At 45.6% G+C, this 50,487-nt stretch carries 41 protein-coding genes; 22 read left to right on the forward strand and 19 right to left on the reverse strand.

The window, feature by feature from the left end; translation table 11 throughout:
* Positions 1-101: 101 nt before the first annotated feature.
* The 4 genes from Q0C11_RS03475 to Q0C11_RS03490 form a co-directional block, all read right to left on the reverse strand.
* Positions 102-458, reverse strand: coding sequence for a cation:proton antiporter (locus Q0C11_RS03475; RefSeq protein WP_367273727.1), 357 nt, complete (start codon positions 456-458; stop codon positions 102-104).
* Positions 346-1,161 (reverse strand): cation:proton antiporter, encoded by an 816-nt coding sequence (locus Q0C11_RS03480; RefSeq protein ID WP_367273726.1) that lies wholly within the window; start codon positions 1,159-1,161, stop codon positions 346-348. The genes Q0C11_RS03475 and Q0C11_RS03480 overlap by 113 nt, the downstream gene beginning before the upstream one ends.
* A 104-nt stretch (positions 1,162-1,265) precedes the next feature.
* Positions 1,266-3,989, reverse strand: coding sequence for a cation-transporting P-type ATPase (locus Q0C11_RS03485; RefSeq protein WP_293005776.1), 2,724 nt, complete (start codon positions 3,987-3,989; stop codon positions 1,266-1,268).
* Positions 3,990-4,085: 96 nt separating this feature from the next.
* Positions 4,086-4,520 carry a universal stress protein gene (locus Q0C11_RS03490; protein WP_293005778.1) on the reverse strand — a complete coding sequence of 145 codons (435 nt, stop codon included), beginning with the start codon at positions 4,518-4,520 and terminating at the stop codon, positions 4,086-4,088.
* Between the two features lie 657 nt (positions 4,521-5,177).
* On the opposite strand from Q0C11_RS03490, the gene Q0C11_RS03495 reads away from it, so the two are divergent.
* Positions 5,178-5,327 carry a hypothetical protein gene (locus Q0C11_RS03495; RefSeq protein WP_292919591.1) on the forward strand — a complete coding sequence of 50 codons (150 nt, stop codon included), beginning with the start codon at positions 5,178-5,180 and terminating at the stop codon, positions 5,325-5,327.
* Positions 5,328-5,588: 261 nt separating this feature from the next.
* On the opposite strand, the gene Q0C11_RS03500 is transcribed toward Q0C11_RS03495, so the two are convergent.
* Positions 5,589-5,915 carry a DUF4156 domain-containing protein gene (locus Q0C11_RS03500; RefSeq protein ID WP_293005780.1) on the reverse strand — a complete coding sequence of 109 codons (327 nt, stop codon included), beginning with the start codon at positions 5,913-5,915 and terminating at the stop codon, positions 5,589-5,591.
* A gap of 121 nt (positions 5,916-6,036) precedes the next feature.
* Positions 6,037-6,645, reverse strand: coding sequence for an ADP-ribose diphosphatase (gene nudF, locus Q0C11_RS03505; protein WP_293005782.1), 609 nt, complete (start codon positions 6,643-6,645; stop codon positions 6,037-6,039).
* A 761-nt stretch (positions 6,646-7,406) separates the two neighbouring features.
* Here nudF and Q0C11_RS03510 point away from each other — a divergent pair.
* The 9 genes from Q0C11_RS03510 to Q0C11_RS03550 all read left to right on the forward strand — a co-directional run bounded on the left by Q0C11_RS03510 (position 7,407) and on the right by Q0C11_RS03550 (position 22,653).
* Positions 7,407-9,293: an SLC13 family permease gene (locus Q0C11_RS03510; protein ID WP_293005784.1), complete on the forward strand. Its 1,887-nt coding sequence runs from the start codon at positions 7,407-7,409 to the stop codon at positions 9,291-9,293.
* A 36-nt stretch (positions 9,294-9,329) separates the two neighbouring features.
* Complete coding sequence (locus Q0C11_RS03515; protein ID WP_293005786.1) at positions 9,330-11,675, forward strand: SLC13 family permease; 2,346 nt, start codon at positions 9,330-9,332, stop codon at positions 11,673-11,675.
* A 173-nt stretch (positions 11,676-11,848) separates the two neighbouring features.
* Complete coding sequence (locus tag Q0C11_RS03520; RefSeq protein ID WP_293005788.1) at positions 11,849-12,823, forward strand: hypothetical protein; 975 nt, start codon at positions 11,849-11,851, stop codon at positions 12,821-12,823.
* Positions 12,824-13,038: 215 nt separating this feature from the next.
* The gene (locus Q0C11_RS03525) at positions 13,039-13,698 is read left to right on the forward strand and encodes a GNAT family N-acetyltransferase (RefSeq protein WP_293005790.1); all 660 of its coding nucleotides are present in this window, start codon (positions 13,039-13,041) and stop codon (positions 13,696-13,698) included.
* Positions 13,695-14,588, forward strand: coding sequence for a carbon-nitrogen hydrolase family protein (locus Q0C11_RS03530; RefSeq protein ID WP_293005792.1), 894 nt, complete (start codon positions 13,695-13,697; stop codon positions 14,586-14,588). Before Q0C11_RS03525 ends, Q0C11_RS03530 begins: the two co-directional genes overlap by 4 nt.
* A 212-nt stretch (positions 14,589-14,800) precedes the next feature.
* Positions 14,801-15,823 (forward strand): ketopantoate reductase C-terminal domain-containing protein, encoded by a 1,023-nt coding sequence (locus tag Q0C11_RS03535; protein ID WP_293005794.1) that lies wholly within the window; start codon positions 14,801-14,803, stop codon positions 15,821-15,823.
* Positions 15,820-16,803: an NAD-dependent epimerase/dehydratase family protein gene (locus Q0C11_RS03540; protein WP_293005795.1), complete on the forward strand. Its 984-nt coding sequence runs from the start codon at positions 15,820-15,822 to the stop codon at positions 16,801-16,803. Before Q0C11_RS03535 ends, Q0C11_RS03540 begins: the two co-directional genes overlap by 4 nt.
* A gap of 273 nt (positions 16,804-17,076) precedes the next feature.
* A complete protein-coding gene (locus Q0C11_RS03545; RefSeq protein ID WP_293005797.1) occupies positions 17,077-18,807 on the forward strand; it encodes an autotransporter assembly complex family protein in 1,731 nt (576 codons plus the stop codon).
* A 9-nt stretch (positions 18,808-18,816) separates the two neighbouring features.
* Positions 18,817-22,653 (forward strand): translocation/assembly module TamB domain-containing protein, encoded by a 3,837-nt coding sequence (locus tag Q0C11_RS03550; protein WP_293005799.1) that lies wholly within the window; start codon positions 18,817-18,819, stop codon positions 22,651-22,653.
* Positions 22,654-22,748: 95 nt separating this feature from the next.
* Here the strand turns inward: Q0C11_RS03550 and Q0C11_RS03555 are convergent, their stop codons facing one another.
* The 4 genes from Q0C11_RS03555 to Q0C11_RS03570 are packed head-to-tail and all read right to left on the reverse strand — an operon-like array spanning position 22,749 to position 25,667.
* Entirely contained in the window at positions 22,749-23,897 is a 1,149-nt protein-coding gene (locus Q0C11_RS03555) for a trypsin-like peptidase domain-containing protein (protein WP_293005801.1), read from the reverse strand.
* A gap of 34 nt (positions 23,898-23,931) precedes the next feature.
* A complete protein-coding gene (trxC, locus tag Q0C11_RS03560; RefSeq protein ID WP_293005803.1) occupies positions 23,932-24,363 on the reverse strand; it encodes a thioredoxin TrxC in 432 nt (143 codons plus the stop codon).
* A gap of 41 nt (positions 24,364-24,404) precedes the next feature.
* The gene (locus tag Q0C11_RS03565) at positions 24,405-24,722 is read right to left on the reverse strand and encodes a chaperone modulator CbpM (protein WP_293005805.1); all 318 of its coding nucleotides are present in this window, start codon (positions 24,720-24,722) and stop codon (positions 24,405-24,407) included.
* A 3-nt stretch (positions 24,723-24,725) separates the two neighbouring features.
* A complete protein-coding gene (locus Q0C11_RS03570) occupies positions 24,726-25,667 on the reverse strand; it encodes a DnaJ C-terminal domain-containing protein (RefSeq protein ID WP_293005807.1) in 942 nt (313 codons plus the stop codon).
* Positions 25,668-26,190: 523 nt separating this feature from the next.
* On the opposite strand from Q0C11_RS03570, the gene Q0C11_RS03575 reads away from it, so the two are divergent.
* A complete protein-coding gene (locus tag Q0C11_RS03575) occupies positions 26,191-26,625 on the forward strand; it encodes a hypothetical protein (RefSeq protein ID WP_293005809.1) in 435 nt (144 codons plus the stop codon).
* A gap of 11 nt (positions 26,626-26,636) precedes the next feature.
* On the opposite strand, the gene Q0C11_RS03580 is transcribed toward Q0C11_RS03575, so the two are convergent.
* The 3 genes from Q0C11_RS03580 to Q0C11_RS03590 all read right to left on the reverse strand — a co-directional run bounded on the left by Q0C11_RS03580 (position 26,637) and on the right by Q0C11_RS03590 (position 29,062).
* On the reverse strand, positions 26,637-27,830 hold the full coding sequence (locus tag Q0C11_RS03580; RefSeq protein ID WP_293005811.1) for a sialidase family protein: 1,194 nt from the start codon (positions 27,828-27,830) through the stop codon (positions 26,637-26,639).
* Between the two features lie 158 nt (positions 27,831-27,988).
* Complete coding sequence (locus Q0C11_RS03585; RefSeq protein WP_293005812.1) at positions 27,989-28,483, reverse strand: TlpA family protein disulfide reductase; 495 nt, start codon at positions 28,481-28,483, stop codon at positions 27,989-27,991.
* Positions 28,484-28,870: 387 nt separating this feature from the next.
* Positions 28,871-29,062: an entry exclusion lipoprotein TrbK gene (locus tag Q0C11_RS03590; RefSeq protein WP_293005814.1), complete on the reverse strand. Its 192-nt coding sequence runs from the start codon at positions 29,060-29,062 to the stop codon at positions 28,871-28,873.
* Between the two features lie 356 nt (positions 29,063-29,418).
* On the opposite strand from Q0C11_RS03590, the gene Q0C11_RS03595 reads away from it, so the two are divergent.
* The 5 genes from Q0C11_RS03595 to odhB all read left to right on the forward strand — a co-directional run bounded on the left by Q0C11_RS03595 (position 29,419) and on the right by odhB (position 35,835).
* Positions 29,419-30,114 (forward strand): succinate dehydrogenase iron-sulfur subunit, encoded by a 696-nt coding sequence (locus tag Q0C11_RS03595; RefSeq protein WP_293005816.1) that lies wholly within the window; start codon positions 29,419-29,421, stop codon positions 30,112-30,114.
* Positions 30,111-30,344 carry a succinate dehydrogenase assembly factor 2 gene (locus Q0C11_RS03600; RefSeq protein ID WP_293005818.1) on the forward strand — a complete coding sequence of 78 codons (234 nt, stop codon included), beginning with the start codon at positions 30,111-30,113 and terminating at the stop codon, positions 30,342-30,344. The genes Q0C11_RS03595 and Q0C11_RS03600 overlap by 4 nt, the downstream gene beginning before the upstream one ends.
* 79 nt (positions 30,345-30,423) lie before the next feature.
* Positions 30,424-31,725 (forward strand): citrate synthase, encoded by a 1,302-nt coding sequence (gene gltA / locus Q0C11_RS03605; protein ID WP_293005820.1) that lies wholly within the window; start codon positions 30,424-30,426, stop codon positions 31,723-31,725.
* Positions 31,726-31,746: 21 nt separating this feature from the next.
* Positions 31,747-34,566 carry a 2-oxoglutarate dehydrogenase E1 component gene (locus Q0C11_RS03610; RefSeq protein ID WP_293005822.1) on the forward strand — a complete coding sequence of 940 codons (2,820 nt, stop codon included), beginning with the start codon at positions 31,747-31,749 and terminating at the stop codon, positions 34,564-34,566.
* Positions 34,567-34,578: 12 nt separating this feature from the next.
* Positions 34,579-35,835, forward strand: a complete 1,257-nt coding sequence (gene odhB, locus Q0C11_RS03615; RefSeq protein WP_293005824.1) for a 2-oxoglutarate dehydrogenase complex dihydrolipoyllysine-residue succinyltransferase — start codon at positions 34,579-34,581, stop codon at positions 35,833-35,835.
* Between the two features lie 155 nt (positions 35,836-35,990).
* Here the strand turns inward: odhB and Q0C11_RS03620 are convergent, their stop codons facing one another.
* Positions 35,991-36,512 carry a DUF3617 domain-containing protein gene (locus Q0C11_RS03620; RefSeq protein ID WP_293005826.1) on the reverse strand — a complete coding sequence of 174 codons (522 nt, stop codon included), beginning with the start codon at positions 36,510-36,512 and terminating at the stop codon, positions 35,991-35,993.
* A 272-nt stretch (positions 36,513-36,784) separates the two neighbouring features.
* Here Q0C11_RS03620 and Q0C11_RS03625 point away from each other — a divergent pair, with 272 nt between their 5' ends.
* The 4 genes from Q0C11_RS03625 to smbP all read left to right on the forward strand — a co-directional run bounded on the left by Q0C11_RS03625 (position 36,785) and on the right by smbP (position 41,307).
* Positions 36,785-38,566 carry an SLC13 family permease gene (locus tag Q0C11_RS03625; protein ID WP_293005828.1) on the forward strand — a complete coding sequence of 594 codons (1,782 nt, stop codon included), beginning with the start codon at positions 36,785-36,787 and terminating at the stop codon, positions 38,564-38,566.
* Positions 38,567-38,666: 100 nt separating this feature from the next.
* Positions 38,667-38,933, forward strand: coding sequence for a hypothetical protein (locus tag Q0C11_RS03630; protein ID WP_293005829.1), 267 nt, complete (start codon positions 38,667-38,669; stop codon positions 38,931-38,933).
* Positions 38,934-39,252: 319 nt separating this feature from the next.
* A complete protein-coding gene (locus Q0C11_RS03635) occupies positions 39,253-40,347 on the forward strand; it encodes an endonuclease/exonuclease/phosphatase family protein (RefSeq protein ID WP_293005831.1) in 1,095 nt (364 codons plus the stop codon).
* Positions 40,348-40,962: 615 nt separating this feature from the next.
* On the forward strand, positions 40,963-41,307 hold the full coding sequence (gene smbP, locus Q0C11_RS03640) for a small metal-binding protein SmbP (protein WP_293005833.1): 345 nt from the start codon (positions 40,963-40,965) through the stop codon (positions 41,305-41,307).
* 58 nt (positions 41,308-41,365) lie between these two features.
* Here smbP and hemH read toward each other — a convergent pair whose 3' ends face one another.
* Positions 41,366-42,451 carry a ferrochelatase gene (gene hemH / locus Q0C11_RS03645; RefSeq protein ID WP_293005834.1) on the reverse strand — a complete coding sequence of 362 codons (1,086 nt, stop codon included), beginning with the start codon at positions 42,449-42,451 and terminating at the stop codon, positions 41,366-41,368.
* Between the two features lie 131 nt (positions 42,452-42,582).
* Positions 42,583-43,602, reverse strand: a complete 1,020-nt coding sequence (hrcA, locus tag Q0C11_RS03650) for a heat-inducible transcriptional repressor HrcA (protein WP_293005835.1) — start codon at positions 43,600-43,602, stop codon at positions 42,583-42,585.
* 293 nt (positions 43,603-43,895) lie between these two features.
* On the opposite strand from hrcA, the gene Q0C11_RS03655 reads away from it, so the two are divergent.
* Together Q0C11_RS03655 and recN are read left to right on the forward strand one after the other, a co-directional pair.
* The gene (locus Q0C11_RS03655; RefSeq protein WP_293005836.1) at positions 43,896-44,768 is read left to right on the forward strand and encodes an NAD kinase; all 873 of its coding nucleotides are present in this window, start codon (positions 43,896-43,898) and stop codon (positions 44,766-44,768) included.
* Positions 44,769-44,790: 22 nt separating this feature from the next.
* Entirely contained in the window at positions 44,791-46,470 is a 1,680-nt protein-coding gene (recN, locus tag Q0C11_RS03660) for a DNA repair protein RecN (protein ID WP_293005838.1), read from the forward strand.
* A 49-nt stretch (positions 46,471-46,519) separates the two neighbouring features.
* Here recN and Q0C11_RS03665 read toward each other — a convergent pair whose 3' ends face one another.
* The 3 genes from Q0C11_RS03665 to Q0C11_RS03675 all read right to left on the reverse strand — a co-directional run bounded on the left by Q0C11_RS03665 (position 46,520) and on the right by Q0C11_RS03675 (position 49,777).
* Positions 46,520-46,765 (reverse strand): hypothetical protein, encoded by a 246-nt coding sequence (locus tag Q0C11_RS03665; RefSeq protein WP_293005839.1) that lies wholly within the window; start codon positions 46,763-46,765, stop codon positions 46,520-46,522.
* 153 nt (positions 46,766-46,918) lie between these two features.
* Positions 46,919-48,466: a fused MFS/spermidine synthase gene (locus tag Q0C11_RS03670; RefSeq protein WP_293005841.1), complete on the reverse strand. Its 1,548-nt coding sequence runs from the start codon at positions 48,464-48,466 to the stop codon at positions 46,919-46,921.
* A gap of 9 nt (positions 48,467-48,475) precedes the next feature.
* On the reverse strand, positions 48,476-49,777 hold the full coding sequence (locus Q0C11_RS03675; RefSeq protein WP_293005843.1) for an amidohydrolase family protein: 1,302 nt from the start codon (positions 49,775-49,777) through the stop codon (positions 48,476-48,478).
* Positions 49,778-50,487 lie beyond the last annotated feature (710 nt).

Genomic DNA, 50,487 nt, shown 5'->3' on the forward strand with positions numbered 1-50,487 from the left:
GATTGACATAGCTAAAAAGCTGTTGTTGCGAGCGTTCAATTCCGCGCATGATTTATGAGGTGAGTGGGTTCCATCAAATTTTACCCGACTCGGTGGGCTTTTCAACGGCCTGTTAGGCCCAATGCGGCCAAGATGAGAGAAAACTCGCTGATCTGCGCTACAGTCAACCCAGCAAGAAACCCGGTACGTTTGCGATACCCAAGTGTGCCCATGATAACCATGACGATCAGGGGATTGCCAATCAGCACAAATAGTGAGAATACTAAGGATTCCACCATCTGAGCGCCCAATAATCCGAGATTTAGGCGTGCGCCGAGATCGAGAAAGAAAAATAATAGCAGAAAATCACGCAGGCTTACGAGGCGCGCCCCGAGGGCGTCCCGATAGGGTGTGGAAGCTAAAGACACGCCTGCTATGAAAGCACCCACTTCTTTGCTGAAACCTAGCATGTCTCCCAGAGCTGCTAAAGCCACGGCCCAGGCAATACCAAACAGGACCAAGAGTTCTTGTGAACGTGAAAGTGAATGAAGTAATCTTGGCACGTACATAACGTGTAGCAACTCCAACGACTACCAGAAAAAGAATTCCCTTAAACGATATTTCCAGTACTTCGAGGCCTATTGAAGCTCCATCGATACTTGCACTGGCTAAGGCATTGAGCCCGATCATTGTCAATACAACGACTAGATCTTGCACAATCAGGAAGCCAAGTGCGATACGCCCATGCAGCGTGTCCACCTCTCGTTTGTCTGAAAGTAACTTAACGATAATGATTGTGCTGGAAAAAGTCAGAGCGACTGCCACATATAATGCGGTGATCGGCGACATACCAAATGCCACTGCAATAAAATAACCGATAATGCTAGTAAACGTGACTTGACCGAGACCTGTGGCTAATGCCACAGGTCCCATAGTGCGAATAATGTGGAGATCCAGCTTGAGTCCAACGACGAATAGCAATAAGGTAATACCGAGCTTGGCTAATAGATCAATCTGATCATTGGCATTTACCCAGCCCAACGCTGAGGGGCCTGCCAGAATGCCCACTGCAATAAAAGATACTATCAAAGGCTGACGCAAGTGAACGCCCAAAGCGCCCATAGTCACCGCCAATAGCAGCAGTAGTGCCATTTCGGTAAAGATGTCGGGGATTATCTCCATTTAATTGTTTCTATGGTTTTTTGCATGACGATGCAGCCATTTCTCATTACTGACCACATCGCCAAGCCGAATGAAAGCTCATGCAATTATCTCAAATGGTGCATCTACATAATACGAGATTTTATGACATTAAGATGTAAACGAATTTGTTTCTCGGTCTCGATAATGGCAAATAGTGCGACACCAATGCCGATAACCAGCAGTCCATCTAAAATGGGTACTGCTTCTGTAGCAAATATCGTCTGCACGGGTGGAAGATAAGTGATGGTGAATTGCGCTATGGTTACACCGATCACCGTCATCCATACCACTTTCGTGCCACGTACCGCTTTCCAGGTGAGTGATGTCCCGTAGATATTACGGATAAAGAATAGGTGAAAGATTTCCATTACCACCAGCGTATTAACCGCAAGGGTGCGAGCCAGTTCTACGCTGTAGCCCCGATCAATGGCGTAAGCGTAAATTCCATACACACCACATAGAAACAGAATGGACACCAGCACAATGTGCCATACCAGTTCACCACTCAGCAGCGGTTCTCCTCTCGGGCGCGGCGGGCGGCGCATGGTGTTTTCCTCAGTGGGTTCGAAGGCAAGCGCAATGCCCAATGTCACAGCAGTAATTAGATTAATCCATAAAATCTGAATCGGAGTTATCGGTAATGTCATCCCAAGCAGCAGCGCTAAGACGATGGTCATGGATTCACCCGCGTTAGTGGGTAATGTCCAGCTGATGACCTTTTTGATGTTGTCATACACTGTACGTCCTTCGCGTACGGCGCTGGCGATGGAAGCGAAATTATCATCCGCCAGCACCAGCTCCGCTGCTTCCTTGGCCGCTTCGCTACCTTTTCTGCCCATCGCAATGCCTATATCGGCACGTTTTAGTGCAGGTGCATCATTCACGCCATCGCCTGTCATGGCTACCGTCATATGGTGTGATTGCAGTGCCATGACAAGTCGCAATTTATGCTCCGGGCTAGTGCGGGCGAAAATATCGCATATCAATACAGCTTCTTTCAGAGCGGTATCATCCATCTCATCAAGATCAGCTCCGGTTAAAACTTTATCTGGGTTTTGCAGGCCGATTTGTTTGCCGATCGCTGCCGCTGTCTTAGCGTGATCACCGGTAATCATTTTTACACGAATACCGGCAGTGTGACATTCCGCTACAGCTGTAATGGCTTCTGTTCGTGGCGGGTCAATCATTCCAACCATACCAAGCAGCGTGAGTGTGTTCTCGACATCAGAGTGTTCCAGCACCGTATGCTCTGATTTTACGGGTTTGACAGCGAATGCCAGCACGCGCTGACCGAAGGCAGCGATATTGTCCGCCTTGTCTTGCCAATAAATTTGGTTCAGCGGTTCCACATTTCCGTTCCCAGTATTTTGATTGTTACACATGGAAAGAATCCGTTCTGGTGCGCCCTTGATAAAGACAAAAGCGTGGTGTTCATGATCATGATTCAGCGTTGCCATGAAGCGGTGTTTGGCATCAAAAGGAATAGCATCGGTGCGTGTCCAAGCTATTTGCTCTTTGCGAGTTTCAATACCTATTTTGCTTGCAAAGGCGAGCAGAGCGCCCTCCATCGGATCACCCTCCACGATCCATGCGCCCTTACGATCATGTAGTGCCGCATCATTACACAGGGTTGCAGCACGAGCGAGTTCTTCCAGAACAGCATACTCTTTGGAGGAAATTTCCGCATTTTCCAGTAAAATTGTGCCCCGTGGCTCATAACCAATGCCTTCTAACGTGAAGAGATGTTGATGTGTTAGCACGGAGGAAACCATCATCTCATTGCGGGTCAGCGTGCCGGTTTTGTCGGTGCAGATAACCGAGACTGAGCCGATGGTTTCAATTGCGGGCAATCGGCGCACAATGGCATGGCGCTGTGCCATTGATTGCACGCCTACCGCCAGCGTGATGGTCAGCACAGCGGGCAAGCCTTCGGGAATCGCCGCAACGGAAAGCCCTACCACTGCCATGAACATTTCAGTGAATTCATGATGTCCGACAAAATAACCATAGGCCAGCAACACCGAGGCAATCAGCAAAATAAAAATGGTCAGCCACCGGGCGAATGCCCCCATCTGTTTTACCAGCGGTGTGGTCAGTGTTTCCACTCTCGACAGCAATCCGCTGATACGTCCTATCTCAGTGGAGGCGCCTGTGGCCACGACCATACCTTTGCCTTGCCCGGCGGTCACTAACGTGCCGGAAAACGCAATGCAGGAACGATCACCCAGCGGCGCATCGGCGGAAACTGGTGCGATCTGTTTTTGCACCGGTACGGATTCGCCGGTAAGAATAGCTTCTTGTATTTGCAAGCCATGGGTTTTTAGCAGTCGTAAATCAGCGGGAACTTTATCGCCTGCTTCCAGCAGTACAATATCACCGGGCACGAGCTTGTCTCCCTCGATGCTATGACGCTCGTTGTTACGCAGCACTGAGGCATGAGGTGCCAGCATCTGACGAATGGCATCCATTGCCTTTTCTGCTTTTCCCTCCTGTACAAAGCCGATGGTTGCGTTGGCAAGCACTACCGCTAGAATGACGGAAGTATCTATCCAATGATCCAAAGCTGCTGTAATGGCCGCAGAACCGAGCAGCACATAAATCAGGATATTGTGAAATTGCAGCAGGAATCTGATGATGTCGCTATGTTTTGGCGGATCCGGCAACCTGTTAGGGCCATGCGTTTTTATACGCATCTCAGCTTCATCCTGACTCAAACCCGTCGGCGATGCATCCAGCTCGCTCAACGCCAATTCGATAGAGATGTGATGCCATGATGGCTGCAACTTTGGCGTTTTTACTGTTTGCATTATCTACTTCCTGTAATCAAATACATAGGCTAGTGTCAAGGCATGGTATGTTCCATCGCACCTTACACTTAACTGGGCAGATGGAAATCTATATGGCTATTTAACAAGCAGCAGCGGTTTCCCGGCAAGGTGAATGACCTTGCTTGCTACTGATCCAAGCAGTAGGTTCTTGATCGCGCCCATGCCGCGCGTGCCCATCACGATTAAATCACAGTGATGCACTTGCGAGAAGTCGGTAATGACTTCGGCGGGATTGCCACTAAGTACATGCGTATCGAACGGGATCCCGGCACTTTCGAGGCGTGCCTTCGCGGGGGTCAGCAGTGCCCATCCCATTTCTTCATGCGCCTTATTGATACTCAACATGGTTAATACCGGATCTTGGCTCAAGATGAGTTCGTTAATTTGAACCGGCTCGCACACGTTGAGTAGATGCACGTGCAGTTTAGTTGTGTCCAGTGTATTGAGTATTTCATCGATGGCGCGCATCGCATTTTCCGAGCCATCGAAAGCAACCAGTGCAGTAGTCATAGCGAGATCCTTTTTCTTGAAATTATAATTGAGAGGCTTTTGCAAAAGTGTGCTTTTCGATTTGCAACACATTGTATTAAATTAATAAAAATTTCCTGAATTAGGGTTTTGCAAAGGTCTCATTGAATGAATTACAATTTTAACGCAGAGTTCTTTGTGGAACCAACTTATTATTTGCTTTGAGAGTTTGTCGCCAGAGCGGAAAAAATACTTCGAATACAATTGATTGCCGCTCAGGTAACGAATCTCACCGCAAGCGAATAGGAATATGATGCGTACATTAACGCCAGGCTCACGAAAAACTGTTATTGCGCAAAGAAACAGTAGGTAAATCCCTTGAATATGGCGAACGCTCCGACCAATAAATCAAATTGCAAGTGTGAACCATAAATGTAAAGTAGCAAAAAATTGAGCAAACATCATATTTGACGATATTGGCTTTATAAAAATGCCATCGATTTTTTCTAAGATCACTCAGCATGCAGTGTGGAGTGTCGGCCCGCAATTATTGGAATCTGCGACAAGAGATCTTGTGTTCCTGGAGAAAGTTACAATGACATAAAGTCGCACTGGACTCTTGAAGCATGTTAACTTGGGGATAACTTATTATAGAATCACACGATGATATGGCAGAAAAATTACTATAAGGAGCTATTTATGAAAGTTGAAGTTACCGTTGAGTTAGATATAAATCTATATAAAACCAGTATTGCCGACATAAAAAAACTGTTGCAAGAAATGATGGATCCAAAAAAATTCGATGCTTTAGAAGCCATAAGCATAAAGGATATTAAAATAGGAGAGTAGGTTATCTGAGTTATGCTGAATCGGAGTATTTTGGCCAAAAATACGCGAACAATCGTGCTCAGCTTTTACATCAGCAAACTTGCGTAAGAGAGAAAGGCGCGCTGGTTTAAATCAATGAAGTACAGGCTCAACCATACCGGCGTGCCGATGAAGTTGTGTGCAATTTTTAAATCTTGGTCACATAATTTACACTCATTCGCGCGCCATTTGACACAGTACTCTGTTAACAACAAATACTAAATCGGCAGCGGTTCATGTCACTTATTGTGTTTTGGTTGGGAAACATTGATAGACATTGAAGCTGCGCCTTCCGTCATTAATTTCTGAAATGGGAACAATCGTATCGCCCCCCATCAAAGCGGCCTCGTTACGTGCAAGATCCGCAAGTTCATCCGAGACTTTTTCCGTATCACGGTTAAATATTATTTTGCTTTCAACTTTAGCAGTGACTTGCCCTAGTTTTTTGCATGACTCGACTGCTCTGGCAGATTGCACCAAGCGTACGCTTTCGCCATTTGAAGTAACCTTAACCCATGTGCAAGAAGACAGTATTAAACCACCACAAACAGCAATAAGGATTTTTTTCATTAACTGGCCTTTTATTAAAGATATTACTTATATACAACGCAAAGTATTATTCATCAAGCAATGCCGTATATTAAATTTGAGTCGCGCATATCTCTTATTCTCAGCATTAGACTTGTTAAATCTAATACTTCAACCATTTTTTCCGTACAAGATCACGATTTAATGCTAGCCATTGTAGCGCGATGATGGCGCTGGCCGAGTTAATTTTCCCAGACACTAAAAACTGCAGTGCTGTCTCCAGAGTGACGACATGTACTTTGATATCTTCTCCTTCATCTGTTGCACCATGTATACCGCCCGCCAGCGTTGTGTCCGTCCTGCCACAGAATAACGCAATCCGTTCTGTCATGCCTCCCGGACTGGCCAGATAATCATACAATGGAATCAAGTCTGAGATATTGCAATTGGCTTCTTCCATGCTTTCACGCTTGACCACATCTTCAGTTATTTCATCGAGTTCGATAATGCCTGCGACAATCTCCAATAACCACGGACCGTCCGGCGTATCCATGGCGCCAATACGGAATTGTTCGATCAGGACTACTTCGTTTCTGAGCGGGTCATAAGGCAAGACTGCGGCCGCATGACCGCGTTCGAATAATTCGCGCGTGATCGGAGGACTCCATCCGCCATTAAACAGGCGGTGACGGAGACGGTATCGATCTATGCGAAAAAATCCTTTATAACAAACTGTTTTTTCGAGAATCTCTACATCCTTGTGCACCCTCATTTGCTCCTTTGTCTTTCCGGGTAATTTCCAGTAAGTGTATTGCGAGATGGCTGTAGATGTAAACAGTATTGCCCAGTTAATTCTGGTAGGGCACCCTATGCTCGGATTAATGTCTTTATGCCAACGCAATCTTTTCTAAGATACACAGGCTTATTGCATCTGATCCCGGTTGGTTGACTGTCATTTGCGGATAAGATTTTTGTTTGTGATAGCATCGACAGCTAATGCCATCATATTTTAAGAGCAAATTCAGGAGAAATAAGTGAACTCGAAGTCATGTATAGCAATTTGTGAAGCATGCTGATTTTGATGGAATCCAGAGTCTCATAAAATGAAGTGAGGTGATTTTCATCAGCACCTTTCATTTTCATTTCTTTATTATCGTTCCGGTGCGGTTAACTTAGCATCTCGTTCGGATACATGAGGTACGGGATCTTGATCAGGGAGTTACGGTAGGACAGCGTCGTGAGCGGTGCTGTAGCAGTGCACAAGCCTTTTCTGCGGACAAATCCGCTGTCCGTTCCGGTTTTTGCTATCAGACGTAATTTGCGCTTGTGATAATTGGTTTCTTGAAGCAGAATCATCTCCAGTCTCGAGTGGAACTCATTGCTGAACATCAGGCGAAGTATTGTCAACACGTCAATAGTTGATGCGAGAGCCTCGATATTGATAATTTGCTCTGTTTTATCAAATTCTTATTTGTAATGGGTAACTAGATTTTAGGTTAGGGCAACCTTATCAATCTTATTGAAAGAAACAATATGACCACTAATCAAACCATAATTCTTATCATCCTGCTGGTCACAATGGTTATGTTCTTGTGGGGGCGGTGGCGTCACGATATGATCGCAGTGGGTGCGCTGCTTGCTTGTGTGCTTACCGGATTGATTGCGGCAGCAGATGCTTTTACTGGTTTCGGCCACCCAGCGGTGATTAGTGTGGCTTGTATTCTGATACTGAGTCGGAGTTTGCAAACCTCAGGGGCGGTCAATGTGCTAGTCCGCTATACGCTGCCGAAAAATGCTGGTCCGACGTTAAATCTGGTAGCTCTGGTTGGACTGGGCGCAGCACTGTCGGGCTTTATGAACAATGTTGGTGCGATGGCGCTTTTGATGCCGGTAGCAATACAGTTGGCCGAGCGACTTGATCTGCCTCCTGGACGAATACTCATGCCGCTGGCCTTCGGCACTATTTTGGGCGGCATGACGACTATGATCGGGACACCACCCAATCTGATTGTGTCAGGCTTTCGTGCTCAAAGCGGTGATGGCAGCTTTGGCATGTTCGATTTTACGCCGGTTGGTTTGGCGGTAGCCTTGAGTGGGGTGATTTTTATAGCCATTGTCGGCTGGCGACTGGTTCCCATGCGAAAACAAACTGGCATGGAAGGTTTTGAGACAGGGGCTTACATCACTGAAGTGCGCGTGTCGGCCGATAGTAAAGCTGCCGGAATGATCATGCACGAGCTTGAAACTATACTTGATGAACATGCCGCGCAAGTAGTGGGTTTGGTACGAAATGAAGCACATTTAACTGCGCTCCGAGCTGGGTTCAAGATATTGCCTAATGATATTCTGATAATTGAAGCTGAAGTGGAGGTGCTGGCGCACATTTTGTCCAGTCTCGGATTGAGTTTGGAAGAAGCGGATACTCATCAGCGCAATGATAAAGAGAGAAAATACAAAGACGCTAAGGACTTGCAATGGAACAATAACATTAGGATGAGTAATGAAGGTCTTGCTGCTGTGAGATCTGCTGAAGCAGAAGAGGAAAAAGAATCTTCACAAAGCGATGAGATCATTTTGATGGAATTTGTTGTTCGTCCGGAATCAACGATTTCCGGACGATCGGCTGCAGACATGCGGTTACGTACCCGCTATGGACTTAATCTACTAGCGGTATCACGCGAGGGTACGCGCGCTAAGACTAGGCTGAGAACGCTAAAAATTCAACCTGGTGACTTGTTGCTGCTCCAGGGTACTGCAGAAGTGCTGGCTGAGTTTGCAGCGGACTTCGGTTGTGTGCCATTGGCCAATCGCGAGCTGCATATCCCCGATACACGCAAAGCATTAATTGCCGGCGGCATCATGGCTGCGGCAGTCAGCGGTGCAGCTTTTGGTCTGCTGCCAGCGGCCATTTCGTTCGCTATCGGCGTGCTAGCTACTATGGTTTTTCGCATCGTCCCGCCACGAGCGATCTATGACGCAATCGATTGGCCGGTGATTGTCCTGCTCGGAGCACTTATTCCCGTAGCCGGTGTATTAGAATCTACTGGTATGGCTGATCTGGTCGCGCGTTTCATGATCGATAATATTGTGCAGGGTCATGCCATTATGGGACTTTTACTCATTCTAGTTATTACAATGTTTTTATCCGATTTAATGAATAACGCCGCCACTGCAGCCGTGATGTGCCCAATCGCTATTGGTACCGCGACTGCACTTGGAGTGAATGCAGATTCATTTCTGATGGCGGTAGCGATCGGCGCTTCTTGTGCTTTTTTGACGCCGATTGGGCATCAGAATAATACCCTCATACTGGGACCTGGTGGTTTTCGCTTTGGCGACTACTGGCAACTGGGATTACCGATAGAAATATTGGTAGTCATCGTCAGTATTCCTTTGCTGCTGATCTTTTGGCCACTCTGATGCATGTACCTAAACGAGACTAGAGGCTGAACGAATATGACCCTTGAAATTGCATTGGTGCTCGGAATTCTTTTTTCATGTCTTGTTTTATTTGTCACTGAATGGGTGCGCATGGATGTAGTGGCGCTGATGGTGTTATCAAGCCTGGCGATCTTTGGACTGGTATCGCCAGCTGAGGCAGTTAGCGGCTTTAGTAATCCGGCGGTGATCACCGTATGGGCGATGTACATTATGAGCGAGGGACTCACGCGTGCCGGTATTGCCGATCAAATCGGCGGTCTGGTGATGCGCGTAAGCGGACGAAGCGAAGTACGTATCATTACAATTTTTATGATCGCAGCAGGCGTACTGTCAGCTTTTATGAATAATATTGCTGTTGCGGTATTAATGCTGCCGGTGGTAATCGAGGTGGCTCGACGTTCCGCAATTGCACCGTCTCGAGTGTTGATGCCGTTGGCTTACGGCACATTGCTCGGTGGGCTCATGACGCTTATCGGCACTCCTCCGAATCTGCTTGTCAGTAGCGCATTGCGTGAGGCTGGAGAAGCAGAATTTGGTTTCTTTGATTTTGCATTCATCGGGGTGCCGATCTTGCTGATTGGTACTGCTTTTGTCGCGTTGCTGGGTCGTCATTTGCTACCGACAACCGATACTACGAAATTAATTGAGCAGAAACGAAATTTACAGACTGAATACGGATTGCAGGAGCGCATCTTTGTGTTGCAAGTTCCTACTAATGCTCTGCTGATCGGCAAGACGATCGCTGATTCCGGCATGACCTGGGCTGCAGGTCTGGTGATCATTGCACTAACCCGTGCAGGCCGGACAGAAGTGCTGCCCAGGGGAAATACTGTGCTGCAGGCGGGTGATATTTTACTGACTCAGGGTCGCTTTGATCACTTCGAGCGATTACGTAGCTGGAGTACACTCAAGATTGAGCGCGAGGCACCAATCCTGCATGAGAGATTACTGGCCGACAACAAGCTTGCCGAATTGACGGTAGCCAACAATGCTTCCCTAATTGGTAAGCCGTTGCACCACCGCGCATTTCGCGAGCGTTTTGGAGTCAATATATTGGCAATTCGACGCGAAGGAATATTGCGTCGTACACGGCTAGCGGAGATGGTGATCGCTACAGACGATCGTTTATTGGTACAGGGTACGCCACAGGCACTGGCAGCATTGCATGATGTAGCGGAATTTTCCACTGTGGGGCCGGTTACACCCGAGGAAATGCGGGAAGGCTATCAGCTTGATGCACGCCTGTTCGTATTGCATGTGCCGAACGATACGCCATTATCTGGTTCTACATTGGCCGAGAATCAGTTAGGGGATGCTTTTGATTTTCGTTTGCTCGGCATTTTTCGAGATGGTGAGGTGCTGGAGTCACCGGTCTCAGAAGAGGTTATTCAAGCGGGAGATCTGTTGCTGATCCAGGGACGGGAAAGTGATTTGGATATGTTGCGCGGATTGCAGCAACTGGAGCGGCTGGACGATGTATCCCCTTATCTGGATGTATTTGAACAAGGTGAGCTCGATTTAGTCGAGGCAACATTACACCCACATAGTAAATTTGTCGGTCGTCGTGTGGAAGAGCTGCAGTTCGATGAACATTATCAGGTGGAATTAGCCGCCATTTGGCGTGCAGGAAAACCGCATCGATCAAGCCTGCGCACAATGACGCTGCAATCGGGTGATGGGCTGCTCTTTGTCGGGCCAAAAGTACGTTTGGCCGGACTCAATGACATTGAAGATTTATTGATTCTTAATCCGATACAAGTCAAGCCAATCAACACACGTAAGGCGCCGCTTGCCGGCGCGCTGATGCTGTTAGTAGTCGCTGCGGTAATTATGGAATTATTGCCCATTTCGATTGCAGCTATTGCCGGTGCCACGTTGATGGTATTGAGTGGTTGTCTTAGCATGGAACAGGCACACCGCGCAATTGAATGGCGATCAATCTTTCTGATCGCGGGTATGCTGCCGCTTGGCATTGCAATGCAACATACCGGCGCAGCCACTTTGTTAGCTCAAAATATGCTTGATCTACTGGGTCCTGGCGGGCCGTGGGTGGTTATCGCTGGGCTCTATATTATCACTACTCTCGGCGCGCTAATCATGCCGACCGTAGCACTTGTACTCATCATGGCACCAATTGCTTTGACGCTCAGTTCAACGCTAGGTGTATCAGCGCAGACTGTTATGATGGTGGTTGCAATTGCCGCAACCAGTCTCGCTAGCCCGGTGTCACATCCGGCCAATACCCTGGTAATGGGGCCGGGTGGATATCGATTTATTGATTACTTGAAGCTTGGCATCCCGCTCACTTTAGTTGTGTCTCTGGTTACGGTTTTTCTACTGCCAATATTTTGGCCACTGTAGATTCAATAAAATCATCCCAATAACAGTACTGATAAGGCGCTGTTATTGGGGTAAATAATTTATAATGCGGCTTGTTAGGATGATTATGTGCGTCATAATGCGGTTATACCCATATGTTCAAATATAATAGGACCCTATGTAAGTTATTTCATGGTTATGAAATCGGGAGCAAGATGATTCTTGTTCTGGTTCTGAGTTGCACTTTTTCCGTGCAAGCCGCAAGTTCCCTGCATATACAGGATATCATCCAGCAACTTGGTATTTGGCAGCAAGACCTTATAAATTTGGAGCAAGGGAAAGTTGTTTCCTTTCAAATTACCGAGAATGACGAAAAAGAATTGGCTGCCGGTGTTGCTATCTATATTTCGTCAACACCAGCCAAGGTTATCGAGTTTCTCAAGAATCGAGGCATGGCATCGGTGGATACTGAAATTATTTCTCAATCCATTATTTCTCCGCAAGCAACGCTGGATACTTTCAAAGAATTAGATTTTAAGTTGGGTCGTAAAGAGGAAGCTGATCTTTTAGCGGCCAAACCGGGTAGCAAATTTAACCTGTCCACTCAGGAATTCAAGGCTCTTCAAACCTTAAACTCAGCACAGATTGATTTGATATCGCAAACTTACAAAGAGATTTTATTCGATCGATGGCAAATTTATCGTAACAAAGGTTTGAAGGGAATCGCGCCGTATGATCGCGGTGCTGGCAGAGTTTCTGACCCAGGTAAAGAAATGCGTGCTGCCATATTAAACAACAAAGTATTAGTCAATCATTTACCCGAGTTGTATCAGACCTGGCTAAATTATCCCGCCGCCATACCTACAGATGCTGAAGAACGATTTTTCTTGATTAATCGTCAGGTTGAGAGTCGCCCAACGGCGGTTCTGCTGCATCGCATCATATTAGCTGAGGATGCCGGTGGGATAATTCTTTCCCGGCAGTTTTATGTCGGACACTCCTATAATTCAAACCAGCTAATTATTGGTTGTTTACCCTATCGTGGTGGCTCATTGATTTTTTATACCAACCGGACTTTTACTGATCAAGTTGCCGGTTTTGGCGGTAGTTTAAAGCAGTCAATCGGGCGTGAACAAATGCGTCGCAGAATGGATCGGCACTTAATAAATCTAAGAAATGCCTTAAGATGAGAAAGTATGGATGATTGGCAATTTAAGGTGTTAAAGAAACCGCTTACTAAGCATTGTCGTTATTAACATATAACTTGAGGGCTGCACAAAGATTATTGCTTAACTATGTCTGAGAAGGTTTTCTTTCATGCGTATAATTGGTCTTGATGCTGATTCGGCGTGTACTTTCATTCAACACATTGTGCTAGAGTAATTATCAAGAGTTTTATTTGTAAATGAATTCTAAGGTCATCATTCGGAACACCGATGTTAGCGATATCAAGCCACTTATAGATCTGCAGAAAAGAGTCTATCCGACCATTCCTTCCTGGCGCGAAGACTTGTTACGCCACCAGCTTGAGGTTTTTTCACACGGACAACTGGTGGCAGAGATCAATGGCCAGTTGGTCGGTGCAGCCAGTTCGCTAGTGGTGTCGTGGAATGAGTGGGAAGTGCAACATACATGGCAGGAGATCACTGCACGCGGCAGCTTCGATACTCATAATCCGCATGGCTTGACGCTCTATGCTGCCGAGGTTTTTGTCAATTCACAACTGCGAGGTTCTGGGATCGGTCACGCGCTTTATCAAGGGCGGCGGCGTCTATGTCGTAAGTTTAACCTCAAACGCATCATTGCCTGTGGTCGCTTGCCAGGCTATCACCATTATGCTGATCAAATACCAGTTGAGCTTTATGTACAGAAAGTTATATGGGGCGATATTCATGATCCTGTGCTCAGCTTTCAATTGCATGAAGGTTTTAATTACTGCGGTATAGTCAGCGGGTATATTCCAGAGGATCAGGAGAGTCTCGGTTATGCTGCATTAATTGTCTGGCTCAATGCTCGTTACAACAGAAAAAAACCTACACTGATTTCTGAAGGAGATAGCTTATGATAGTACGTATCGCTGCAGTACAATATTTGTTAAGGCCTATCGACGGCTGGGGTGGTTTTGAAAACCAGGTTCGTTTCACTCTTAAGGCTGCTGCCGAATATAAGCCCAATTTCGTCATGCTGCCGGAAATTTTTACCAGTCAATTGTTGTCCTTTCTCGATACCGATAATGATATCAAATCCGCCGTTCGCCGCATGCACGACTATACGCCGCGTTACCTGGATCTAATGGCTGAGTTAGCGAAAAAATATAATTTTTATTTGATTGCTGGTACCCATCCCAATCTACGGGACGGCTTGCTCTATAACACGGCGTTTATGTTTACACCTAACGGCGAAATGTTCACCCAGGACAAGATTCATCGTACCCGTTGGGAAAAAGACAAGTGGGATACTGCTGCTGGCAATAAATTACATCTGTTTCAAACTGACTACGGCGCTATCGCCATCCTCATTTGCTACGACATTGAGTTTCCGGAGCTGGCGCGCCAAGTATGCGAGGCGGGCGCAGATATCCTGTTCGTGCCTTCATCCACCGATGATCGCCAAGGCTATTTGCGTGTGCGCTATTGCGCCCATGCGCGCGCGATCGAGAATCAAGTTTATGTTGCAGTAGCCAGCACTGTAGGCAACCTACCGGTAGAAGGATTGGGCTTAAATTACGGTCAGTCCAGCATCATGACTCCATCTGATTTTCCGTTCTCGCGCGACGGTATCGCGGCAGAAGGAGAAGTTAACCTGGAGCAGGTGGTTATTGCCGATGTCGATCTTGATACGCTGGCGCAAAACCGCATCAACGGTACAACCATTCCTTTATATGACAAACGGCGTGAAGTGTATCAAAATCCAGTGGAGATTGTGACCTCACTGTGCGGTCCCAGAAAATCGTAATCTTTTCTTGAACGGCCTAACTGCTAGCGAAATATAAATCGCGGAATTTGAGTTTTTAGATTACTATTTATCTTAATGTGATCTGCATTAGGATTTATCTGACATCTATCAGAGTTTCTTGGCGGCAGCATGCAAATCTCTTTAAAGATTAGCATCTGGATTCTTCATGTTCTTGTTATATTTACTAATCTTATGGATGTACATAAAGACCGATGCAAAATTTAATTAACAAGCCCATTCATATTCTGGGAATAGGGGGTATTGGTGCAGCGCTTGGCTGGGCGCTGGCACAGCAAGGTTATACCGTGATTCTGGTGGATAGTGACCGTAATAAGGTAGCTGAGGGTAAAAAGCACGGTGTAACGGTAGTTGCATTGGGGGCACAAGTCGTTCCGTTCGTTTCTTTTGATGATTGGATACCGCCGAAGGAAGGATTCATTCTGCTCTGTACCAAAACCTATGACAATCCAAAAGTACTGGCTCGATTACCGGACGATGCTTTCCTGGTCCCGGTGCAAAATGGTTTTGATCCGGAGCTTGATCAACGCAATCATGCATGTGAAGGTATTGCCTCTTTCGTGTCGGAATGTCAGCGTGATCGCCCGATGACACGCATCACCCGGCCTGGCAGTCTGCACATTGGGAAACGGCGCCCCATTACGGATGAAGAGCATGTTGAGATAATATCATTGGTGTTGGCTCTGGGAAAAGCCAAGTTATTTCCTGTTGAATATGTGGCGGATATCCGGCCTTATAAGGCAACCAAGCTTATGTACAATGCCGCCATATCACCACTTGCTGCTGCGGCTGGTGTGGATAATGGAGAATTGTTGACCGATCAATTGGCTAAACTGCTTTTTTTTGCATTGCTGCAAGAGAATTATGCGATTCTTCAAAATGCCAAAATATCCCTTGCCCGCATTGGTCCTTTTCATCCGGATACCGTTTCTTTAATTTTACGCACGCCTTGGTTGCCGGCAGTGATGGCTGTATTTTTTCGCCCATCGTTGCGCGGTACCTACTGCTCTATGGCTCCGGATATGCACGTTCATCATGCGCGTACTGAAATCGATGCGTATACTGGTCACCTGGTTCGGCTTGCAGGAGAATTTCCATGCCCTTTGAATCGCGCCGTGCTTGCGCTCATTATGAAGATCACCGCTGAAGATCTGAAACCACAGTATCAACATTTACAACATTTGATAGACTATTTGCCCGAAGGGATTCGCTCTTGATTTTAGTCACAGGTGGCGCTGGTTTTCTGGGTTCACATTTAGTCGCTCAATTACTGGGTGCGGGTCAATCAGTTCGTGTCCTGGAACGACCGGGAGCTGGCGTTGCTCATCTGCCACTGAATCAAATCGAGTTGATCAGCGCCGACATTCGTGACGAGCATGCGGTTAAAAAGGCTACTCGTGATTGTGAGTACGTTTATCATTTGGCTGCAGACCCTAATCTCTGGCGCCGTGACCGACGAGAATTCGATAGTATTAATCGTCTTGGTACGCTTCACGTCATGCGTGCTGCACTTGAAAGCGGCGCAAAACGAATATTGTATACCAGCACCGAAAGCATTTTGACATCCCGTAATCCTAAGGGAGGCGCTGTTGAAACACTTCGGTTCAAGGCAAGCGATATGCTGGGTCCGTATTGTCTTAGCAAGTTTCTAGCGGAAGAAGAAGTTTTTAAGATGGCGTCAGAAGGCGCTCCTATTGTCGTGGTGAGTCCCACCTTGCCAGTAGGACCCGGAGATCGACTGCAAACGCCGCCAACTAGACTGTCGTTAGCATTTTGCAGAGGAGAACTGCCAGCCTTTCTGGATTGCCAATTTAATCTCATTGATGCGAGAGACGTGGCAACCGGTATGATTGCGGCAATGGAGAAAGGTAGAACGGGAATTCGTTATTTACTGGGAGCAGAGAATCTTTTACTTTCAGATTGGTTACGTATTCTAAGCAAGGAGACAGGTCAACCTTTGCCGCGCTGGCGAATTCCTTATCTGCTCGCCCTCTTTGCTGCAGGTATCAGTGAAACATGGGCCGACCATGTCAGCGGCAAAATGCCGTTAGCCACGCTAACCGGGGTGCGCCTGACTCGCCGCAGCATGTTTTTTGATCCCTCTGTCAGCCTGAATGAACTCGGATTGCAGCCACGCCCTATAGATGTGGCTGCTCATGATGCCATAACTTGGTATCGCTCCCAGGGTTGGCTCTAGTTAGCAACGAAAATTGTACCCGCTGTGTTGTGGAATCGGGTTAGAATTAATTGAAAATTGATGTGTTGTCAGTAATTAAAATACTCGCAAGTAAGTGTCATGATTTCTTGTCAGGTCAACAGAGTCGTGGCAAATTTCCGGTTTTGTCCACACCATGTGATAAATCAAATAGAATTAATAGCGCTGAGGATATTTCTAATATTTGATCGAATCTTCAAATCAAGTTTTCAGTTTTCCGCTGATCATTTTTATATCCGAATCTGGATACTTATCTTGCTACTCCTTATCCTTAATCCAGGCATCGTTACAGCGCAGGAAGCACAGAGTGCTGCAAAGAATCCGACAATAATTATTTTGTCGGCACCTGATAGCGTCAAAGAATTTCTTGTTAAATATTTTAAGCTTCCATCAGAACCTTTTGCTGATGATGCTGCTGAAGAAATATTTTTGTATCGTGCGCAAAAAGAAATCCGCGATTTATTGGCAACCGAAGGTTATTTTTCTCCATCGATTTCAGTGCTGCATCAAATTCAGGATAATGTTGCTATACCTGAAATCAAAATTGATCCTGGCGCATTGACGCGTATTGGCAAGGTTTTGATTGCATTTCAAGGCGAAGTTACTCGCGAAGAAACAAAATACCAGGAGCGTATCGAGCAACTCCGTGCCACATGGCCGCTAAAAGCAGGCTTGCCTTTTCGTTCTTCCGATTGGGAGAAAGCAAAAGCGACTTTGTTATCGCAGGTAACAGAAGAAGAATTTGCTGCGGCACATATTGTGAGCAGTCAGGCCACTGTTGACCCTGATAATGCGCGCGCAGATCTTTCTGTCATCATCGATTCCGGGCCTGTTTTTTACTTGGGTGAAATAGAGATTACTGGACTGGAGCGGTTTGATTCCACATTAATCACTAACCTTGCTCCTTTTAAAGCGGGCGACATTTATCGACGAGATGTATTGCATCTTTATCAAATTACGCTGCAGAAAGGGCCACAATTTAGTTCTGTTTCGGTCAGTGTTACACCGGATGTCGCGCAACATCAATTCGTACCCGTTCAAGTTATGTTAACGGAAGCTCAATCACAGCGTTTTGCCTTTGGCGTCGGTTACAGCTCAAATAATGGCGCACGCGGCGAGATCAATTACCGCAATCACAATTTCATGGATCGCGCCTGGAATTTAGCCAGTATGCTGCGTCTGGAACAAAAGCGGCAAACTTTCTTTGCCGGGATTGATACCTTGCCTGATCAGAATAATGTCAATTATTCGCTGGGTGCCAGTCTGCAAATGACGGATATTGAGAGACTGAAGACTATTGAAGAAAAAGTTAGTGTCACGCGCAATTACCAAACACAAAAAATTCAAATGCAGTTTGGTTTGAATTGGCATCATGAAAACAAAAAGCCTGACGGTGCAATTAACCAGATTAATGAAGCATTAGTTCTCGATTGGCGTTGGAGGCGTCAGGTTGTTGATGATCCGGTTAATATCCGGCGTGGTGACGTAACTGAGTTGCGTGTCGGCGGCGGTAGTCAGCTGCTTTTGTCGGATCAGAATTTTCTTCGTACCTATGCACGACATCAGACTTGGTGGCCGATTGGTTCTAAGGATGTCTTTTTTTTGCGTGCCGAAGTTGGCTATACGTTAGCCTCGTCACGCTTTGGCATTCCGCAGGAATATCTATTCCGTGCCGGGGGAATTCAATCGCTGCGCGGGTATGATTTTAAAGGCATAGGCGTGCAAGAAGGCAATGCGGTTGTGGGCGGTCTTGTTATGGTCACAGGTACCGCTGAATATACGCATTGGTTAACGCAGCAGTGGGGTGCTGCCGCTTTTGCAGACATCGGTGGTGCTGAGGATAGCTGGCAAAAGATTCACTCTTTTTTAGGCTATGGTGCTGGTATTCGCTGGCGCAGTCCGGCGGGGCCGATCGCACTTGATTTGGCTCGGGGGCATGAAACCGGTTCGCTACGCGTGCACTTTTCAATGGCTGTGGCATTCTGAGTAGCGTATATGACCAATCCATCCGTTGACAATCAGATGCCGGATAGTCGCCAATATCGGCTTAGATGGTTTGCAGGCGCAATATCTGTGATGCTGATTCTTGTTTTGCTTACGGGATATTGGCTTGTGAATAGTCAAGCCGGGCTGCAATGGGCTTTTTCCGTCATTCAGCGGTTAAGTTCCGGTGCGATCCATTTTGTCGATGTTCGAGGAACACTACAGGACATGCGGATTGAGAATGCCTATTTTGCTGCCGATGAATTTGAGATGGAAGTGCAAAATATCCGTATCGTTTGGAGCCCAAGTGAATTATTTCACAAGCAGATAACGATTGATCAGTTGGCGGTGGGAACATTAAAAATTCGTCAATTGACTTCCGGAAAAGATTCTTCGCCCAGTACATTACCCGAAAGTTTGGATTTTCCATTCGCATTGTCGATTCGTGGGTTGACGATCAATTCGATGTATCTAGCTACGGTAGAAAATGAAGACGCCGAACCCATCATAACCAATCTTGCATTGGCATTGGAAAGTGATGGTCATGCTCATCAACTGAAGCACCTCGATTTCCATACCCCATGGGTTTCTGTCAAGGCATTGGCAGAATTTAACGGCGATTCTCCATTTGACTTGTCAGCGCAAATCGGTTTGTCGGGTGCTGATCCGTGGGGTGATACCCAGGTGGTCATTGCAGGCAGCCTGGAACACATGAACATCCAAGTCAATGCGGAACAGTCAGAGATCACAAGAGATTTGCAGATACATTTACACCCTTTTGCAGACAATCCGGTAATACAGCTGGATGCAAGTATCGAACAACTGAATCCCGCTAGTTTTATTCCTGCAGCACCCAATGCCAATCTTTCGCTATCCGCGCATTTTACGCAAAATGATTCCGGGCAACTGGAGGGTAATGTGCGGATCGAGAATCATGCGGCGGCTGCATACAATGCCGGCGGTCTTCCTTTGACCATGTTCAGTACGCAAGCATCAATTAGTTCAGAATCTTTGCGATTGCAGGATATTCACGCGAAAATCGATGATGACGGGTTTCTTCGCGGCGATTTAATTTGGCGTTGGGAGGAACAGTTCGTATCAGCCGATGTGTTCGTCGAACGGTTAAATCCATATCATATTGATAGCCGCCTGCAAGCGGCACAAATTTCCGGCAAAATTGGCTTGTCCGGTAATCCACAAAAACAATCTGCGCGTATTCATCTCAAAGATAAATCGGTCAGTTTTGCGGCTGCTATCGCGCGGTCTGGCGAGAATGTCACGCTTGAACAATTTAATCTGCAACGCAACAAATCTCAATTAACCGGACAAGGAAAGCTTACACTGGGTCATGAACAATTGTTTGAACTATCAGGTGAGCTGGCAAGTTTTAATATTGCGGATTTTATCCAGATGACGGATTCAAATCTAAATGCAACGCTTCAACTATCGGGGCAATTGTCGCCACAAATCTCTGGTGCATTAAAATATACGATCCAAAATAGCCGCTTAGCGAAGTCTCCGGTAAGCGGTTTCGGTGAAATCGTATTTAACGGTTTTGATGCATTTGACGGTAAAGCTGAGTTAAAAGCGGGATCCAATCATTTGCTGGTACAGGGGGGTCTTGGTAAGACGGGAGATGTATTTCATCTGAATCTCACCGCACCGGATTTGGCGCAACTAGGAATCGGATTGGCGGGTGACTTACAAGCAAGCGTGAATTTTAGCGGCAGCCTTGAAGTGCCTGATTTTGCTTTGAAGCTTGCCAGTAAGCATTTGCGTTTGCACGAAAATCAAAGTATTGCAGGCATTGCGGCTGATGCACGTTTACAAAATGATGCAATTTCATTGAAAGTTTCGGTTGATCATTATGAGGCAGATGAAAAAGCTGCCATCAAACATCTGACGATCGATACCCAGGGAAAAATTTCGAACCACATCTTCTCGGTTAAAGCACAGATCAATGAGGATGTTACCTTCCGGCTGGCAGCAGCAGGTGGAGTGAATCCTAAATTGCCTTGGCAATCGTTGCGCTGGAAGGGTCAGCTTACTGAATTTTCGACTACCGGCAAAATACCAATATACTTGCTATCACCCGCAGCATTCTCAGGCAGTGCCCAATTGATTTCTTTAGATCAGGCTAGATTCTCCATATCGAGTGGATTTATCAACATTGATCAATTGCATTGGACACCGAAGGACTGGAAGACTCAGGGCGACTTTTCCGGTGTTATTTTACTTCCTGGTTTGCAGCAAGTTGTCAATCAACCCCATTTACAATTGGGTGGCTACTGGAATTTTGTTTCTGCTGCACAATTAACGGGTAACTTGAAAATCTTTCGGGAACAAGGTGACTGGTATTTGCCCGGCGAAGTGCCGCAGCCATTAGGTTTAAAAAAATTGCAGTTGATGGTGACTGCTGCACAGGGAAAATTAATGAGTGCGTTCGAATTCTTCAGCCAATCTATCGGTTCCGCCACAGCTGATTTGACAATACCAATTAAACCATCCGATTCCAATTGGTCTATTTCCCGTGATTCAGCACTACACGGTAAGGTGAATGTGGATGTCAGTACCCTAAAGTGGCTTGATGTCATGCTTGGCGATAGCATCAATACAGACGGGAATATTCAGATTCATGCCGATATTCAAGGTACGCTGAAGCGGCCGGATTTCAGTGGAACAGTATCCGCTAAAGAATTGAGCGTGGCATTACTGGATCAGGGAATCAATTTGCAGCAAGGTACGCTGGCGGCAAGATTTCAGCAAACGGATTTAAAGATTGATCGGCTCCATTTTGTTGCTCCTCATGAAGCTCCTCCGGACGAGCGCCTGTTTGATGATTTCAGAGCGAATGAGATGCTGGGATCGCTAACAATTGCCGGTAATATTGGGCTTGTTGGTAATGAAAGTCAGATAGAATTTATAATCAATCAACTACCGCTGGGGCATAAAGCAGAGTACTGGGTAGTCGCATCCGGTTCTGGAGAAACTAGGTTTCAGCACAATCGCTTGCGTGTGAAAGGAGATTTATCGGCTGATGCTGGTTTATTGCTTCAACCGCAAGAAGGTCGCCCGGAGTTGTCAGAAGACATAGTTTTTGTAAACGCCCCAGAACAAGCTGGGCAAAAATTGTCGGTACTTTTAAACATGAGCCTCAATTTAGGTGAGAAATTTCACATCCGAGCAGCCGGTCTGGAAGGTCGCCTGACAGGCCAATTGCAAGTGCAGAGTGATAAAAGCAATAAGTTAAAACTCAACGGCACCATCGCGACACAAGATACCTCGTTTAAAGCTTACGGTCAGAATCTCTCGGTAAAACGTGGTATTGTTAGTTTTCAAGGCCCATTGGATGATCCAGGATTGAATATTCTGGCAGTTCGGGAGGATTTGGCGGTTGAAGCCGGTGTTGAAATTATGGGCTCAGTGCGTCATCCGCGCGTGAAATTGATATCGACCCCAGATGTTCCCGATACCGAGAAGCTTTCATGGATCGTGCTGGGAAGAAAACCAGATGCGAGTGGTTTAGATACATCAGTCTTGCTGGCAGCTGCCGAATCGGTATTAGGCGGCCAATCTGGGGGAGGAATTACGGAAAAAATCAGTACTGCCTTGGGTGTTGATGAAATCTCGTTCAGACAAGCTGGTGTCGGCAGTTCATTGAGTGGACAAATTGGTGTAGTTGGGAAACGCATTTCATCGCGTGCGTATCTGAGCTATGAACGAGGATTGAACGCAACTACAATGGGCATCACAAAATTGACCTACAATCTTATGCCTAAAGTGACTGTTGTCACCCAAGCAGGTGAGGACAGCGCAATTGATCTATTTTATACGATCCAGTTTGATTGAGCTGATTGCCCTGATTATTAATGGCTAAACTTTATGATTTTCGTCGATTTCTTCAAGGCTGTTCCAGATACAAAGTTATGGACATTGATTTTTTATCATTCCCCTGGCTGTAGAGTGACGGGTACTTCGATGGTTTCATTTTTTCGCAATACCGTGATCTTGATGGTATCGCCGACCTTATAGTTATCAATACGAGCGAGTAATTTGTCGACTGAATCAATGGGTTTGTCCTCGACGGCTACAATAATATCGTTCGCGATGATACTGCCTTCCGGCGTGATCGTTGCGCCCTGAAGTCCGGCTGTATCTGCTGCGGATCCCGGACTTATGCTCAAAATAACAACACCGGCTAGTTTCAGATGCTGGGTCAGGCGGTCATTGAGTTTGCTGTCGACTGTAATGCCCATCGCCGGGCGGATGTATTTGCCGCGACTGATGATTTGTGGAACCACGCGGTTGACGGTGTCGACTGGTACAGCAAAACCAATCCCGGCACTGGCGCCACTGGGGCTATAGATGGCGGTATTGATGCCAATCAGGCGACCTGCCGAGTCCAGCAGAGGCCCGCCGGAGTTGCCCGGATTGATGGCAGCGTCAGTCTGAATCAGATCGTCGATAGTGCGGCCGTCACCGCCAGGAAGTGATCGGTCCAGCGCAGAAACAATACCAGTAGTCAAGGTCCAATCCAGGCCGAAAGGATTGCCGATTGCGAATACTTTTTGTCCAACTTTGAGATCATGGCTGGTACCCAAGGGAACCGGGGTCGGCCTTTGGAAACCGATACCTATTCGCAAGACTGCGATATCATGCGCCGGGCTTGCACCTACCAGTGAAGCCTTGTAATCGCGTCCATCGGCCAGACGCACGGTAGCTTCGCTGGCACCCTTGATGACATGGAGATTAGTAATGATGTGACCATGGTCATCCCAAATAAAGCCTGAGCCAGTTCCGCTAGGAACCGAGAAGATATTGCGCGTCCAGGCATCCATTACGCGTTGGCGGGTAGTGATAAATACCACTGATACGCGTGAGTTTTCAAATAATTCGATCGTGCTTTTCTCGTCTTCAGCCAGATTGCCACGTGCTTGGACTACCCGTGGTTCAGCGCTTTGGTGTTTGTTGTCAGCAGAAAAATAGCCAGGCTGAAGTACATCTGGAAAATAATGGTACAGAAAGCTGTGAGAAAACAGTACCAGCAATACGATGATCAATGAGATCCAGATAAAGCGAGGCAGTGTGGGCATGAATGGTTGCTCCTGTGGTTTTTTATTCTTTATATTATTGGATCGTGGATTTTGCCCAGCGTACTATATCCTGTTCGCCCATGGCACCGGATTGCCGGGCAATTTCCCGACCGTCTTTAAACAATACTAAAGTTGGAATGCTGCGAATTTGGTAACGAGTGACCAGACTTTGTTCTTCTTCAGTGTTTACTTTGGCTAGACGTACTTCTGGCTCCAGAATAGCAGCCGCATTCGCAAAAGCCGGGGCCATCATGCGGCATGGGCCGCACCACGGCGCCCAGAAATCGACCAGCACCAGGGTGTCATTGTTGGAAATATGCCGATCAAAGTGATCTTCTGTCAATTCAACGGGGAGTGCGTTGAATAATGCCTGATGACAGACACCGCATTTTGGCACTGCAGTCAGACGGTCTGCTGGTACGCGATTGGTCGCATGGCAGTGTGGACACACGATATGTAACGACATGAGTGGTTTTCCTCGTTAATTCGGTACTATAAAATTGACTGCTAGCTTTCGTTCGGTTCAGATGCTTTCAGGCGGGTGCGCAGCAGTTCAACTTCTTCGATCAGATCGGCAACCAAGCCGGCCAATTCGGGATTGCATTCAAAATCCCGTTCAATGGCAACAATCCTTTTAACGCGTACGAAGCTGCGACTATCAAATATCCATCCATTCGGATCCATTTCAATGAGGTTTTCATTTGGCAATAAGCCCCACTGAACGTGTTCAATGATCCACTCCCGGCTGACCCGACAGCTTCGCGCTAGCTCATCTAAACTGAGCCTGGCATCTTCGAGTAAAATGGCGTCGATTTCTTGTGGCATAGCTTAGACTCCAAGATTTTGGCGCGGATTAAACGCGAGTTCTTGCGCCATGGTTTGGTAGAACTTGCGTGCTTTTTCTGTCGTGGCGAGTGGCAGTACTACTTCCAGCACTAAATATAAATCACCAGGGGTGGCCGCTGGAATACCTCGAGCTTTCAAGCGCAATTTACGACCTGTTTGAGAGTTTTCCGGCACCCTTACATCGACCAGACCATCGGGGACTGGTATCTTAACTGTAGCACCCAACGCGGCTTCCCATGGAGTAACGGGCAATACAGCATAAATATCCTTGTTTTCGATCCGGTAACGTTGGTGTGGTTTAAAATGAACTTCCAGAAACAAGTCTCCTGGGGCTTCTCCAACATGGCTAGGGCCACCTTGTCCGGCGAGCCGGATCACTTGTCCGGCATGCACTCCTTTGGGAATACGTACATTCAGTGTATGTTCCACGAGTATGGTATGTCCCTGGTTGTTCAGTTTGGGCATGCGCAGTGTCAGGCTGCGTGTTGTGCCGTGATAGCTATCTTCCAGGTCGAGCATAATTTTGGCGTGATGATCTTCACCGCGCATTTGACGGGCGTGCCGGGTACCCGAGCCCATTTGATTTTTAAATAGCTGCGAAAAGAAATCACTGAAATCGGCTGTCTGCGCATCACTAAACCCTTGTCCTGTGAATTCAAAACCCGCGTCCCAGCCGGGGGGGGGGTGAAAGTCGCTGCCAGCCTGAAACCCTTGCCGTTCCAATTGATCATAAGCAGCACGTTTCTCTGGATCAGATAACACGGTATTAGCTTCATTGATTTCTTTCATTTTTTGCTCGGCGCCCGTTTCTTTGGAAACGTCTGGATGATACTTACGTGCCAGACGGCGAAATGCTTTTTTGATTTCATCAGCCGTTGCATCGCGCGAAATGCCGAGCGTTGTATAATAATCCTTGAATTCCAAGTTAATTCTCCTGGTTCGATGCGTTGTTACGTCATGAACATTATTGCTGCTTTGAGCTAAATAGTGAAGTTCTGGTTGCGAGAAAATCTATCCCATTAATTTTGTTTTATGAGGGTGCGTAGCACGATTTAAAAGTCGCATGATTAATATATTCGATCATTCAATATCAATACTGCATCAACCAAGAATTATATGGCAGGATTAATTCAGATTGATTATTAGTCTTCAATAATCAACCAAATTTAGATGAATGCGGCAATTTGCCACATTCCATGAATCTTGCACATTGTGCATAATCGATAGGTTTATTCAAAAGCTCGTAGCTCAACGATTTAAATTAAGATAATGCATTTTCTCAAATTAACTCTATTTTTATTTTAAGAATTATCGTGTTACTTCGATTCTGAAAAGAATTTGAAAGGTGTCACTCAGAATTGACAGTTATTCCTTTTAACTGCGGCAAAGCAAAGAACTAAACAATGCAGCTTAAACCGCAACATACAACAAAAGTGGAGTTGTAGTCATGAAAAAAAAGTCGTTAAAAAAAGCTGCCGTTCTCATCGGCATCGCCATGGCAATCTGCCAGGGAGGTGTTGTTTCGTCCCATCAATTGATTAATAGCCTTACCGCAGTTGATGCTGTCGATCATTTTCTAGTTACCTGTAGTGAAGCAGATAATCATCATCTGTTTGTGCAGATCGATGATCTCAGGGTGGTAGATAATAGACAATTCAATCTGTTGGTTGCTAAAGACAAGGTGGCTTCCGGCAACACTAATCCAGATGGAAAATCAGGCCCTGTGATTCGACTGGCAGGGGGTGCAGGTGTTTATCATGTATACGTCAGTCAGACGGCGGGTGGTGATAAAGCAGCTAATTACCAATTAATTTTTCATTGTGAAGATATCGATAATGCGCATTTTGAAACATCGGTGTTTACTAAAATCGATCAACCATAGCATGTCTGAGTCTATTGATTGCTGTCGTCATCGGATTGTCTGATCGGAATTAAACGAAAGCCGGTGTCGATACTGTTCCAGGACAGAAAAATCTGCTTGCCGTCAGTGATCAGTGCAGGGTGAGCAGACTGAGTTGCTGTTTCGGCAACTACTTGCGGTTTTGACCAGCGCAATCCACCATCTGTAGAATACATAGCTTCCACGCGGGTCTGAGTGCCGTCAAACACCTTCCATGCGAGCGCTACTTGTTTATCCAAAGCCAGCACATCGGCTCGGCCAGGTAATTTATCTTGATCGCCCACTTGCATTGGATTGGAGAAGGTTTTTCCTTGATCATCGGACCATGCATAAAAAATCCCGCTACGTTTTTCTCCCTGAGTAAACCAAGCCATGTGATATCGTCCATCAGCGCCGATCGACAAGGCAGGTCCGTGCGCAGGACACCCCTCAATTTCCCAGTCATCGAACGTTACTCGCCACGGTTCGCTTGTTTTTCCGTCGGGGGATAGCTTAAGTAAGCCATGATCGCGGATATTTCCAGGAAAGACATAACGGGCCAGCATGACCAGACTGCCATCGACATCCTCAGCCATTGCTGTACGGCAGCAGGAGCAGATGTTTTTCGCAATGCGTTGATCCGCAGGAAGGTTAATTATTTTGCCGGTTCTTGCAGACACATGGTAGATCGATAGATCTCCATCGCCCTGTTTTTTGTATTCGGCCCGATCCCGCACATCATGCCAAATAAAATGCACGCGATTTGCTGTGTCTATTAGCATCTCCGTTTGATAGTGGTACCAGGTATTGGCTTCAGAGCTAATTTTAACCGGTGTGCTGAACTGGGTGCCGTTGTCGGAATGGCTGAAAAAACTGGTACTGGATTGTTTATCATCAGCAAAGTAGAGTACATACACTCTCCCTGTCCGATCAACGGCTAGGGTGGGCGGATTTTCATCCCATGCATGTATTGGCATGTCTGTCGAGTTGACGCGAACCGGTTGACTGAAAGACTTGCCAAAATCGACTGAATAATCAACAGAAATGGACTGCTGCGCAGAAAGAAGGCGCCACAGTCGCCCATCTGGCCCAAATGTCGCTGCAGTATAGATTTTTTGTTCAGGCAGTAATTTTTCGGTTTCAGCAGCGAGATTATGCGATAAAGCTAGTAATAATAGAGTGCTGCATAACGAAGCAAAATGATTCATGTGAGTATATTTTGTGTAGTCGCGGCTCAGAGTTAACCCCTCCTGCTTGCTTGGAACAAGTATAGTAAGAGAAGTACATCAATTAAAAGAGTGTGAGGGAGATCCCTGTTTCAATTTACACTACCTCAATAGAAAGAAATCCTGAACTAAAAGTAGGTTTAATTGATAATTGCCTTGAGCATGGTTTCGAGCGTCTCGCCCGATACAGAGCCACTGACACCGACACGTTGGTGATCTTTGTCGAGAAAATAGGTGCGAGGTACTTCACCATACCATTGGGGGTCAATTTCATAACGTAGTTTTTGGGGGTTGGCGTCAGCAAAGATCCAGTTATCCGCATTATTCAGTTCATTCCCAGTCAGTATAGACAGCGCTTGATTAGAAGCTGAAGCATCATCAGTTGCTAGCAGGATCAGGTTAATATCCGGCATTTTTTTTCGAAGCTCACTAAGTAATGGCATCTTTTTTTTGCACGAGGTGCAGTTGATAGACCAAATCAGCAATACGAATGGTTTGTTGGCATATTCATTCAGTAATTGTTGATAGCTGCCTGAAGTAAAATGCTTCAAGTCAATCTGTTCAGCGTGAGCAGGGAAGGCAATGCTGCATGACAAGAATAGTAAGTAAGTAATTAGAATTTTAGGTGACTTCATGATGATGATGCCTCTTAATATTTGCGATATCGGGATCCCTAAGTATCAAAATTTTAATGTGAAATTGTGTAAAACCAGGTTACTTGATCAGTGTTGCTATTTGCGAACAGGGTATAAAAAACTATCCGTCAATTCCTCTATGCTATGATTATCTACAAAATTTGATTGTTTGAACATGCGACTAATTGTCGCAGTTTCTTTTGTTCGGAAGTTGTCGGCGATTACTGAAGAGTAATGCAGGTGAAAGGGTGAGGTAAGGGTTGATTTTATTCTGTAAACGAGACAATGAAATTTAATTCGCATAAGTTGTTAAAAGGAATATTACCCCCAGAATCTAGATACTATTTCTGGGGGTTTAACTCGAATGCCTGCAGATATGCCGCAATTTTATTTTTTCAAGGCATCACATTGATCAAGAAATGCTTGTCGTGCAGCTTCGTCGTCCTTCAAATCAGAAAGTGAGGATTCCAATCCTTTTCCTGCACAATTTACCGAACTTGCTTCGGGCACTCCACCGCAACCGAACAGAGCGAAACAAAGGCCAATCATACAAACGATGCTATATTTTTTAAAATTCATCTAAAATCTTCCTTTATAAAATATTCATTATGGCTTGATGGTGATATCCGATTTTTTAATCGTTTGACGTCGGCTCGGCCACACGAACCTAACGATTTATTTTACCTGAATCCATGCTTTTTGTATTTTTACTATGTTTTGAACCATACGGAGCGCACTGATGACGCATCAAATATGTTCATTAGCTGTATCTTTGTGCATTGCTACTCGGTATATTGCGCTTACGCTTAATGCGCTCAGCAATCTAAAAAGCCAAACCAAAATATGATAATCTGGCGTCAAATCTGTATACTTCGTAATATTTTGAGAGATTCCTATCGACTATAAGCAGTATTCAAACCCACTGGAGCCGGCCAATGAAGTTTTCGATTTACCGCTATGATCCCGATAAAGATGAAAAGCCTTACATGCAGGATTACGACGTTCAGTTGGCAGCGACCGACAAAATGCTGCTGGATGCGTTATTGCGTATCAAATCGATTGATGACAGTTTGAGTTTACGCCGCTCCTGCCGCGAAGGTGTGTGTGGATCGGACGCGATGAATATCAACGGACGCAATGGATTGGCGTGCATTACACCAATTAAAGGCCTGAAAGATCCGGTGGAAATACGTCCATTACCTGGATTGCCGGTTATTCGTGACTTGATCGTGGATATGACACAATTTTTTCAGCAATACCATTCGATTAAGCCTTACTTAATCAATAATGATCCGCCGCCTGAGACGGAACGGTTGCAGTCACCGAAAGAAAGAGCTGCTTTGGATGGTGTCTATGAGTGCATTTTATGTGCATGCTGCACAACAGCGTGTCCTTCCTTCTGGTGGAATCCGGATAAATTTGTCGGGCCAGCAGGATTGTTGCAAGCTTATCGTTTTCTAGCCGATAGCCGCGATCAAGCAACTGCTGAGCGATTGGATAATCTGGAAGATCCTTATCGGCTGTTTCGCTGTCATTCCATCATGAATTGTGTAGATGCGTGTCCTAAAGGTTTGAATCCTACCCAGGCGATCGGCAAAATCAAGGACATGATGGTCAAGAGAATGGTATGAAAGAATTCGAGCGTGCATGCTGGCGCTGTCGGCGTGGTATGCTTGAGTTGGATATCGTGTTGCAGCGATTTATGGATCATAATTACCGGCAACTTGATGAAACGGGATTGCTGCAATTTGAACGATTATTGGCATTGCCGGATAACGATTTATGGGATCTGATCAGCGGAAAGCAAGTTAATTGCGACACGCAGTGGCGGTCGGTATTGGAATTACTGCAAAAGAGCTAGGTTTTGAGTGTTATTCGTTAACACTATCAACCTATTAACCATGCATACTGATTAATATTGCAATTTGTGGAGAGGTATTATGGCACAAGAAGGCACAGCGACTCTGAATCTGAATAATGGTAGCGACCTTATCGAGCTGCCGGTTTTATCCGGAACCATGGGTCCGGATGTGATCGATATTCGCAAGCTGCACGGGCAGAGTGGTTTGTTCACTTATGATCCTGGTTTTTTGTCGACCGCTAGTAATAATTCCGCGATTACTTTTATCGACGGTGACAAAGGTATTTTGTTGTATCGCGGCTATCCAATTGAACAATTAGCACTGCATTGTGATTTTATCGATGTATGTTACTTGTTGTTGCAGGGTGAATTGCCAACTCCGGGGCAAAAATCGGAATTTGATCTTACAATAAAAAGCCATTCCATGCTGCATGAGCAGCTGGTGAAATTCTATAGTGGTTTTCGTCGCGATGCCCACCCGATGGCGGTGATGGTCGGAGTAGTTGGTGCTTTATCGGCTTTTTATCATGATGCTTTGAATATTTCCGATCCGGTGCATCGTGAACAGTCCGCATTACGGTTGATTGCAAAATTGCCAACGATTACTGCCATGGCGTATAAATACAATATCGGGCAGCCGTTTGTTTATCCATATAATAGCTTGGGTTACACTGAGAATTTCTTGCACATGATGTTTTCTGTGCCGACAGAGAAATACGAAGCCAACCCGGTGATTGTGCGTGCATTGGATCGAATATTAATTTTGCATGCAGACCACGAACAGAATGCTTCTACCTCCACTGTGCGCTTGGCGGGATCTAGTGGTGCTAACCCATTTGCCTGTGTCTCTGCCGGTATTTCTTGCTTATGGGGGCCGGCACATGGCGGGGCAAACGAAGCTTGTTTACGTATGTTGGAGGAAATCGGCGATGTTTCGCGCATTGATGAATTTATTCAACGCGCAAAAAGCAAAGAGGATAACTTTCGGTTGATGGGTTTTGGCCATCGCGTCTATAAAAACATGGATCCGCGGGCAAAGTTGATGCGCGAAACGTGTCATGAAGTTTTGAACGAATTGGGATTGCAGAATGACCGATTGTTTAAACTTGCGCTACAACTCGAAAAAATTGCACTCGAAGACGATTATTTTATCTCGCGCAAGCTTTATCCTAACGTCGATTTTTATTCCGGCATCGTGCAACGTGCATTAGGTATTCCAACCAGTATGTTTACTGCGATTTTTGCGATGGCAAGAACGGTTGGCTGGGTGGCGCAATGGAGCGAGATGGTTTCTGATCCCGATTATAAAATCGGGCGTCCACGTCAGCTATATACCGGCTCAGCCATGCGGGATATTCCCGACTCGTTTTCCCAAAAATAGTTTTTTTAAGACTGTCATTTTATGAACAAGCCGTTGATGGAAGAAACTCTTTTGTTTGGAACTAATGCGAGTTTCATAGAGGCGGTTTATGAAGAATATCTGCACAACCCTCATTCTGTTACATTAATGTGGCGAGAATACTTCGATAAGTTGGCCCAGCAACCGGAACACATGGCCAGTAAGGCATCAGCCACTGCTCCAGTTACCAAATCTTCCGGATTAGAAATTCAAGCTGCGCTTCCTGAGGTAATGTCGATTGATTCAGATGATCGCAAGCAAGTGGCAGTGTTGCAACTCATCAACATGTATCGCAGTCTAGGATTGAATCAAGCCAATCTTGATCCGCTGGGTCTCAAACAACAATTGACCATTCCCGAATTGAATCCTTCGCATTTCGGATTGACCGATGCGGACATGGATAAAGTATTTAATACTGGTTCATTGGTTGGACCTGATCGTGCTTCGTTGCGTAAAATTTTGCAAATCCTGCAGGAGACCTACTGCGGTTCGATTGGCGCCGAGTACATGTACATTTCTTCGGTTGAACAAAAGCGCTGGATACAAGCGCGACTGGAAGGGCAGCGCTCTAATCCGGGTTTTCCGATTGACGTTAAGTATCATATTCTTGAACGGCTCACTGCAGCAGAGGGACTGGAAAATTATCTACATACTCGTTACGTGGGGCAGAAACGTTTTTCGGGAGAAGGTAATGAGAGTCTGATTCCATTGCTGGATAGTTTGATTCATCGCGCAGGGAAAGCGGGCATACAACAAATTGTAATGGGAATGGCGCATCGCGCTCGGCTTAATGTGTTGATAAATACTCTGGGAAAAATGCCAGCCGAGTTATTTCGCGAATTTGAAGAAAAGCAGCCGCAAAACTTGCCGTCGGGAGATGTGAAATATCACCAAGGTTTTTCTTCTGCCATCAAAACATCCGAAGGTATCGTACGTCTAGCCTTGGCTTTTAATCCTTCACATCTTGAAATTGTTAATCCGGTGGTTGAGGGCTCGGTGCGCGCCCGTCAACATCTATTAAACGATAAACTTGGGGATCGCGTATTGCCAGTATTGATTCACGGTGATGCGGCGTTTGCAGGGCAGGGCGTAGTGATGGAAACGCTGAATTTATCCCAAACTCGTGGCTATGGTACTGGCGGTACGGTACATATTATCATTAATAATCAAATCGGATTTACCACTTCAGATCCGCGCGATAGCCGCTCCACGTTATATTGTACCGATGTTGCCAAAATGATAGAGGCACCGATATTTCATGTCAATGGCGATGATCCAGAAGCAGTCGTGATGGTGGCTGAACTGGCGTTTGATTTCCGTATGCGGTTTCATAAGGATGTCGTGATCGATATGGTGTGCTTCCGTCGCCTTGGCCATAATGAGCAGGATGAGCCAATGGTGACGCAACCCAAAATGTATCGGATCATCAACCAGCACTTGGGTACTCGCAAGTACTATGCCGATAGGTTGGTCGCCGAAGGGGTGATAAAGTTGGAAGAAGCGGATAGTCTTGTCCAAGCTTATCATGACGCTATGGATGAAGGTGTCAATCCGAACAAGACGGTTTGTTATGACTATAAGTCTCCGTATTCCATCAACTGGGAGCCTTTTTTAAAACCATTCAAATGGAATAAGCGGATTAAAGCCGGTGTTGCGATGCAAACGCTGAAACAGCTTGCCATAAGGCTGACGGATATTCCTCAAGGGTTCAAATTGCATTCGCGCGTGGAAAAGATTATTGCCGATCGGCGTTTGATGGGCAAAGGGGAATTGTCGCTAGATTGGGGAATGGCGGAGAATCTAGCTTACGCAACTTTGTTGAAGGAAGGATACCCAGTGAGATTGTCCGGGCAGGATTCGGGCCGTGGTACATTCTTTCATCGTCACGCGGTGTTGCATGACCAGATAGCAGTGGATCAGAATGAACGTATTTATGTGCCGTTACGCCATCTTTATCCCGAGCAACCGGATTTTGTTGTGATTGATTCGATGTTGTCGGAAGAGGCGGTGTTGGGCTTTGAGTATGGGTATGCAACAACGCAACCTAATGAATTGATTGTCTGGGAGGCACAGTTTGGCGATTTTGCCAATGGCGCGCAGGTGGTAATCGACCAGTTTATTGCCTCAGGTGAAACCAAGTGGGGGCGTATCTGTGGTTTGGTGATGATGCTGCCGCATGGCTATGAAGGACAGGGTCCCGAGCATTCTTCTGCGCGCTTGGAGCGTTTTCTGCAATTATGCGCGGACTACAATATTCAGGTTTGTGTACCATCGACACCGGCACAGATGTATCATTTGCTTCGCCGACAGATGATAAGACCGATACGCAAACCGTTGATCATCATGAGTCCGAAGAGCATGTTGCGGCATAAAGAATCGGTTTCGAGCCTGGACGAGTTGGCGCGTGGATATTTTTATCCGGTTATTTCCGAAGTCGATAAATTAGATCCGAAAAATGTTAAGCGGATTATTGTTTGCAGTGGAAAAATATACTATGAATTATTGGTCTATCGTAAGGAACAGCGCATCAAGGATATGGCAATCATTCGACTGGAGCAATTGTATCCATTCCCGCACGAGGAATTTCAGGCTGAAATCGATCGTTTCAGCAAGGCTAAAGATGTCATTTGGTGCCAGGAAGAACCTGGCAACCAGGGAGCATGGCACCGCATTCAGCATTATTTGTTGCGCCATATGCGATCTGATCAGGAGTTGGGTTACGCGCTGCGCGCTTCTGCAGCTTCACCGGCCGTTGGCTATCTGGCAAGGCATAAGTTTACGCAGAATGAATTAATTGTGGCAGCATTCAGAGATAAAATATAGAAAGAGGGCACCATGTTAGTTGAAGTCAAAGTACCCGTGTTATCTGAATCCGTAGCGGATGCTACTTTAATCTCTTGGCAAAAAAAAGAAGGAGATTATGTCAATCGATCAGAAAATTTGATTGATATCGAAACCGACAAAGTCGTGCTGGAATTGCCGGCTCCCAATGCGGGTGTATTGACTAAAATTCTAAAAAATGACGGTGCTACCGTGACCAGTGGTGAAGTCATCGCCATGATTGAAACGGAAGCTACCGACACTAAGCCTAGCCAACCGGATAATCAATCGACTACTGTTCCTGAAAAAGAAATAATGGTCGCTACTGAGAAAAATACAGAAGATCGTTCTGTTGAGGATATCCATCAAGAAAAATCTGTGTTGATGCCGGCTGCGCGTAAGTTGGCCGAGGAAAATGATCTGAAAGCCACAGAAATGTCTGCGATAAAAGGCACCGGCTTAGGTGGTCGTATCACCAAAGAGGATGTGCAAGCCTATACGGAACGCAGATCCAGCGTATCCTTGAAAGTTGAGTCCAAACCTGAAGCCAGCGTTACTTCCACATCAGGAACGCGTACCGAACGTAGAGTTGTCATGTCACGACTCCGGCAGCGCATTGCAGAACGGTTAGTCGAATCACAATCTACCGCAGCGATTTTGACCACCTTCAATGAAGTTAACATGCAGGCGATCATAGACCTGCGTACACGCTACAAAACTGAATTTGAAAAGGAATATGGCGTAAAACTGGGTTTCATGTCGTTCTTTGTCAAAGCTGTAATTGCCGCGCTCAAGAAATACCCGGTTGTCAATGCCTCGGTTGAAGGCAATGAGATCATCTATCACGATTTTTACGATATCGGCATTGCCGTTGGCAGTCCACGTGGACTGGTAGTGCCGATTATCCGCGATGCAGATCGTTTAACGCTGGCGGAAATCGAGTTGCAGATTGCTGATTTTGCCAAGCGTGCGCAAAATGGTAAGCTGGGCATTGAAGAACTCAGCGGCGGTACTTTTTCAATTACCAACGGAGGCGTTTTTGGCTCCATGTTGTCGACCCCAATTATTAATCCGCCGCAAAGTGCTATTCTCGGTATCCACGCTACCAAGGAAAGGCCAGTGGTGGAGAATGGGCAAATTGTGATCCGCCCAATGAATTATCTCGCCTTGTCCTACGATCACCGAATTGTCGATGGTCGAGAAGCGGTTTTGTCGCTGGTGGCAATGAAAGAAGCGCTGGAATATCCGATGAGTCCGTTACTGGAAAAATAAACAGGTCATTGCAAGTGCAATGCCCACAAGCTCACACGAGAACTTTAACCGCGTGAGATCAATTTTACGCTTGTGTTAGCAACGTGAAGTTTGACTGGAGAGTGCCACGTTTCAATAAGCTGATGTGGCACGACATTTCAATTTCCTGCAATTCCTCATTGCAATGGATTGACCGCAGTGCAGTGTTCGCCTATCCAGCGACCTGAAGTTTCAGCTGATGCATGTACTAGATTGCCGCCGATAGTACTATCGAATTCGGTATTTCCCGCGAAGCTTTCCGGGCTAGTAAAACTGCCTTGAGCAAAGCCATCTCCTTGAAAATGTTGATTGGAACACGCCAAATCGAGCTGATAGCGATTGCCAGTGCGAGTGGCATTTTTTACCGTGCAGCCGGAGCGGTTTTCATAAAAATAAGTAGGAATTTCTTGCTTTGCCATTTCCTCGGTGATACAAACTTTTGACGTGGCCGCGCCATTTTCTATTTCGGGTAGTTTAAGGCCGTAGCGGCTGGCGAGGGTGCTCAGTTGCTGCATCTGTTCTGACGGAATGTGCGGAACTAGTGCCAGAAGATCGGAGCGAGTAGTAATTTCCCATAAACCTGGGCGAATGTGCTCATGTGCAACAACAGGCGCCGTGATGGTGAGTGTCAACAAACTTGCAATAAGAATTTTGCGCATTAAATGTCCGTAGAGTGTTTCTTGAAAAGATTAGCTTGACAAAAGTTTCTTTAAATTGCGCCGATAAGTAGCGGCTTGGATAACCAATATTGATTGCCAATTTTAGTAAGTTTAGCCGATTCGCGATTAGCTTCCCAGTATAAAAACTGGATATCCAGATTACTTGGCGGTACGGCATATAAATTGTGGTCATATCTTTATAATAATTGATTATTTATGCTCATACTATCAACTGCTGTATATTTCACACTTTCGTTTGGGATGTAAAACATATGGAATGGCAAGGCTGGTTTACATTGGGTTTATGTGTTGCGGTGCTAATGACACTTATTTTTACTCGAGTTGGTCCTCATCTGGTCATGATTGGAGCGCTAACGATATTGAGTGCAACTGGGATCTTGAGTAGCTCCGATGCATTGAGCGGTTTTAGTAATTCAGGTTTGATTACGGTTGCGGGTATGTTTGTGGTGGCGGCTGGTATGCATGCTTCCGGTGCGATTGATCTGCTAGTTAACACATTATTAGGCAGACCTGCGACTCCGCGCGCAGCACTAAATCGCATGTTTTGGCCAGTTGCATTTTTGAGCAGTTTTCTTAACAATACGCCAGTGGTGGCCACGATGATTCCAGCAATTTATAGCTGGTCGCGGAAGATTGGAATTTCACCTTCCAAGCTTATGATCCCGCTGAGTTATGCGGCAATTCTAGGCGGCACGGTGACGCTGATTGGAACGAGTACCAATTTGATTGTCAATGGTCAATATCAGGCACTGACCGGTGGGCCAGGCTTTTCTTTATTTTCGATCACTGCGGTTGGAATACCGGTTGCGATAGTGGGTTTTCTATACATGTGGTTATTTTTCCCTAAATTGTTGCCGGACCGCACGCAAGGCCAGGCTTTTTCCAATTTGCGTGAATTTACACTGGAAGTATCCATTGCGCCGGACGGTCCCTTAGTCGGGAAAACGATCGAGCAAGCTGGGCTAAGACATTTGCAGCGGGTTTATTTGATTGAAATTGAGCGTAACGGCATTATATTGACCGTTGTAACCGCGGACGAAGTGCTTCAAGGCGGGGATCGCTTGGTATTTGCTGGCGACACCGACGCAATTTCTGATTTGCTGCGCATTAAGGGAATCGTGCCATCTGCCGAGGAAGGACAAGCGCAAACACAAACATTTGCTGAGCGGCATCCTGAGCGGCGCCTGGTTGAAGCCGTGGTGTCACCGCATTGCACTGCGGTGGGATATGCCATCCGCGATGCGCGCTTTCGCGCCCGTTATGGTGCTGCGGTTTTGGCCGTGGCACGACATGGCGAGCGTATCAAAGGTAACCTCGGAAGCATTATTCTGCAAGCGGGGGATACGTTGCTGCTGGAAGCAAGGCCAGCCTTTGTCACTCGGCAGCGCTATAATAAGGATTTTTTGCTGATTAATGATCTGAACACAGAAGCACCACGTCATGAACGAGCTTATGTTGCCTGGATGATTTTATTGGGTGTGATTACAGCTGCTAGCTTCGAAGTGATTACCATGCTTAATGCCGCGTTGATTGGCGCCGGATTGATGATTCTTACTGGTTGCTGTACTGCTAATCAAGCTGAAAGAAGCCTTGATTTAAAGGTTATCATCACGATTGCAGCATCATTCTCACTGGGCATGGCGTTGGAAAAAACCGGCGTTGCTAAATTTCTTGCCGAAAACATTGTTGAGCTAAGTGGAGGTACGCCGTGGTTGCTGCTGATTCTGACGTATATAACCATTTCGTTGTTAACCGAAGTTATTACCAATAATGCTGCAGCGCTTTTAATGCTGCCGATTGTGCTGGAGATCACTGAAAAAGCCGATTTGAGCAACATACCCTTTGTATTTGCCATCATGATGGCAGCTTCTGCCAGTTTTGCGACGCCTCTAGGATACCAAACCAATATGATGGTCTATGGGCCTGGCGAATATCGTTTTACTGATTTTCTCAAAGCTGGTGTTCCGATGAATATTGTCGCGGGCATTGTCACCATCACGGTTTTATTGATTGGGTGGCCGTTGACTAAGTGATTTGGATGAAAAAGCAATTAAAGTACGAAAAAAACGTATATCCCGTTTATTCCAAGCGATGCTGATGATTGATTACCTAAGCTATAGGAGATAACTGTATATGTCATTAAAAAAGTCAATTAAGGAATTTGGTGCTTATTTAGGCGATAAAGAATCGCTGCTGGATAAGAATTACCCGAAAATTGCAGATATGATCATATTACACTGGGGATATAAAGAGATTTATCAATATATCAATAAATTGCTCATCGTTGAAAAGGATAGAGACCGACAGGGATTCCCCGTAGAAGTATTGCAGGAAATCTATAAATTACAAGAGATACATGAGAAGCTGTTTCCTGATTTAAAAACATTATCAAATGGCTAATTGCAATATTGCTCTTGAACATGTAAATGAAAACGCGATTTTTAGCTACTTCTCTACCAATTTCAATCACGGTGGCGGATCTTATCCTTTCAGTGACGGCTGTTTTTTTCTGAATAAAATGAGTTTTGTATTCTGACTGATTGAGCCGTTGAATATTGCGGCAAGACGTACTACCGAAACAACCCTACAAACATTAATTGACGAAGAAGAGACATAACACGATAGAATCACTACTTTGAGCAACCGAATCTGATTTGACAGTTATCTTTGTCAAATCGGGGTGCAACTACTACAAGTAAGTGAATATACCTTTCAACTAATGTTGGTTACATTTCTGATTATAACTGTAACATTTGCCATTCTGACAATGTTGCCGCTCAGCCGCCATGAAGCATGGTGGATACGCGGACTTGATTTTCCACGACTGCAGCTTTTTCTGGCATTGCTGTTTACACTTGCATTGGAATTGTCGCTACTCGATTTATCATCGAAGCAAACATGGGGGCTCGTGGCGGTTGCATTGGCTTGCTTAGTCTATCAAGCATGGTGGATTGTGCCTTATACGCGGATATTCCCACGAGAAGTAAAGGCCGCAAACAACTCTGATAGCAGAGGGCGAATCAGAATTATTACCGCCAATGTCTTGATGACAAATCGGAATGCAAAAGTATTATTTGCGCTGATTCGGGAATTTCAACCGGATATTCTGGTAACTCTAGAGTCAGACCTGTGGTGGCAATCGCAGCTGGATATTTTGGAAACTGATTACCCCTATACGATCAAATGTCCGCTGGATAATCTTTATGGCATGCATGTCTATTCCAGATTTCCAATGATGAATAGCCAGATTGAATATCTGGTGGAACCAGATAAGCCGTCGATGCACGCGCTTGTACTGTTGCCATCCGGGCACAAAGTTCGGGTTCATTTTCTACACCCGGCACCACCCAGTCCAACTGAAAATAATGAATCTTCGGAGCGTGATGCAGAGCTTGTGATTATCGCTAAAAGTGTAGCTGAAACGAACGTGCCGGTTATTGTGACTGGGGATTTGAATGACGTAGCCTGGTCTGAAACAACGCGGTTATTCAGGAAAATAAGTGGATTGCTTGATCCAAGAGTGGGGCGCGGTATGTTTAATACTTTTCATGCAGATTACTGGTTTCTGCGTTGGCCGCTAGATCATCTGTTTCACAGCAAACACTTTATGCTCCAAAGTATAAAAAGACTCAGAAGCTTTGGTTCGGATCATTATGCACTTTTTACTGAACTCGTACTTACAGCTGACACGAATAATGAACATAACGGGCTGGATGCAGATGCTGATGATTTGGCCTGGGCTAAACGCAAAACAGAGGACCAGAATGTTGATAAGAGTGCTGTTCCCCAACCTGAAAAGCATTCAGTGGCCTAATCATTAAATGTTGCCAACGTTTATACAAATGATAAGCGCTTAGAGCCTTTGCTTATGCAAGTTCACTCAACTCAGGCAGGGTGTCGTAATCCTCAGTTCGGCGTACCTGTCACGAATTGAATCATGATTGCAGTTTGTAATTGTCTTTCTTATTTATTGTGCTGTCGACGGGCTGCGAAGCCGGAACTGAAATCCAAGAAATGAAGGTTTCATCAGCGCAGTTTTTGCTGAATATGGCCACTCGTAATTATGTCTAACAGCGTATCCTTGACCAATATGGTATCAGCATTGTCGGATGAAATGTAATCTGATGTTTCTTTGATTCCGATCAAGGAACGCTGGCTGGAGATTGAGAATAATTTGCAACTGTAAGACAGGAAAGATTCACGGTCATGTTTTGCATTGTTCTTCTGGAAAGGCGAGTTCTGGATAAAACTACAGAATGTCAGAGGGTTATGGACTAGTGTCCCGGAATACCTAAATTAGGTATATACTAAAAGAGCGTTGGTGGTTTTAATAGATATTTGAGAGTTGTTTTGAAACCAATCCAGTCGCTGAGATTTTTCAGAAATATTCGTGCTATTAACGTATTGTTATAAAAAAGGAGAAATGATTATGAAATCTATATCAACTGCAATCGTAGCAGGAACATTCGCATTTTTCATTGGTGCCCAAGCTTGGGCGACGGATGCGGGACATACTTCGGAAGCCATGGAGCATGCAGGGGAATCGAAAGCACATGGTGAAATGGGTCACGCCAAAGAGGCGCTTGCACATGCCAAGGAAAGTCTTGTACATGCTAAAGCGGCAAGAGATGATCACGCAGCAGCCCACAAACATATGGATGAAGCTATCAAACATTTGGATGAAGCAATCAAACATGCTGAAATGGGCCATGGCGAAGAATCTGCAAAGCATACTAAAGAAGCAGTGAAACATATGCGCGAATCAGGTCATTGATGAGCTAATACAGTGAAGTCATTTCCCCTCAAGCTCTTGAGGGGAAAAATTTTATTGATTAGTTTTTCGCTCCCATTTCCAAAGCTAGTTTTCTTGATAACTGAGTCGTTTCTTCGGAAACTTCATGATCCAACCATCCTTGCAGGTGAGTGCATGTAATATCTGCTAATGCTTGAATCCAGTCGTTTCGCTCATTCAGGCAAGGGATATAATGAAATTCCTTGCCACCTGCTTGAATAAACGTGTTTTTTGCTTCAATCGCAATTTCTTCCAGCGTTTCTAGACAGTCAGACACAAATCCAGGGCATATTACATCAACCCGTTGTGTTTGTGCCTTTCCCAATTGTTCCAGGGTGACTGCGGTGTAAGGGGTTAGCCATTTAGCTTTGCCAAAGCGCGATTGGAAGCAAACGATATATTGGCTTGCGTCCAAAGCCAATGCTTCAGCTAATAATCGTCCGGTTTTTTGGCACGCGCAATGATAGGGATCCCCCTTGTCCAGGCTTGAGCGTGGCGTGCCGTGAAAACTGATAATTAATTTATCAGGTCGTCCATGTGCGCTCCAGTAATCGCGCACATTGTGTGTCAGTGCTGCAATATAAGCCGGTTCATCGTGGTATTGCTTGACGGTGCGTATAGCTGGCTGATTCCGCATTCGGCTTAATATCGTGAAGACATTATCCATCGCCGCTGCAGTGCTGCTGGCGGCATACTGGGGAAAGAGTGGAATAACAAGAATGCGTTCGCAACCCTGCTCTTGCATGTTGTGCAGAATAGCAGCTACCGAGGGTTTGCCTATGTTCATCGCGTATTCGACCATAGGCGGGTTTTTTAACCGAATCTGTAATGATTCTCGTAGCAGTTTTGTTTGCCGTTCGGTGTGAATTTTAAGTGGCGAGCCTTCGGGCATCCAGATTTTTGCGTATTTCTCTGCTGATGCTTTAGGTCTGAAAGGCAGTATGAAACCATGCAGAATTGGCCACCAAATCACCCGAGGCACTTCAATGACGCGAGGGTTGCTGAGAAATTCTTTGAGATAAGGACGTAGCGCCTGAGCTGTTGGCGCGTCAGGTGTTCCTAAATTAATTAACAGTACACCAGTTCGATTACGTGAACCATGTTGATAGAGAGATTTTGAAGTCATGAATTCTAAAGTTTACCTTCATTTGAGAAAATAAATTAACGGTTTAACCAGATTTGCTAACAGGCAAGAAGTACGCAATTGCATAATGTGTGTTTGCTATTGATGACAGTAAAAAGCTCGCTTAGTATGGTTCAATGCTGCGACAGACTATTGGAAAGCAATTTTGCAGTAATCTCGACAATTGGGATAATGCGTTCATAAGCCATACGCCTGGGGCCGATCACGCCGACTGTGCCGACAATTTCGCCCTCCATTTCATAGGGCGCAGTCACCACGCTGAATTCTTGCAGCGATTCGACGTCGGATTCTCCACCAATAAAGATTTTGACACCATGTGCTTGTCGGCTTAACTCGAGTAATTGCAATAACTTGGTTTTACGCTCAAATAACTCAAATAAATTTTTCAAGCTATTCAGATTATCTGAAATATCATTGATTTGTAACAGATTGTGCTCGCCGGTCAGCACTACGACCTCGCTGCTTTCATTGATTGCATCGCCACCTACTTCAATCGCTGCACTCATGAGACTAATCATTTCACTGCGCAATTGCTTTAATTCATCGTCAAGGCGGCTGCGAATCTGGTCCAATGTACAGCCTGCATAGTGCTGATTGATGAAATTTCCGGCTTCGATCAGATCGGATTGACTGTAAGGAGTATTGGTAAAGAGAATCCGGTTTTGCACATCACCTTCGGGTGTCACGATAATCAGCAAAATACGCTTCTCGGATAATGCCATAAACTCCACATAACGAAATACTGCGCCTTTTCGTTTGGGTGTGATCACGACACCGGCAAAACGAGTTAATTCTGACAACAGCTGTGAAGCCGCACTGATCAAGCGTGATGGGTTGTCAGGATGTAGTTGATTTTCCAGGTGGTTCAATTCCATTTTATCGAGTTTTTTTACTACCAACAGCGTGTCGACAAAAAGACGATATCCCTTGGGAGTTGGAATTCTTCCTGCTGAAGTATGCGGACTGGCAACCAACCCCATTTCTTCTAGATCCGCCATCACATTGCGGATAGTCGCTGGGCTGAGATCAAGTCCGGAAAACTTTGACAGTGAACGCGAGCCGACTGGTTGGCCTTCGTGGATATATCGTTCTACCAGCGTTTTCAATAATATCTGTGCACGTTCATTTAACATGGTGCAATTCTACACGAATCAGCAGGATTCATAGTTTGGTTGTAAGAGTAATTTGTCGAATCTCATCTATGCTAAACTCCTTCGATAATGTTGTTGCCCTAATGGTTTGACGTTTGTATGGGTAGTATAGGTATTTTTTGAACGATTGATATTGCGGATTAGCTATGTCCAATTTGGCTATTTTCAACTTTGCTAAATTATTTTTGAGGCTAACCTGTTTGATTTTAGAGATAACTTTAGTATTTAATTTAATTCTGCCGCGATACTATAAAAATAGGCTATTTTCCTAAGTTATGAACGCTTCATTTTCAATCATTGCACTGATCGGTAAGCATAAAAATCCTGAAATTGGGATACCACTGCTGAAATTGGCCGAATATTTAACCGCGAAGAATTATACCGTTCTGCTTGATCACCTTACGGCATCACAGATTGGTAGTGATAAATATCCAGCATTGACTTTGGAGGATATTGGCGCGCAGGCCGACTTGGCGGTAGTTATTGGGGGTGATGGCACCATGCTGAATATTGCGCGGATGCTGGTTTCTTATGATGTGCCCTTGATTGGCATTAATCAGGGAAGACTGGGCTTTCTGACTGATTTATCGGTAGACACAATGTTTAAATCCCTTGATGAAATACTGACTGAGAAGTACATTACCGAGCGACGCATGCTGTTATATGCTGAAATTATTCGTAATGGTGTCAGTGTCTTCGGCAGTTTGGCATTTAATGATGTGGTGCTCTATCGCGGCATGAGTAGTGGCATGATTGAATTTGAAGTAAGAGTCAACAGCGAGTATGTGAATACACTGCGCTCTGATGGATTGATTGTAACTACACCGACCGGATCCACTGCTTATGCTCTGTCTTCCGGTGGACCGATTTTGCATCCTGGCCTGGATCTGATAGCGCTGGTGCCAGTCTGCCCGCATACCCTTAGCAATCGTCCGATCGTGATCGGACCGGAATCTGTTGTTGAAATTCAGATACAAAGTTGCGCGAACGTGCGCATCAATTGTGATAGCCATTCCTGCTTTGATTTGGAACTTACGGATAACATCATCGTGCGGCGCTTTCCCAAGACAGTACGATTGTTGCATTCGGATAATCACAGCTATTATCGTATGCTCAGGGAAAAGCTGGGTTGGAGTGAGTTTCCCTGATGTATGTACTGAATGCGAGTCCATGCTAAGGCATCTGAGCATTAAAGATTTTGTTATCGTTGACGGGATTGAGCTTGATTTCATGTCCGGTTTTACGGTGTTGACTGGAGAAACGGGTGCAGGTAAATCAATTTTGATTGATGCACTGGCTCTGACTTTGGGGGAGCGCGGTGACGCCAGCCAGATAAGGTTGGGTTGCGAGCGTGCTGAAATCAACGTGCTATTTGAGATCAATCATTTGCCGGAGTTATTGCACTGGTTGAACGACAATGATTTGCAGGGTGATTCCGATAGTTGCCTGATGCGCCGCATTATTGAAGCCAATGGTCGGTCGCGTAGTTATATCAACGGGCATGCGGTTACACTCCAGCAATTACGTGTCGCAGGAGAGTATCTGGTAGCCATACACAGTCAGCATGCGCATCAATCCTTACTACAGAAAGACGTGCAACGCGAATTGCTTGATGCCTTTGCAGGTTGTGGCGATTTGACACGAGCGGTTAAGATGGCTTATCAACACTGGCAAAATTGTTATCAGCAAAGAGCTGCCATGCAGCAATGTGCAGCGGAATCACACGGCAAGCGTGAGCAGCTCGAGTGGCAGTTGCAAGAATTAGTGACGTTAAATTTTACATCGGAGGAATGGCAGACCCTACAAACCGATCATAGCCGGTTATCACATGTGGCAGCTCTGCTTGCTGCTGCGGAGACGAGTATTGATACCTTATCTGAAAGTGAGTTTGCCGTACTGACACAAATTAACGCTGCAAAAGGTCAATTACAGGATCTATTGGAGTTTGATCATCAACTCAAACCCATTACCGATTTGCTCGATTCTGCGCAAATCCAATTGCAGGAAGGAATATACGAGTTGAAACATTATCGCCAGAATCTGTATCTGGATCCCCAGTTGTTACAGCAGATCGAACAGCGAATGTTAGAGATTCATACGACAGCGAGAAAATTTCGTGTCACGCCTGAAGAATTACCGCAATTGCTTGAGACAATCACTCTGGAACTGGAATCCCTGGGTTCGGATTCGGATATTAGTCATTTGCAAACACTCGAAGCCGCGGCGTTGACTGATTATCTCAAACAAGCCAAGGTATTGAGTCAGGAGCGGAAAAAAGCCAGCGAAGATTTGTCAGTGCAGGTGACTGCAGCAATGCAAAAGATTGCGATGGTTGGCGGCAAGTTTTCAGTGTCATTGATTGCTTTGGAAGCAGGCAATACGCATGGTTTGGAACAGATTGAATTTCAGGTGGCCGCACATCAAGGCCTGCCGTTGCGGCCTTTAGCCAAAGTAGTATCGGGCGGCGAACTGTCACGCATCAGTCTGGCAATTCAAGTGATCACCAGTAAAGTGGGCGTTGTGCCCACACTTATTTTTGATGAAGTTGATGTCGGAATAGGCGGACAGGTCGCAGAGATAGTCGGTCACTTACTGAAGAAGCTTGGAAAAGATCGACAAGTTCTGTGCATTACTCATTTGCCGCAGGTAGCTGCGACCGGTGATCAACACTTGCATGTAATGAAGTGTATCAATCAACAAACGAAAAATGCGCAGGTGGTCAGTCAAATTGCGTTTCTGGGTCCGCAGGAACGCATTGAAGAAATTGCCCGTATGCTGGGTGGTGTTAACATCACGCAAACCACACGGCAGCATGCAGCAGAAATGTTGCAAAGTGGTAGTAGTAATTAACTATTACCTGCTCAAGAAGACGATCAAGTAAAGTGTTGAAAGAAGTAATTCAGTGACGATTTAATGCTGCTTCCAACATCATCAAGGCAATACTCTGTTGTATGGCGATTTTCTTGGGATCTTTTTGCTTGAGCGCGCCGTTCTGGATCTGTTCCCTGGTTATGTCGTAGTAAATTTTCTTTCCGTTTCGCGAAAGTAATACCTTGTGTCGAATTCCGCAATCAGTTAATAATTTCAATGCATGGTTGCGGCTGACGCCTCCGAGTGCTTCCGATATTTCTTTTAGGCTAAGCATGAGCTGTTTTCCATTTTCATAGATTGATTTGGCTATCTGGTGTTAGTAAAGTCGTAGATAGCTCAAAGGATTTCTGATTAATAATGGTTAATAAATTCTGATCTCCAGTTCTTTTATGGTTATATCCGTTCTGACGATGAGGATGACTTGCGCCTACCGGATAAAGTGATTGGTGCCGATTGAATCAACGATCATCCGACGATAATGCTCAGATTTGCGGATTTGTAGCAGTTCGAGATTGCTGAGATTGTCGGTCAGGATTGTTCCATACGTTGGGTCGATATTTAATAATCGCTGTTCCAGCCAGGCGCGATTGGAAATTGGTATTGAATCATCGTCCAAATGGATGACATGATTGGTGGCGAGAAATATGAAATCATTAAAATCTGCACCCGGATCGGAAATGAATACGTGTTGATGCGGGAAGACTTGCGCCAATGTTTTGGAAACAGAGGCTAGCGCCGCATTTTTACCATTATCCAGGAAAGAAACAAAATTCAGTGCAAGAATTCCGTGTTTTGCAAGCAGGCCGTGCAATTGGGCTAATGCTTCAACAGTCAATAAATGGGTTGGTTCGGTGCCGCCAGTGAATACATCCAGAATGATTAAGTCATAAGGGCCTTTGAGCTGACGAATCTCGTAACGCGCATCGCCGATGATTCTACGACCAGTGGGCATAAAGCCGAAGTATTCGTTGGCCGCATCGGCAACGGCAGGGTCAATTTCCAGCGTGTCCGTTACAATTTCTGCCTTATTCAAAGTCATGACCATATGTCCGGCACCCTGGCCAATTAATAAGGCTTTTTCCATATTTGGTACGAGAAAAGGGATTTGTCCCACGATTTTCTGGTAGGTGAGGAGATTTTCTCCATGGCTGATACTGGCTGCGCCAATGGTGGAAGCGTCTGAAGTGAGCAAACGAATATTTTCCTTGGGCTTGTCAATTACACGGACCCAACCGTATAAGCTTTCTCGTTCGAATCGGGTTTGGAAGGTATCACTGAATTCTGCTTGCCCTGAACTGACGATTTGTGGATATAAACCAAATCCAATCACTAATAATAGGGTTGCTGGCACCATGACCGTAGAGGATTTTAGATATTTTCGCTCTATCCATGCCACAGCCACCGCTAGTATCAATAGTGCAATCCCCAGGCCCACAAAAATTTCACGAGAGCCGATCAAAGGAAATAGGTAAAAGCCGAGAAAAAGCGTGCCGATGACACTGCCAACCGTGCTGACAGCATAAATGGAGCCTGTGCTGGCACCTACATTAGACAGTGCGGAAGTGGACAGTTTAACTGCAAAAGGTCCAACCATACCCAGCATGATCAAGCTAGGCGAGAATAGGATCAGTGTGCTGATGAAGCTACCCAAACGCAGACCCAATGGATCTGTGGCCAGTAAAACTGGTCCTGCCAGCCAGGGAATGATGAGTGTTAATAGTCCTGCTGTTGCGATGATGAGAGATAACCTAGACCGTGCTCGGTCAGCCCAGATTCCGCCCAGATAATAGCCAAGCGCCAGTGCGATCAGTGTGACTGCAATGAGCGAAGTCCAGACATACAGGCTGGCACCATAGAAAGGCGCGATCAGCCGTGTGCCTAGCAACTCTATAACCATTACCGCTGCACCGGTGAGAAATACGGTGCAGTAAAGCCAGGCTTTGTCAAAAATTGTTGAAGATGAAGGATTGTTCATGGGTACCTTTTAGTGTTTTACCTTGTTTTTCTTGAAATCGTTGATGATGATATGGCCACCGGAAATGACCAGGTCGGGATATTCCAGCAATTTAAACCGTTCAAACGGATTGCCGCGGACGGCGATAATATCTGCCGGAGCATCTTTCATCAATGTGCCTAGCAACGGATAATTCAAATACTTTCCCGCTTCGGAAGTTGCTGATCTGAATACCCGCAGCACATCACCAAAGTCAATCCCGTCCGGACTGGTTAAATTCAACATTAATATCATTTCTTCTGCGTTGATGCCCCAGGGCACATTGTCATGGCCAATCTCAGATCCATAGATAAATTTTGATTTTGAATCGGGATTATGAGACATGATGTGCGCAAGCTTATGCGTATTGGCGTGAATTCCGGTGCAACCGGATAGGGTGTCCACCGTGGTTACGAAAGTTACATTTTGTTCTACAGCACGGTGTAATAAGTCGTCGCGAACTTCTGCGCAGGGTATATGTGTCCATTCATCCACGCCGGCGTCCAGTGCCAGTTCAACCCCGGTATTTTCTCCGACATGGGCGGCTACTTTGCGGTTTAATGCATGCGCCTTGGCTACTATCGCTTTGACAATATCCAAAGAAAGTAGCGGCCATGGTGTTTGCGGAGGCTCACCGTGACCGTGGCTTGACATCCACGGCGCACCGGTTTCACCCCCGGGTTCCAAAGCAATTTTGATCATGCTTGAACCACCGGCCACCAAATCGATTACGGTTTTCTCAGCTTCTTCAATGGTGGCAACCGCTACGCCAATGGTGTCGTATTTGTCATGACCACTAGACGTCTCGGTTCCGTGATTGCCGAAAAGATTCAATGGATAACCATCCACTGCCTGAATGATAGGGCCAACGCTCAATATACGCAATTTGCCGTTACCTCCCATCGGTTTCAACAGCGGCCCGCCGGTATCACGGATAGTTGTGATGCCATGCTTCAATACTTTATCGCTAGGGATTTTTTGAAAGGTAATGTGAGCATGGGATTCAATGAAGCCCGGCAGAATGGTTGCGTCGCCTAATTTCATTTTTCTATTGCATAATCCACTCAGTTGGTCTAGGGCGCCGACTTGAACAATTTTATTGCGCTTAATCAAGACGGCTGCATTTTCGTGCAGATCGAAACCGTCAAAAACGCGTTCGGCACTTATTACATAACATTGATTGCCTGCAGAAGATTTTGCGGAGTCATTTTGTGCAAAAGCATACAGGCTGAGAGAGGATATCAAGGCCAAGATGGTGAGTTGTATTACAGTTTTTAATTGATAAGTTTTCATTTTTATGTTTTTTATCGGTAATTGTTTTTATAAATTCTTCGGTAGTTTGCTGTGGTTTTTGCAGCGTGCTTGCGAATAACGAAGCGCTAATTAATCTTTGCAGAATGTTGGTGATTTAAGTTAGCTTAGATTAATTCACTACCATTCTAAGTAAAAAAAACAATATTGATAATGCGACAAATTGTCGCAGCCGTGACAAGACGACACTGAAATAATGTCGGTTAATTTTTTGTTAACTGGTTGTTTAATAATTTCTAATATGTGTTTGTGAGATGCTCGTTCTTGCGCTAATGCCAACCTGCGGCAATTTGTCACATTGTTTTCCTGTCGTTTGATCAATAGTATCCATTCCTGAAGAAATTGCTGTTTATCTCCTAGCGATTTTTTTAAATGATGTCTCGTTGAACAATCTCTTGTGGTGCGAACGCTTGTATCTCTGGGGGGTTATCTTTCTGCCGTGTGAAATAAAGGAGGATAAGCAATCAGTGGGTAATTAAGCGTAGTTAATACCCCGCAGCTTGCTGCGGGGTTTTTTCTTTAGAGATAGGCAGTTGGGGTGCGACAATTTGCCACATTGCTTTTGCGTGATAAGCAAAATAATATCGCGCCCTGAAATAAGTTCTTTTCTTCAGGGAATAAAGGTTTCTAGGCAGGTGGGAAAAGAATGGTTTTCAGTTGCCCTTTGAGATCCACCTCAAAAGGCAACTTTA

It is taken from the genome of Nitrosomonas sp., from assembly GCF_022842015.1.
Lineage (GTDB): Bacteria > Pseudomonadota > Gammaproteobacteria > Burkholderiales > Nitrosomonadaceae > Nitrosomonas.

Coding starts and splice junctions, on each gene's coding strand:
- Q0C11_RS03480 (WP_367273726.1), bottom strand. CDS start 1,161: ATGGAGATAATCCCCGACATCTTTACCGAAATGGCACTACTGCTGCTA.
- Q0C11_RS03485 (WP_293005776.1), bottom strand. CDS start 3,989: ATGCAAACAGTAAAAACGCCAAAGTTGCAGCCATCATGGCATCACATC.
- Q0C11_RS03490 (WP_293005778.1), bottom strand. CDS start 4,520: ATGACTACTGCACTGGTTGCTTTCGATGGCTCGGAAAATGCGATGCGC.
- Q0C11_RS03495 (WP_292919591.1), top strand. CDS start 5,178: ATGAAAGTTGAAGTTACCGTTGAGTTAGATATAAATCTATATAAAACC.
- Q0C11_RS03500 (WP_293005780.1), bottom strand. CDS start 5,915: ATGAAAAAAATCCTTATTGCTGTTTGTGGTGGTTTAATACTGTCTTCT.
- nudF (WP_293005782.1), bottom strand. CDS start 6,645: ATGAGGGTGCACAAGGATGTAGAGATTCTCGAAAAAACAGTTTGTTAT.
- Q0C11_RS03510 (WP_293005784.1), top strand. CDS start 7,407: ATGACCACTAATCAAACCATAATTCTTATCATCCTGCTGGTCACAATG.
- Q0C11_RS03515 (WP_293005786.1), top strand. CDS start 9,330: ATGACCCTTGAAATTGCATTGGTGCTCGGAATTCTTTTTTCATGTCTT.
- Q0C11_RS03520 (WP_293005788.1), top strand. CDS start 11,849: ATGATTCTTGTTCTGGTTCTGAGTTGCACTTTTTCCGTGCAAGCCGCA.
- Q0C11_RS03525 (WP_293005790.1), top strand. CDS start 13,039: ATGAATTCTAAGGTCATCATTCGGAACACCGATGTTAGCGATATCAAG.
- Q0C11_RS03530 (WP_293005792.1), top strand. CDS start 13,695: ATGATAGTACGTATCGCTGCAGTACAATATTTGTTAAGGCCTATCGAC.
- Q0C11_RS03535 (WP_293005794.1), top strand. CDS start 14,801: ATGCAAAATTTAATTAACAAGCCCATTCATATTCTGGGAATAGGGGGT.
- Q0C11_RS03550 (WP_293005799.1), top strand. CDS start 18,817: ATGACCAATCCATCCGTTGACAATCAGATGCCGGATAGTCGCCAATAT.
- Q0C11_RS03555 (WP_293005801.1), bottom strand. CDS start 23,897: ATGCCCACACTGCCTCGCTTTATCTGGATCTCATTGATCATCGTATTG.
- trxC (WP_293005803.1), bottom strand. CDS start 24,363: ATGTCGTTACATATCGTGTGTCCACACTGCCATGCGACCAATCGCGTA.
- Q0C11_RS03565 (WP_293005805.1), bottom strand. CDS start 24,722: ATGCCACAAGAAATCGACGCCATTTTACTCGAAGATGCCAGGCTCAGT.
- Q0C11_RS03575 (WP_293005809.1), top strand. CDS start 26,191: ATGAAAAAAAAGTCGTTAAAAAAAGCTGCCGTTCTCATCGGCATCGCC.
- Q0C11_RS03580 (WP_293005811.1), bottom strand. CDS start 27,830: ATGAATCATTTTGCTTCGTTATGCAGCACTCTATTATTACTAGCTTTA.
- Q0C11_RS03585 (WP_293005812.1), bottom strand. CDS start 28,483: ATGAAGTCACCTAAAATTCTAATTACTTACTTACTATTCTTGTCATGC.
- Q0C11_RS03590 (WP_293005814.1), bottom strand. CDS start 29,062: ATGAATTTTAAAAAATATAGCATCGTTTGTATGATTGGCCTTTGTTTC.
- Q0C11_RS03595 (WP_293005816.1), top strand. CDS start 29,419: ATGAAGTTTTCGATTTACCGCTATGATCCCGATAAAGATGAAAAGCCT.
- Q0C11_RS03600 (WP_293005818.1), top strand. CDS start 30,111: ATGAAAGAATTCGAGCGTGCATGCTGGCGCTGTCGGCGTGGTATGCTT.
- gltA (WP_293005820.1), top strand. CDS start 30,424: ATGGCACAAGAAGGCACAGCGACTCTGAATCTGAATAATGGTAGCGAC.
- Q0C11_RS03610 (WP_293005822.1), top strand. CDS start 31,747: ATGAACAAGCCGTTGATGGAAGAAACTCTTTTGTTTGGAACTAATGCG.
- odhB (WP_293005824.1), top strand. CDS start 34,579: ATGTTAGTTGAAGTCAAAGTACCCGTGTTATCTGAATCCGTAGCGGAT.
- Q0C11_RS03620 (WP_293005826.1), bottom strand. CDS start 36,512: ATGCGCAAAATTCTTATTGCAAGTTTGTTGACACTCACCATCACGGCG.
- Q0C11_RS03625 (WP_293005828.1), top strand. CDS start 36,785: ATGGAATGGCAAGGCTGGTTTACATTGGGTTTATGTGTTGCGGTGCTA.
- Q0C11_RS03630 (WP_293005829.1), top strand. CDS start 38,667: ATGTCATTAAAAAAGTCAATTAAGGAATTTGGTGCTTATTTAGGCGAT.
- Q0C11_RS03635 (WP_293005831.1), top strand. CDS start 39,253: ATGTTGGTTACATTTCTGATTATAACTGTAACATTTGCCATTCTGACA.
- smbP (WP_293005833.1), top strand. CDS start 40,963: ATGAAATCTATATCAACTGCAATCGTAGCAGGAACATTCGCATTTTTC.
- hemH (WP_293005834.1), bottom strand. CDS start 42,451: ATGACTTCAAAATCTCTCTATCAACATGGTTCACGTAATCGAACTGGT.
- hrcA (WP_293005835.1), bottom strand. CDS start 43,602: ATGTTAAATGAACGTGCACAGATATTATTGAAAACGCTGGTAGAACGA.
- Q0C11_RS03655 (WP_293005836.1), top strand. CDS start 43,896: ATGAACGCTTCATTTTCAATCATTGCACTGATCGGTAAGCATAAAAAT.
- recN (WP_293005838.1), top strand. CDS start 44,791: ATGCTAAGGCATCTGAGCATTAAAGATTTTGTTATCGTTGACGGGATT.
- Q0C11_RS03665 (WP_293005839.1), bottom strand. CDS start 46,765: ATGCTTAGCCTAAAAGAAATATCGGAAGCACTCGGAGGCGTCAGCCGC.
- Q0C11_RS03670 (WP_293005841.1), bottom strand. CDS start 48,466: ATGAACAATCCTTCATCTTCAACAATTTTTGACAAAGCCTGGCTTTAC.
- Q0C11_RS03675 (WP_293005843.1), bottom strand. CDS start 49,777: ATGAAAACTTATCAATTAAAAACTGTAATACAACTCACCATCTTGGCC.